The sequence below is a fragment of the Pseudomonas sp. LB-090624 genome, from assembly GCF_003205205.1.
Taxonomy (GTDB): Bacteria; Pseudomonadota; Gammaproteobacteria; order Pseudomonadales; family Pseudomonadaceae; genus Aquipseudomonas.
This window is the reverse complement of the sequence record NZ_QJRL01000004.1, coordinates 114,209-170,228: the sequence shown is the minus strand read 5'-3', so window position 1 is coordinate 170,228 and position 56,020 is coordinate 114,209. Positions and strand designations below refer to the sequence as shown.

Here is a 56,020-nt window from a genome sequence, read left to right as displayed (position 1 = left end):
ACCACCGAAAAGCCCAAGGTGCAGGTCGGTGAGTTTGCCAGCCTCAAGGTCAAGGACATCAACGGTGCCGGCATCTTCCTCGACTGGGGCCTGTCCAAGGACCTGCTGATGCCGTATTCGGAAGAAGCGCGGCCACTGAAGATCGGCGACTATTGTGTGGTGCACGTTTACCTCGACAAGCGCACCCGCCGTATCACCGCCACCTCGCGTCTGGACCGCTACCTCGACGTCGCCCCGGCCGACTACAAGGTGGGCCAGCCGGTCGAGCTGCTGGTGGCAGGCGAAACCCCGATGGGCTTCAAGGCCATCATCAACAACCGCCACTGGGGTCTGATCCACAAGAACGAGGTGTTCAAGTTCCTGCGTTCGGGCATGCACGAGAAAGGCTTCATCAAGGAGCTGCGCCACGACGGCAAGATCGCCCTCAGCCTGCAACCGGTGGGTGCGGCGCTGGCCGACAGCCTGCAAGAGCAGATCATGGCGCGTCTGGAAGCTGAAGGCGGGGTGCTGGGCGTGTGTGACAAGAGCGACCCGGCGTTGATCAGCAAGCTGTTCAACGTCAGCAAGGGCAACTTCAAGAAGGCGATTGGCGGGTTGTTCAAGCAGGGCCTGATCGTCATCCATGACGATCGCATCGAAAAGGCTTGATCAGGCCTGCACGAAGGTGCTGAAGTCCAGCTGCTCACCACCCGGACGGGTGTCGCGCAACAGCGAGTCGCGGTCGGCGCTGAGGGCCAGGCTGATGGTGGAGCGACGCTTGCCGGGCTTGCGCACTTCCATCCGCTCCAGGTGCGCCTTGAGGAAATTGGTAGGCACCTTCAGGTGCTGTAGCTCATCGCTTTCCGGGGTGTGCAGCAGCAGGTTGACCCAGTCAGCCTGGCCCTTGCCCAGCAGCGCCACCGGCACTTCGAACCACCACAGGTGGCGTTTGTGATCGAGGATGGCGAACAAGGTGTTGCTGCTGTTCAGCACCGGGCGGGCCAGTGCTTCGTTGCGCCGGGCGATGGCGGCGGGTTTGTCGAGTTTCATGCAGGTTCCTGCGGGTTGACGCTATGAAGGCCTGCATTGTGAGGGGTGGCGGTTAGTGGGGCAAGGTTTGCCATCTGCTTTACCTGTTCCGGCCTCTTCGCAGGCTTGCCCGCAAAGAGGCCGGTAGCCTTATCGCCGAACCGGCAAGCTCAACTCGGAAGTGGCCCCATCAGCGGTAGTGACAGTCGCAGTGAAGCTGCGCAACCCGTCCACGTTCTCCAGCACCTGGGCAAACCGCGCCAGCCCTTGGTCGTCGCTGTTCACTAGCACCTCCCCAAGGTACTGCTCCGCCTCGGTGCCTTCTGCCTCGGCGTTACCAAAAAACTCCACCCGCAACAGGCTCGACGCCGGCCCTTGCACTTCTCCGCGCAGCACATTGCCCTGAAGTGTCACCAGCCGAGGCGCCTGCTGGTTGTGGTTAGGCAGCGGCAGGCATGGCTTGGGCTCGCCTTGGGCGTCGCAGATGATCGCCTGGTCCTGCTTTGGCAGGTCAGCCCCGACCCCGCGTGAACCCACGTACAACGCATGCGCCTGGGCCGGCACGCCAAACACGATCGCGCCTGTGCGCTGGCCAGGCACGCAAGAACCGCCCGCCTCGCAACGGCGGATGTCCTGGCTGTTGCCCCAGATGCGGTTGCCGCTCAGGCGCGTGGCGGTTACTGCCGGCTCGGGGCGCAGGGCCACGCCAATGCGGTTGCCGTGGATCAGGTTGGCGTCGAGGATATTGCCCTCGCCGGTAACGCTGACGCCGATCGAGTTGCCGCTGAAGGTGTTGGCGGCCAGGTAGTTGCGTTTGCCCCAGTTGATCTGCAGGCCGTCAGAGTAGTTCTCGAAGCGGTTGTGCACCACGCTGTTGTCGTTGCCCAGCAGAATCTCGATGCCTTGGGAGGGCTCGGGGTTGGCGGCAGTAGAGCGGAACAGGTTGTCGGCCACCAGGTTGAATGCCGCGCCACGGGTCAGCTCCAGGCCGTCGCCATTGTCGATCAGCTGGTTGCGCAGCACCTTGTTGTTGTTCGTGGTGGTAGCGGTGGGGTCACCGGCGCCATCGTCACCGGTCAGCATGATGCCAGCGCCGCCTTTATTGGCGACGATGCGGTTGTCTTCGATCACGTTGCCACTGGCGCGGTTGACCAGGATGCCGATGCAGAAGTTGCGTACCTCCAGGCCGCTCAGGTGCACGCCCTGGGTGTCTCGCAGCACCAGCCCGGGGTTGGTGGTGGTGCGCACGTTGGTGCCGAACTGGCCGGGCAGGGCGCCGGGGCAGGTGCGCACGCCCTGGTCCTTGATGTACGCCGAACCGTCGATGGCGATGTATTGGCCGTCGTGGGCCCAGGGCAGGCCGGTGATGCTTACCGGGCCCTTGATTTCCGGCAGCGCGCGGCTGGGGCGGATGACATAGGGCGGCTTGCCGACCGCAGCGATGTCGATGCGGTAGTGGCCGGGGTTCTGGTTGCTGGTTTCGATGGCCCAGCGTAGCGATCCGGGCTGGCCGTCGTCGGCGTAACGCTCGACACGCAGGGTTTCGGGGCTGGCCGGTGCAGCGGCCAGGGCGGGCAGGGGGAGCAGTGGCAGCAATGCCACCAGCGCAGGCATCAAACGCATGGGTGCGGGTATCCGGAAACATTGTTCTTGTGGTGTGCCAGCCTGCTTGGGGCGGACCTTTGCGGGGCATTCTAGGGCAGCTGCGCAGGCTGCGTAGCGCTACCAGGGCGATTTGGTGCGGTATTCGCCCGCAGCTTTACCGCTCGGCTCGTGGCTGGAAAATCCGTTGAAACTCTTGGAGAGGGTGTTGGGTCCACCCTCTGTCGACACGGTTCACGTGTCTCCATTTGCAGGAGTTTTGCCATGAGCGGTACTAAAGACAAAGCGAAAGGTCTGGCCAACGAAGCGATCGGCAACGTGAAACAGGGTGTTGGCAAAGTGACCGACAATGACAAGCTGCGCGCCGAGGGCAAGGCGCAGGAGCTCAAAGGCGAGGCGCAGCAGGTCAAGGGTGACATCAAGGATGCGGTGAAGAAGCCTTGATGTGAGAAGGCCTGTGCCGGCCTTTTCGCGGGTAGACTCGCTTTAACAGGGCCCCCAGCGTGCCTGTGGTTTCACCCGCGAAGAGGCCGGCTTTATCGTCAGTAAATTCTTCAAGCACGGCAGGGAGCAGCACGGCATCGACACGGTCTATTAGACTTGTCTGTTGAATCGATCAAGCGGCGAAAGGAGACGCTATGATTTTTTCCGCCCTGCAGGGCTTGCCCTTGCACCGCGTGCTGGTGCGCACCGTCAAGGAATTCCTCGACGATGAGATGTCCACCTACGCCTCGGCGCTGGCTTACCAGGCGCTGTTTTCGCTGTTCCCGTTCCTGCTGTTCCTGATTGCCCTGATCGGTTTCCTGCACCTCCCCGACTTCTTCTCCTGGTTGCGCCTGCAATCGGAACTGGTGTTGCCGCCGCAAGCGCTCGAGCAGGTGAACCCGGTGATCGACCAATTGCAGCAGTCCAAGGGTGGGTTGTTGTCGGTGGGTATCGTGATTGCGTTGTGGACCGCGTCGGCCGGCGTGCGGCTGATGATGAGCGCCATGAACGCCGCCTACGACGTGCCTGAAGGCCGGCCGGTCTGGAAGCGCATTCCCCTGTCCATTTTCTACACCGTGGGCCTGGCCGGCATGCTGCTGGCGGCTGCTGCGCTGATGGTGCTAGGCCCTCAGGTGATGGAGTGGATCGCGTCGCAGGTGGGCATGCAGGAGTTCATCGTCACCTTGTGGACCATCCTGCGCTGGCCTGTGATCGTCATCCTGTTGATGGTGGCGGTGGCGTTGATCTACTACGTGATGCCTGACGTAAAGCAGAAGTTTCGCTTTATCACCCCGGGCTCGGTGCTGGCGGTGGTGGTATGGATCGTCGCCTCGCTGGGCTTTGCCTACTACGTGAAAACCTTCGCTGACTACAACGCCATGTACGGCAGCATTGGTGCAATCATCGTGCTGTTGCTGTATTTCTATATTTCGGCCGCCGTGCTGCTGCTTGGCGCCGAAATGAACGCGGTGATCGAGCACATGTCGAGCGAGGGCAAGAACCCTGGTGAGAAAGATTTCGAAGGGCACAAGGCCCCGGAAACCATCACCGTGCTGGGTCATGAGCACCCGCAACCGAGCCAGCACCAACCTTCCGAGCCGAACCCCAGATGATCCGTGACATCCTCAAGATGGGCGATGAACGCCTGTTGCGCATCGCTCCACCGGTGCCCGAGCACATGCTCGGCAGTGCCGAACTGCAGCAACTGATCGACGACATGTTCGAAACCATGCGCCATGTCGGCGGCGTGGGCCTGGCTGCGCCGCAGGTCGGCATCGACCTGCAACTGGTGATCTTCGGCTTTGAACGCAGCGAGCGTTACCCGGATGCCGAAGCAGTGCCGCAGACCATCCTGCTGAACCCGGTCATCACGCCGACTTCAAGCGAGATCGAGGACGGCTGGGAAGGCTGCCTGTCGGTGCCCGGCTTGCGTGGCGTGGTCCCGCGCTTCAAGCATATCTGTTACGAAGGTATCGACCCTCAAGGCAACCCGATCAGCCGCTTTGCCGATGGTTTCCATGCGCGGGTGGTGCAGCATGAATGCGACCACCTGATCGGGCGTCTGTACCCGTCGCGTATCCAGGACTTTGCCAAGTTCGGCTACACCGAGGTGCTGTTCCCCGGGCTCGAAGCCAGCGACGACTGACCCCGCTGCAACGCCACCAGCCGTTTGCTGCGCTGGTAGCGTTGCAGGCGGTTAGCCAGGCTGTCTGGCAACTGCTGGGCCAGGTCGAAACCCAGGCGTTGATAGAAGGGCGCCAGGTCCGGGTGGCAGAACAGCCAGGTCGGCCCGTCAGTCTGTGCCAGCGCCGCCTCGACCAGGCGCCCGGCCACACCTTGGCTGCGCCGCTGTGGCGCCACGAACAGCCCGGTCAGCCAGAAACCCTCGCCCACTTTGCTCAGGCTCAGCCCGGCGATGATACCCGGCCCCCTGGTTACCCACAGGTCGGCGTCGCTGGCCGCACGCATGCGTGAGCCGTGCTGGCGGTAAAAATGGTCCAGCAGCCGGCGTTCGGGGTCCGAAAGCTTTGAACACGATAAATTTTCAGAAATGACGCGCCCTACCCTGAAAGCTGGCCAGAGGCTCTGGCCTGAAGATTTGCGGCCACTTTGTCGCAGATTGTTGCAAATCCGGCAAGGGTGAATATCCGAGTTCGGGGTTCAACTATTGTTGGCCGGGAGTAGACTTTTATTCATCCCCCCTGGCAGTACGAAGCGGGATCGGTACTTCGTGCCATCTTCACCGTAGATGGCAACTTCTCCGCGCCGGATACGGCAATAGAAGTCAATCGATCAGCTTGAACGCTCAAAAGGCAAAACCACATGAAACCATTACTGATTCTTGCATTGGTCGGTATGTCCTCGTTCGCCCTCGCCGATGAGGCCCAACCTGTCTCCAGCCAGCCTGTGGCCCAGCAGTACGACTATTCGATGAACCTGGACATCAAGCGGGTGATCAACCTGTCGACCATCCCCAATGTCTGCGAAGTGGTACCTGCGACCATGACCTATGAAGACCACCAGGGCCAGGTGCATACCATCCAGTATCGTGCCATGGGTGAGGGTTGCCAGCAGGGCTGACGGCAGGTCAGGCGATCCAGGTGGTCGCCGCAGCCTCTTCACCGCCTGTGGGATCGAGCACCGCCCGCGCGGCGCTCGATCTCCCAGACGCCCAACCCCTGAGAACATTCACCAGCTAGGCCCTGATGCATGCTCTCAGCATAAAATAATCTCCACCTCTGTCGATTCCACCTTCCTCCATTCGACCATGAGTGAAGGCACGCGCGCAGTGTGCCAAAACACCCTGTCCTGTCGGAGGAACCCCCGATGAGCACCGCAGCCGAAACCGAGATCCGCCAATTGATCGAGCGCTGGATGCAAGCCGTGCGCGATCGCGACATCCCCAACATCACCGCCCCCTACGCTGACGATATCGTCGCCTTCGATGCCATCCAGGCCCTGCAGTTCAAGGGTAAGGCCGCCTACACCGCGCACTGGCAAATGTGCATGGGCATGTGCCCCGGTGCCATGGTCTTCGAACTTGCCGAACTGACCGTGCATGCCTCCGGTGATTTGGCCCTGGCCCACTGGCTTAACCGCTGCGGGCCGGCTGACGACGAGAGCCAGTGCGGCTTCATGCGCGCCACCGTGGGTTATCGTCGCCAGGCGGGTCAATGGCAGGTTGTCCATGAGCATTGGTCAGCCCCCTTCGACATGCAAACGCAAAAAGCCCTGTTCGATCTCAAGCCCTGAGCCGTTATCGCCAAACGCACTTTGCCAATGCCCTGGAGGCGACCATGAAATACCTGTGCCTGGTCTATTGTGACGAGGGGCTGTTGCATAGCCTGCCCGACAGCCCGGAAGACGCCGAGTGCATGGCCTACGCCGAGGCCATTCATGGCTCCGGGCGAATGCTCGCAGCCGAGGCGTTGAAGCCAGTGCAGACAGCCACCACCGTGCGAGTACGCAACGGGCACATGAGTCTGACCGACGGCCCTTTCGCTGAAACCAAAGAGCAGCTGGCCGGTTTTTACCTGGTGGAGGCCCGCGACCTTAATGAAGCGCTGAACATCGCCAAGGGCATCCCCGCCGCCAGAGTGGGCAGTGTCGAAGTGCGACCAGTGCGCGAACTGCAACTTTGACTGCCACGGAGAACTACCAGCATGAGCCTTGCACCCCCTGCGCAAGCGCAACACGAGTTGTCTATCAGCCGCCTGATCGACGCGCCACCGGCCAAGGTGTTCCGCGCCTGGACCGAACCCCGGTGGCTGATGCAGTGGTGGGGGCCGCACGGCATGACCACCCCTGAGTGCGAGATGCAGTTGTGGGCCGGTGGCCTGTTCCGCACTCTGATGCGGGCACCGGATGGCAGTGAGTACCCGAACCAGGGCGTTTTTCTGGAAATTGCCGCGCCGCGCCGTCTGGTATTCACCGATGCCTTCGGCCCTGGCTGGGTCCCCTCGAACAAGGCGTTCATGACTGCCGTGATCAGCTTTGACGAGGAGCTGGACAAAACCCGCTATACCGCCCGCGCCTGGCACTGGAGTGCCGCTGATTGCCGGACCCATGAGGAAATGGGCTTCTACCAGGGCTGGGGAGAAAGCCTGGACCGCCTGGTGGAGGTGGTGACCCAGCGGATGCCCGACTGATGGCGGCACTGGTGCAGGTACGCGCCGAGCTCGAGGCAGTGTACCGGCTGGAGTCGCGGCGCATCCTGGCGACGCTGATCCGCCTGCTGGGGGACTTCGACCTGGCCGAGGAGGCCATGCACGATGCTTTCTTCATCGCTGTCGAGCGCTGGCAACGTGACGGGATCCCTGCCAACCCGCGGGCTTGGCTGGTGTCCACCGGGCGTTTCAAGGCCATCGATGCGCTGCGTCGGCGCGCCCGCTTCGACCGCTCCCAGGCCGACCTGAGCATGCTGCTCGACAGCCAGGCACAGGACCCCAGCGAAGAAGAATTGCTGGCGGATGACCGTTTGCGGCTGATTTTTACCTGTTGCCACCCGGCCCTGTCGGCTGATGCCCAGGTGCCGTTGACCCTGCGCGAAGTCTGCGACCTGACCACCGAGCAGATCGCCCACGCCTTCCTGCAAAGCCCGGCCACCATCGCCCAGCGCATCGTCCGTGCCAAGGCCAAGATCCGCGATGCCGGCATCCCTTACCAGGTGCCGGAGCTGAGCGAACTTCCCGAGCGCCTGGAAAGTGTGTTGCGGGTTATCTACCTGGTGTTCAACGAGGGGTATTCAGCGTCTTCGGGTGAGGCTCTTTTGCAGCAGGACCTGAGCGATGAAGCCATCCGCCTTGCGCGGTTGTTGGTGCAGTTGATGCCTGACCCTGAAGCGGTCGGCTTGCTGGCCCTGATGCTGCTGCACGCCTCCCGGCAGCAGGCACGCACCGATGCCGATGGCAACCTGGTGCTGCTGGAGCAGCAGGACCGGAGTCTGTGGAACCGGGAGCGCATTGCCGAAGGCTGCGAGTTGGTGCGCCAGGCCCTGCAGAGCCGGGCCTTTGGTGCCTACACGGTGCAGGCGGCTATTGCCGCGGTGCATGCTGAAGCGGCCACCGCAGGTGAAACGGACTGGGCGGAAATCGTCGGCCTGTATGACGTGTTGCACCGGCATTGGCCGTCAGCGGTGGTGGAGCTGAACCGGGCGGTGGCACTTGCGAAGCGGGATGGGCCGGAGGTTGGCCTGCGCGAAGTCGAAGGGATTCTGGCGCGCGGTGAACTGCTGGACTATCACCTGGCGCATGCGGCGCGGGCCGAGCTGCATTACCAGCTGGGGCAGGTGGGGGAGGCGCGTGCGGCCTGGCTGCAGGCGCTGGCGCTGACCCGGCAGGCGCCGGAGCGGCGGCATATCGAGCAGCGGCTGAAAGTCATCGAGTGATGTTGGCTGCGCTGGAATCTTCGCGGGTTTACCCGCGAAGAAGCCGGTGCGGTCTACATCAATCTTCAGCTAGCCACGAAATTCGGTGGCGACACCAGCTCGACGGTCTGCTGCTTGCGCGGGGCAAGGATCTCGGCCTCGCCCTGCACCACCAGCTCATCGTTCTGGTTGTACACATTGGTGGCAATACGCACCTTGAACTTGGGCAGCTTCTCGAGAATTTCCAGGCGCACGGTCAAGGTGTCGCCGATTTTAACCGGCTTTTGGAAGCTCATCTGCTGGCCCAGGTAGATGGTGCCAGGGCCGGGCAGGGTGCAGGCCACTGCCGCACTGATCAGCGCGCCGCTGAACATGCCATGGGCAATACGCTCGCGGAACATGCTCTTGGCGGCGAACTCGGCATCCAGATGAACCGGGTTGTGGTCACCGGACATCGCGGCGAACAGCTGGATGTCACGTTCTTCAACGGACTTCTTGTACTCGGCCGTCTGGCCAACTTCGAGGGCTTCGTAAGGCGTGTTGGTGACCTGGGACATCGGTGCTTCCTTAAGCGTTGGGCGAGGGCAGCGATCATTCACTGCGCACGGGGCGGCCAAGGGCCAGCGCCTGTTCAAGCCAGCCGAGAATATCGGCGGTGACCTCGTCACGGTTGGTTTCGTTGAGTACTTCATGCCGCGCTTCAGGGTAGACGCGCAGCTGGACATGTCGATTGCCGGTCGCGCGCAGCGCGTCAGCCAGGTGGGTGAGACGCTTGCCGGCACTGACCGGATCACATTCTCCTCCAATCACCAGCATCGGCAGGTTCGGATCGATTTGCGCGAGGTTACCCGGCTTGCTGATTTGCGCCAAGCCTTGCAGCAGGTCGAGCCAAAGCTGGTTGCTGCAGCGAAAGCCGCACAGCGGGTCGTTGACGTACAGGTCGACCTCGACCGGGTCGCGGCTGAGCCAGTCGAATGCGGTGCGGGTAGGGGTGAAGGGCTTGTTGAACGAACCAAACGACAGCCACTCGATCAGTGCGCTTTTACCCAGCGAACCCTGGCGCCAGGTCTCCAGCCGGGCAATCAGCCGGGCCGCCCGATAAAGCGTTGCCGGCTGGAAGTTGGAGCCGCTGAGAATCGCCCCCTGCAAGCTGGCGCTGTGGTGCAGCAAGTAGGCCTGGGCGATGTAGCTGCCCATGCTGTGGCCGAACAGGAACAGCGGTGTGCACGGGTACTGCTGACCGATGTGCTGGGCCAGCCGGCCGAGGTCGTCGACCACGGCATTCCAGCCATGATGGCGGGCAAACAGGCCGAGGCTGCCCTGCTCGGCCGTGCGCCCGTGGCCACGCTGGTCGGCCGCGAACAGGGCAAAGCCGGCCTCGCTCAACGCGTCGCCCAGCCGCTGGTAGCGCCCGGCATGCTCGGCCATGCCGTGGGCCAGCAACACCACGGCCTTTACCGGCTTGGCCGGCAGCCATTGGTGTACATACAGGCTGCAGTGCTCACTGGCGGGCAGCCAGAAGGCGTCGTGGGGCATGACGGATCCTTGTGCGCAGGGTTACCCGGACAGTGTATGCACAACCGGCCGAATTGCAGGAAGGGCACAAATAAGATTCACAATGTTAATGGCGGCACTTGGCGTGTATGCCATCTCGGGCTTACCTGCTAACGTCGGATCAACGCCTTTTTGCCGGCAGGCGATGAGGTAAAGGACTAAAGGACGCGGTGCAGGTCCAGGCAGAGGAACAATAATAAATGCAAGCCGACTTCTGGAATGACAAGCGCCCTGCGGGCGTGCCATCCACCATCGACATCAATGCCTACACCTCGGTGGTCGAGGTGTTCGAGCGCTCCTGCAAGCGCTTTGCCGACCGCCCGGCCTTCAGCAACCTGGGCGTCACCCTCAGCTACGCGGACCTGGAACGCCATTCGGCAGCCTTCGCCGCGTGGCTGCAGCAGCACACCGATCTCCAGCCGGGTGACCGCATCGCGGTGCAGATGCCCAACGTGTTGCAGTACCCCATTGCCGTGTTCGGTGCCATGCGCGCGGGGCTGATCGTGGTCAACACCAACCCGCTGTATACCGAACGTGAGATGCGCCACCAGTTCAAGGACAGCGGCGCGCGTGCGTTGGTGTACCTGAACATGTTTGGCAAGCGGGTCCAGGAGGTGCTGCCCGACACCGGCATCGAGTACCTGATCGAGGCGAAGATGGGCGACCTGCTGCCCGCCGCCAAGGGCTGGCTGGTCAACACGGTGGTCGACAAGCTGAAGAAGATGGTACCGGCCTACCGGTTGCCCCAGGCCATTGCGTTCAAGCAGGTGCTGCGCCAAGGCCGCGGGCTGTCGCCCAAAGCGGTGCCGCTGAGCCTCGACGATATCGCCGTATTGCAATACACCGGCGGCACCACTGGCCTGGCCAAGGGCGCCATGCTCACCCACGGCAACCTGGTGGCCAACATGCTGCAGGTGCTGGCCTGCTTCTCGCAGCACGGCCCCGACGGGCAGAAGCTGCTCAAGGACGGCCAGGAGGTGATGATCGCGCCGCTGCCGCTGTACCACATCTATGCGTTTACCGCGAACTGCATGTGCATGATGGTCACCGGCAATCACAACGTGCTGATCACCAACCCGCGGGATATCCCCGGTTTCATCAAGGAGCTCGGCAAGTGGCGGTTCTCGGCCTTGCTGGGGTTGAACACGCTGTTCGTCGCCCTGATGGATCACCCTGGGTTCCGCCAGCTGGACTTCTCGGCGCTGAAGGTCACCAACTCCGGCGGCACAGCGCTGGTCAAGGCCACCGCCGAACGCTGGGAGGCCATTACCGGCTGCCGTATCGTCGAAGGTTACGGCCTGACCGAAACCTCGCCGGTGGCCAGCACCAACCCATATGGCCAGTTGGCGCGCCTGGGCACGGTGGGCATCCCGGTTGCCGGCACAGCCTTCAAGGTGATCGACGATGACGGCAACGAACTGCCGCTGGGGGAGCGTGGCGAGCTGTGCATCAAGGGGCCGCAGGTGATGAAGGGCTACTGGCAGCAGCCCGAGGCTACGGCGCAGGCGCTGGATGCAGACGGCTGGTTCAAGACCGGTGATATCGCGGTGATCGACCCGGACGGCTTCACCCGTATCGTCGACCGCAAGAAAGACATGATCATCGTCTCGGGCTTCAACGTGTACCCCAACGAGATCGAGGACGTGGTGATGGGCCACCCCAAGGTTGCCAATTGCGCAGCCATTGGCGTGCCGGACGAGCGTTCCGGTGAGGCAGTGAAACTGTTCGTGGTACCACGTGAGGGGGGGCTGAGCGTGGAAGAGTTGAAGGCCTACTGCAAGGCCAACTTTACTGGCTACAAGGTGCCCAAGCACATCGTGTTGCGCGACTCGCTGCCCATGACGCCGGTGGGCAAGATTCTGCGGCGAGAGCTGCGGGATATCGCGTGATACGTACTCAGCCATTCGCGGGCTTGCCCGCGAATGCTTAAAAACCGCTCTAACAGGCAGAATACAGCCTGATCTGCGACATTTTGGATAATTACTCTAAAAATGACTTGTATTGTTCATTGAGTCATTTTTGTGACCATGGGGCCTATTTTGGCCTCTAGGCGACCCTAGGCAAAGCTGTTACTCTCGGCCCGCTTTCAGATGATCCGGTTTGCAATGAGCCGTCATCTCATATCAATAATAAGCGCATCGACGCGTGAATCGAACTTCGCTGTTGCTGAAGGAGTGGGCTTCCATGATCGAAAATTTTTGGAAGGATAAGTACCCAGCCGGGATTACGGCGGAAATCAATCCTGACGAATTCCCCAACATCCAGGCGGTACTCAAGCAATCCTGCCAACGCTTTGCCGACAAACCGGCCTTTAGCAACCTGGGCAAGACTATCACTTATGGCGAGTTGTATGCGCTGTCGGGGGCATTTGCTGCCTGGCTGCAGCAGCATACCGACCTCAAGCCGGGTGACCGCATTGCCGTGCAGTTGCCCAATGTCCTGCAATACCCGGTCGCGGTGTTCGGTGCCATGCGCGCCGGGCTGATCGTGGTCAACACCAACCCGCTGTACACGGCGCGGGAGATGGAACACCAATTCAACGACTCGGGCGCCAAGGCCCTGGTGTGCCTGGCCAACATGGCCCACCTGGCCGAAAAGGTGGTGCCCAAGACCCAGGTCAAGCACGTTATCGTCACAGAAGTGGCCGACCTGCTCCCACCCCTGAAGCGCCTGTTGATCAACAGCGTGATCAAGTACGTGAAGAAGATGGTGCCGGCCTACCACCTGCCGCAGGCCGTGCGCTTCAATGACGCGCTGGCGCTGGGCAGGGGCCAGCCGGTAATCGAGGCCAACCCGCAGGCCAGCGACGTGGCGGTGCTGCAGTACACCGGCGGCACCACTGGCGTGGCCAAGGGCGCCATGCTGACCCACCGCAACCTGGTGGCCAACATGCTGCAGTGCCGGGCGCTGATGGGCTCGAACCTGCACGAAGGCTGCGAAATCCTTATCACCCCGCTGCCGCTGTACCACATCTACGCGTTTACCTTCCATTGCATGGCCATGATGCTGATCGGCAACCACAACGTGCTGATCAGCAACCCGCGTGACCTGCCGGCGATGGTCAAGGAACTGGGCAAGTGGAAGTTCAGCGGCTTTGTCGGCCTCAACACCTTGTTCGTTGCCCTGTGCAATAACGAAGCGTTTCGCGCCCTGGACTTCTCGGCTCTGAAAATCACCCTGTCGGGCGGCATGGCCTTGCAGCTGAGCGTGGCCGAGCGCTGGAAGGCCGTTACCGGTTGTGCCATCTGCGAAGGCTACGGCATGACCGAAACCAGCCCGGTGGCGGCGGTGAACCCGGCGGAGGCCAACCAGGTCGGCACCATCGGTATTCCGGTGCCATCGACCCTGTGCAAGGTCATCGACGACGCTGGCATCGAGCTCCCGTTGGGCGAAGTGGGTGAACTGTGCGTCAAGGGCCCGCAGGTCATGAAGGGCTACTGGCAGCGCGAAGACGCCACTGCCGAGATTCTCGATAACCAAGGTTGGCTGAAGACCGGCGACATCGCCCTGATCCAGCCTGATGGCTACATGCGAATTGTCGACCGCAAGAAGGACATGATCCTGGTCTCGGGCTTCAACGTGTACCCCAACGAGCTGGAAGACGTGCTGGCAGCCTTGCCGGGCGTATTGCAGTGCGCGGCCATTGGTGTGCCGGACGAGAAGTCGGGTGAGGTGATCAAGGTGTTCATCGTGGTCAAGCCGGGCATGACCGTGACCAAGGAGCAGGTGATGGAGCACATGCGTGCCAACGTGACCGGCTACAAGGTGCCACGCCTGATCGAGTTCCGCGATTCGCTGCCGACCACCAACGTGGGCAAGATCCTGCGCCGCGAACTGCGTGATGAAGAGCTCAAGAAGCAGGGCTTGAAGAAGATCGCCTGATCAGAACGCTGCACGGTCATTGTGGGCGCCTTGTGTCGCGAAAGGGGCGCAAGGCCGCACCACTTCATCGTGCCAGCCTTCAGGTGTGGAGCAAGCCAGTCATTTCCCCAGGTACTCCAGCAGACTCAAGCCTGCGGGGGTACGTGTGGGAGGGGCTTGCTCCGCGAAGCATCCAACACGGTGCATGGCACGGGCCTCGCCCGTGTTCGCGGGACAAGCCCGCTCCCACAGGGATCGCGCTAGACTGCAGAAATTGAGCAAGACAGTTGCTCCTCCACAGTCCGTCAACTCAGCGCAGCTTCTCAAGCATCTGGTAATACCACATCCCCGCCGCCAGCAGCGGGTTCCCCAGCAAGTCCCCCATCGGCACCCGCACATGCTTGCACTGGGCGAAGGTGTCGAACTTTTCCAGAGTGCCGGTCAGCGCTTCGGCCATGATCTCGCCCATGATGTGGCTGGTGGCAATGCCGTGCCCCGAGTAACCCTGGCAATACCAAACGTTATCCGACAGCTTGCCCAGCTGGGGGATGCGGTTGACCACGATGCCCATGGCGCAGCTCCACTGGAATTCGATTGGTACGCCTTTCAAAGCCGGGAACGTGCGTTCGATACAGGGGCGCAGTTCGCCTTCGATATCCCGCGAGTCGCGGCCGGAGTAGTTGGCGCCGCCGCCGAACAGCAGGCGCTTGTCTGCCGTCAGGCGGTAGTAGTCGAGCACGAAGCGGCAGTCGTACACCGCCAGGTCCTGCGGGTTGATCTGCTCGGCCAGTTCACCCAGCGGCGCGGTGGTGACGATGCCACCCATGGCCGGGAAGATCTTGCCCTTGAGCTGGCGCTTTTCCAGCTTGTGGTACACGTCGCCGGCCAGCATCACTTGGCGCGCTTCGACCCGGCCATGGGCGGTGACTACCGCCGGGCGCGGCCCGTGGACGATGTCCAGCACCTCGGAGTTCTCGAAAATCAGTGCGCCCAGGCTGTGTGCGGCGCGGGCTTCGCCGAGGCACAGGTTGAGCGGGTGCAGGTGCAGGTTGCGCAGGTTCTTCAGCGCACCCTGGTACAACGGGCTCTGTAGGTGCTCCGCCACAGCAGCGCGGTCGAGCAGTTGCACCTGCTCGCCCATGCCCCGGCGGTGGGCCTCGGCTTCGAATGCGCGCAACTCGTTCATGTGCGACGGCTTCATCGCTGCATGTAAGTGGCCGCGCTTGAGGTCGCAGTCGATGCCGTAGCGCGCCACGCGTTGCTCGATCACTTGGTGGCCACGCCAGCGCAGGTGCCAGATGAAGTCATCGACTTCGGCGCCCAGATGGTCGCGCATCTGTGTGCGCATGGCCTCGTCGCCTGACAGGCTGCCGGTGACCTGGCCACCATTACGACCGCTGGCCCCCCAGCCGATGCGGTTGGTTTCGACAATGGCGACCTTCAAGCCACGTTCGGCCAGTTCGACTGCCGTGGCCACGCCGGTGAAGCCGCCGCCGATGATCGCCACATCCACCTGTACAGTGCCCTTGAGTTGCGGGTACTCGGTGTGGTCGTTGAGGGTGGCGCTGTAGTAGGACGGCGCACGCTGCGCCGGGCCGTTGTTCAATGCTGCGTTCATGGGTGTTCCTTGTTTTGTAGGGGCTCAGGCCTGGTGCAGGTACCAGCGCCAGTCCTGTTCGCTGACTTCGGCCATGAACTGGCGGTACTCGGCGCGCTTGACCTTCAGGTACACGCCAAGGAAGTCCTCGCCCAATGCCTCGCGGGCCCAGTGCGAATGCTGCAGGGCGTCGAGGGCGGTCAGCCAGTCGGTGGGCAGGTGTTCGGTGGCCTGGGCATAGCCATTGCCTTCGACCGGTGCGCCCGGGTCCAGCTGTTCGCGGATGCCACGGTGGCTGGCGGCAAGGATCGCCGCAGCAGCCAGGTAGGGGTTGGCGTCGGCGCCGCAGATGCGGTGCTCCACATGCCGGCTGTTGGCCGGCCCGCCCGGTACGCGCAGGCTCACGGTGCGGTTATCGACGCCCCAGGTCGGCGCCAGTGGCGCATAACTGTTGGCCTGGAAGCGACGGAACGAGTTGGCGTTGGGGCAGAATAGCAACAGCGACTCGCGCAAGTGCCGCAACATGCCGGCCACCGCCTGGCGTAGCAGGGGCGTGCCGGCCTTGTCGTCGCTGGCGAACAGGTTGTTGCCGGCGTTGTCGGCCAGGCTCAGGTGCATGTGCATGCCGGTGCCGGCCAACTGTGCGAACGGCTTGGCCATGAAGCAGGCCTGCATGCCGTGGGCATGGGCCACGCCTTTGACCAGACGCTTGTAGCGCACCGCCTGGTCCATTGCCTGCAGCGCATCGCCGTGCTCCAGGGTGATTTCCACCTGGCCCGGGGCGTATTCGGAAATCGCCGTGCGTGCCGGGATGCCTTGGGCCTTGCAGGCAGCGTACAGGTCGGCGAGGAACGGCTCGATCTGCTCCAGCTCGCGCAGGCCATAGACCTGGGTGCTGCGTGGGCGGCCGCCATCGTTGTCCAGCGCCGGTTGCGGGCGGCCCTGGGCATCGCGCTGCTGGTCGAGCAGGTAGAACTCCAGCTCGCAGGCCATTACCGGGTAGTAGCCGTCGGCGTTCAGTGCCTCGATGGTGCGCAGCAGCACGTGGCGCGGGTCGGCGATGCTGGCCGGCAGGCCCTCGCTCGGGTGCATGCTTACCTGCACGGCGGCGGTCGGCACCCGGCGCCAGGGCAGGCGTACAAGGCTGCCTTCAAGCGGGTAGGCGCGGCAGTCGATATCGCCCACGTCCCAGACCAGCCCAGAATTTTCCACATCGTCGCCGTTCAGGGTCAGGCCGAGGATGGTGCTGGGCAGCGGTCGGCCGGTCTGGTACACCGCCAGCAGTTCGTCGCGGTGCAGCAGTTTGCCGCGGGGTACGCCATTGGCGTCGAGGATGAACAGCTCGAACAGCTCGATATCTGGGTTGTCGGCCAGGAAACGGCTGGCGTGTTCTACGGGTGCAAAGTGCATGATCGATTCGCTCACGGCTGCGCAGGGCCGCGTAAACAGGCGGCCCAGCTGAGTCAAACGGCCAGACGCTGGCCGGGTTTGTTCACAATGGCGTGAGCGAAGTGTCCGGTGGGCGCGCGTGGCGGCAATGCCACAAGGCCCAGAAGGCGAGGATGATGTGCACCAGCGGATTTTCCCCGGCACGGCTGCGGGCCTTCGGGAGCGAAGGGCGCGACGACGGAGGGGCGATGGGCTGGGTGGGAGTCATGCCTTCGATACTCACATGCGGCGTAAGGTTGATTAAAGCAGTGAATGGCAACCTTCACATCGCACGTGGCTAAACATTTGTGTCACTGCTGCCGGCCTCTTCGCGGGTGAACCCGCCCCCGCAGGATGGCCTCACGGCTGAGCTCTGTGAAGCGCCTGGGCGAGCGGGCTCACCCGCGAAGTGGCCGGTACTGGCAGCAGAGAACCGGCAAATCTGCGACAATCGCGCATCCTTCGAATGCCGATCATGAAAAAGCAGGCTCACCTGCATCACTAAAAAGCCCCATGACTGACCACGCCATCGACAAACTGCTGCAAAACCTCGACCACGCCATGATCGCCGACCGCCATCGCCTGCGTCGGCAACTGCACGAACTGCGCAAACGCCCCGACGAGGCGAAGCTGGCGCAGTGGGTGGAAAGGGTCCAGGCCTCCTGCGCCCAGGTCACCGCACGCCAGCAGAGCGTGCCGACCGTGCGTTACGACGACAACCTGCCGATCGCCGCCAAGCGTGACGAAATCAAGAAGGCCTTGGCCGAGCACCAGGTGCTGGTGATTGCCGGTGAAACCGGCTCGGGCAAGACGACCCAGCTGCCGAAGATCTGCCTGGAGCTGGGCCGTGGCAGCCATGGCCTGATCGCCCACACCCAGCCACGCCGGATCGCCGCACGCAGCGTGGCGGCGCGCGTTGCCGAAGAACTGGGCACGCCGCTGGGTGGGCTGGTCGGCTATCAGGTGCGCTTCGAAGACCAGAGCGATGCCAACACCCTGGTCAAACTGATGACCGACGGCATTCTGCTGGCCGAAACCCAGCATGATCGCTTCCTCGAACGCTACGACACGATCATCGTCGACGAAGCCCACGAACGCAGCCTGAATATCGATTTCCTGCTTGGCTACCTGAAGACGTTGCTGCACCGCCGGCCAGAGCTGAAGCTGATCATCACCTCGGCGACCATCGACCTGGAGCGCTTCTCCCGGCACTTCGATGGCGCACCGATCATCGAGGTGTCCGGCCGTACCTTCCCGGTGGAAACCTGGTACCGCCCGCTGACCAGCGAGCAGGACGAAGAAGGCAACCAGATCGAGGACGATCTCACCGTCGACCAGGCCATCCTCGCTACCCTGGACGAGCTGGCCCAGCACGAGCGCAGCGAGGGCAAGGGCCCGGGTGATGTGCTGATCTTCCTGCCGGGCGAGCGGGAAATCCGTGATGCCGCCGAGATCCTGCGCAAGGCGCAGTTGCGCCATACCGAGATCCTGCCGCTGTATGCGCGTTTGTCGCCAGCCGAGCAGCAGCGCATCTTCCAGTCGCACACCGGGCGCCGGGTGATCCTGGCCACCAACGTCGCGGAAACCTCGCTGACCGTGCCTGGCATCCGCTATGTGATCGACACCGGTACCGCGCGTATCAGCCGCTACAGCTACCGCGCCAAGGTCCAGCGCCTGCCCATCGAGGCAGTGTCGCAGGCCAGTGCCAACCAGCGTAAGGGCCGTTGCGGCCGGGTCGAGCCGGGGATTTGCGTACGCCTGTACAGCGAAGAAGACTTCAACGGCCGGCCAGCGTTTACCGACCCGGAGATCCTGCGCACCAACCTGGCGGCGGTAATCCTGCAGATGCTGCACCTGCGCCTGGGCGCCATTGATGCATTCCCGTTCATCGAGCCGCCAGATGGCAAGGCCATCAGCGACGGCTTCAACCTGTTGCAGGAACTCTCGGCGGTCAACCGCGAGAACCAGTTGACGCCGATCGGCCGCCAGTTGGCGCGCTTGCCGATAGACCCGCGGTTGGGCCGCATGCTGCTGGAAGGCGCACGCCAGGGCAGCCTGCAGGAAGTGCTGATCGTTACCAGTGCGCTGTCGGTGCAAGACCCACGCGAGCGCCCGCCGGAGCGCCAGCAGGCCGCTGATCAGGCGCATGCGCAGTGGAAGGACGCCGATACCGACTTCGCCGCGCTGGTCAATTTGTGGCGGGGTTTCGAAGAGCAACGCCAGGCCCTGACTGCCAGCCCGTTGCGCAACTGGTGCCGCAAGAATTTCCTCAACTACCTGCGCTTGCGCGAGTGGCGCGATGCCCATCGTCAGTTGTCGCTGATCTGTCGCGAGCTGCAGTTGGCAGTCAACAAGGAGCCGTCTGACTATCAGAAGGTGCACAAGGCCGTCCTCAGCGGCCTGCTCAGCCAGATTGGCCAGAAAACCGAAGAGGGCGATTACCAGGGCGCCCGCCAGCGGCGCTTCTGGGTGCATCCGTCTTCCGGTATCGGTCGCAAGCGCCCGCAGTGGGTAATGGCCGCGGAACTGGTCGAAACCACCAAGCTGTATGCGCGTATGGTTGCCAAGATCGAGCCTGACTGGATCGAGCCGCTGGCTTCCCACCTGATCAAGAAGAATCACTTCGAACCGCACTGGGAAAAGAAGCGCGGGCAGGTGGTGGCCTATGAACAGATCACCCTGTATGGCCTGATCCTGGTTGGCCGCCGCCCGGTACACTTCGGCCCGATCGACCCGGTGACCTCGCGTGAATTGTTCATTCGCGAGGGCCTGGTTGGCGGTGAAATCCAGTCGCGGGCCAAGTGCCTGGCGGCGAACAAACGCCTGCTCGAAGAACTCGACGAGCTGGAGGCCAAGGCTCGTCGGCGCGACATTCTCGCCGATGAAGAAACCCTGTACGCCTTCTACGAGGCGCGCTTGCCAGCGGAGATCCACCAGACCGCGACCTTCGATGCCTGGTACCGCATGACCAGCCAGAGGGACCCGAACCTGCTGATCATGCGCGAGGAAGACGTATTGGCCCGCGAGGCCAGCGAAGTCACCGCGGCGCAGTACCCGGACAGCCTGCAAGTTGGGGAGCTGCGCCTGCCGTTGACCTACCACTTCGAGCCAGGCCACCCGCGTGATGGCGTGACCGTGCGGGTGCCGGCGCCGCTACTGCCGAGCCTGCCGGGCGAGCGCCTGGAATGGTTGGTGCCAGGCTTGCTGGAAGCCAAATGCGTGGCGTTGGTGCGCAACCTGCCCAAGGCCCTGCGCAAGAACTTCGTGCCGGTGCCGGACTTCGTCAAGGCTTCGCTGGCGCGGATGGCCTTCGGCCAGGGCGCGCTGCCCCAGGCCCTGGGCCAGGAATTGTTGCGCATGACCGGTGTGCGGGTGTCCGATGAGGCCTGGGCCGAGTCAGTCAACCTGGTCGAGGGCCACCTGCGCATGAATATCGAAGTGGTCGATGGCCAGGGTAAGTTCCTTGGCGAGGGCCGCGACCTGGCCGAACTGACCGCCCGCTTTGCTGCGGCCAGCCAGGCTGCATTGGCCGTACCGCGTACCGAGAAGAGCGAGCAGCCGGTGCAGGCCAAGGCGTTCAGCGAGGTCAAACAGACCGCCCAGCAGAAGATCGCCGGCCTGTCGATGACCGTTTACCCGGCACTGGTGGAAGAAAACGGCAGCGTGCGTGAGGGCCGCTTCTCGACCCAGGCAGAAGCCGAGTTCCAGCACCGCCGCGCCCTGCAGCGCTTGTTGTTGCAGCAGTTGGCGGAGCCTGCCAAGTTCCTGCGCGGCAAGCTGCCTGGCCTGACCGAGCTGGGCCTGCTGTACCGCGAACTGGGCCGTGTCGAGGCGTTGGTCGAGGACATTCTGCTGGCGAGCCTCGACAGCTGCATCCTTGAGGGTGAAGCGACGTTGCCGCGTGACGGTGCAGCGCTGGCCGGGCTGGCCGAGCGCAAGCGCGGCAGTTGGGCCGAGCATGCCGAGCGCCTGGCTCGGCAGACGCTGGAAGTGCTCAAGTTGTGGCACGGCTTGCAAAAGCGCTTCAAGGGCAAGATCGACCTGAGCCAGGCGGTGGCGCTGAACGACATCAAACAGCAACTGGGCAACCTGGTGTACCCGGGCTTTGTGCGTGAGACCCCGGCAGCCTGGTTCAAGGAGCTGCCGCGTTATCTCAAGGCGGTGGAGCTGCGCCTGGAGAAGCTGGGTTCGCAAGTGCAGAAAGACCGGGTGTGGAGCGGCGAGCTGGCCAACCTGTGGGCGCAGTACAAGGCCCGGGTCGACAAGCATGCCCAGGAAGGCAAGCGTGATGAACAGCTGACCTTGTACCGCTGGTGGCTGGAGGAATACCGGGTGTCGCTGTTTGCCCAGCAGTTAGGGACGAAGGTGCCGATTTCCGACAAGAGACTGAGCAAGCAGTGGAGTCAGGTGGAAGGCTAACTTCCTTGATTTGTGGCACACTTCAGTGAGTTTGGGGCCGCTGTGCGGCCCTTCGCGGGGAAGCCCGCTCCACAGGGTTCGGGAGTACGCCCCGAAACTGGCACTAAAGTGCCATTATCCTGTCATATTCCCAGCCAGCGCCCCGTGGCGATGGCCTTTGACCAGAGGAACGACCGTGCATAATGTCGTGATCAGCGGCACCGGCCTGTATACCCCGGCCCAGAGCATTTCCAACGAAGAACTGGTGGCCTCCTTCAATGCCTGGTCCGAGCAATACAACCAGGACAATGCCGCCGCTATCGAGCGTGGTGAAATCGAAGCAGCCCCCGTTTCCGACGCGGCGTTCATCGAAAAGGCCTCGGGCATCAAGAGCCGTTTCGTCATGGACAAGGCCGGCATCCTCGACCCCCAGCGCATGAAGCCGCGCTTGCCTGAGCGCAGCAACGACGAACCGTCAGTGCTCTGCGAAATGGCTGTGGCAGCTGCCCGCCAGGCGCTGGAGCGCGCAGGCCGCAGCGCTGCCGATGTCGACGGGGTGATCGTCGCCTGCTCCAACCTGCAGCGCCCGTACCCCGCGATTGCCATCGAGGTGCAACAGGCGCTGGGTATCCAGGGGTTTGCCTTCGACATGAACGTGGCGTGCTCTTCGGCCACCTTCGGTATTCAGACCGCTGCCAACAGCGTGGCCCTGGGCCAGGCGCGCGCAGTGCTGATGGTCAACCCGGAGGTGTGCACCGGCCACCTGAACTTCCGTGACCGCGACAGCCACTTCATCTTTGGTGATGCTGCCACTGCGGTATTGCTCGAGCGCGCGGACAAGGCCACTTCGGCGCACCAGTTCGACATCGTCAGCAGCAAACTGTGGACCGAGTTCTCCAACAACATCCGCAACAATTTCGGCTTTCTCAACCGTGCGGCGGAAGAGGGCGAAGGGGCAGCAGACAAGCTGTTCATCCAGGAGGGCCGCAAGGTGTTCCGCGAAGTGTGCCCTAAAGTGGCCGAGCTGATCGGCGAGCACCTGCAGGAAAACAACCTGCAGCCGAGCGATGTGAAGCGCTTCTGGCTGCACCAGGCCAACCTCAGCATGAACCACCTGATCGTCAAGAAGCTGCTGGGGCGTGACGTGGCCGAGGAAGACGCACCGGTGATCCTCGACCGTTATGCCAACACCAGTTCGGCCGGCTCGGTGATTGCCTTCCACCTGTATCAGGACGACCTGGCCGAGGGCTCGCTGGGCGTGTTGAGCTCGTTTGGGGCGGGGTATTCGATTGGTAGCGTGATTCTGCGCAAGCGCTGATTGACCAGCAGCCTGTTCCGGCCCCTTCGCGTGTTTAGCCGCGAAGGGGCCGGCGCATTTCACACAGGCAAAAAAAGCGGGAAACGCCGGATGGGGTCGGCATTTCCCGCTTCACCGTGAAGCTGAGGAGGGTGGTGCTTAGAACTTGGCTTCCAGGTCTACCTGCAGGGTGTCTACGTCAGCATTGCTGTTCGGCAGCTGCGACAGGTCGGTCTTGGCCATTAGGTAGGCAGCACCCAGGGAGAAGTTCTTGTCGATCTCGTAACCGACCTTGAACTTGTGACCACGCGAGCCGGTGAAGCCGTTGCCAAAGTCCGAATCGGTGAACAGGCTGACCACCGCATTACGCTGCACATCGCGGTAGTTGTAATCCAGGCTCCAGGCGCCCACTTTGGTTTTCAAGCCGGCCAGCCAGGCCTGATCTTCGCCATCGGTGCTCTCGGTATTCTTTACATACTGACCATACGCCGACAATGGAATGGCAAAGCCGGTGAAGTCGATCTGGCCAAAGCCTTCCACCAGATTGAACTCGTTGGTGGTGTTGCCGAACGACTGCAGGATGGTCGCTTCCTTGTCGTTGTCATAACCATAAATGCTGGCACCCACGGTGAGCTTGAGCACATCAGCCGGGGTGAACTTGGCGCCCAGCTGGCCGTGGTAAACCTGCGCATCGTGCTTGTACTGGACACCATCACCATCGACGTTGTCCTTCAAGGTGTACTGACCGGCGCTGGCAAAGACTTCGGTTCCGCCCAGGTCAGCCTTGTAAGTGGCAGCCACGCCTTCCGGGTTGATGTCACTATCCCAGATGATGTCGCCCATGCTTACCCAAGGCTGTGGCATCTTGCCGCCAATCAGGTGCAGGTTAGGCACTGCAGTAGGGTGCCAGTCGAGGTAGGCCAGGTCGACCCACAGCGACTTCTTGTCGAAGTAGTTGTCGAGGCTCTGGTTGGTCGAGCGGCGGTCGGCACTGCTGCCAGTCGCTATACGAACGCCAGCGTCGACCTGCGGGTTGATCTCGCTGTAGAAGCCGACACGGGCACGCACTCGCTGGCGGTCCTGGTTGCCGCTGCTGCTGTTCGGGTCGTCGACGTTGACGTCTTCGTAGCGCAGGCGCACGTCACCCTTGATCTGGGTCTTGGCGGCCCATGCCACTTTTTGTTCAAAGGAGCTCATACGTTCGGACTGAGCTTTCTGGTCGGCCTTTTCCTTGGTTTCTTTTGCCAGGTCGCCCTGCAGTTCGTTGTACTGCGCCTGGTTGATCGAGCCATTGGCGCGGAGCATTTCGAGCAGCTTGGCGTCGACAGCAGCACTGGCCGGGGCACTCAGAGCCAGCATCATGCCGGTGAGGCTCACTCCGGTAAGTGTAGAAACAAGACGCATAAAGATCTCCCTACTGAAAAAAATGGGGGAGGCTCAAGCGCCTGCCCCTGCGTTGGCATGTCTTCGGAAAGGGCCTGAATAGACAGGTTCTTGGGTTCCGGAAAACAGGCGCAAGTATTGCGGGGGCCAATGACAGATTAATGTCTAATTAGTGGCACTGTTGTTAAGTAATTGAGAATAAAAGGATCAGCCTGGCGTTCGTCATTTGAGTGACGGGCATTACTTGGTGATACTGAAGGCCTTCCGACCGCGAGCCAAAACCGTGACCAGCCTGTACAGCCTTGCCCATTTGCGTGATCTTCCGGCGGCCACCTGGGATGCCCTGGTGCCGGCGGGCCAACCGTTCCTGTGCCATGCCTTCCTCAGCGCGATGGAAGACAGCGGTAGCGTGCAGCGCAACACCGGCTGGGCCGCCGAGCACTTGGTGCTGGAGCGTGACGGGCAGGTACGGGCACTGTTGCCGGCGTACCGCAAGTGGCACTCATATGGCGAATATGTGTTCGATCATGGCTGGGCCGATGCCTGTGAGCGGGCCGGCATCGCCTACTACCCCAAACTGCTTGGCGCTGTACCGTTCAGCCCGGTCAGCGGCCCACGGCTGCTGGCGACCGATCCGGCTGACGGTTTGTTGATGCTGCAGGCTCTGCCGGAGTACCTGGGCAAGGGTGGGCTTTCCGGCGCGCACATCAATTTCACCGACCCGGCGTTGGACGCGCAGTTGGCGGGCCTGCCTGGTTGGATGGAGCGCCTGGGTTGCCAGTTTCACTGGCAAAACCGGGGGTACCGCGATTTCCAGGACTTTCTCGACAGCCTTAGCTCGCGCAAGCGCAAGCAGATGCGCAAGGAGCGCGAGCAGGTGGCGGGGCAGGGTATCGACTTCCGCTGGTACCGCGGTGATGAACTGGACGAGGCACAGTGGGATTTTGTCTTTCTGTGCTATGCCAACACCTATGCGGTGCGCCGTCGGGCCCCCTACCTGACGCGCGAATTTTTCAGCCTGCTGGCCGAGCGCATGCCCCAGGCGGTGCGCGTGGTGATGGCCCGCCAGGGTGGGCGAAATGTGGCCATGGCCTTGAGCCTGGTGGGTGGCGACAGCCTGTTTGGCCGCTACTGGGGTTGCCTGGATGAGTTCGACCGGCTGCATTTCGAGACGTGTTTCTACCAGGGTATGGACTTTGCCATTGCCGAGGGTTACCAGCGTTTCGATGCCGGGGCGCAGGGCGAGCACAAGTTGATCCGCGGGTTCGAGCCGGTGTTGACGCGGTCGTGGCATTACCTGCTGCACCCGGGGTTGCGGCGGGCGGTGGAGGATTTTCTGCTGCAGGAACGGGAAGGGGTCAAGGGGTATGCCGAGGAGGCGCGGGGGATGTTGCCCTACCGCCGGGACTGAGCATTTTGTGTTACCTGCACCGCCCTCTTCGCGGTCTAGCCCGCGAAGAGGGCGGTGCAGGCGTCAGTCGACCCCGACAAAGCCTCCGGTCTGGTGGTGCCACAACCGGGCATACAGCCCTTGCTGCTCCAGCAACTCACTGTGGCTGCCACTCTCGACAATTCGTCCCTTGTCCAGCACCACCAGCCGGTCCATACGGGCAATGGTGGAAAGCCGGTGGGCAATGGCGATGACCGTCTTGCCCTGCATCAGCGTCTCCAGGCTTTCCTGGATCGCCGCTTCCACTTCCGAATCCAGCGCCGAGGTGGCCTCGTCCATGATCAGGATCGGTGCGTTCTTCAGCAGCACCCGGGCAATCGCGATACGCTGACGCTGGCCACCCGACAGCTTGACCCCACGTTCGCCTACATGGGCATCGAAACCGGTGCGGCCCTGGGCATCCGAAAGCTGCGGGATGAACTCGTCAGCCCGTGCGCGGCGCACGGCTTCCTGCAGTTCTGCATCGCTGGCACCGGGGCGGCCGTACAGCAGGTTGTCGCGAATCGAACGGTGCAGCAGCGAGGTATCCTGGGTGATCATGCCGATCTGCGCCCGCAAGCTTGCCTGGCTGACCTCGGCAATGTCCTGGCCGTCGATCAGGATGCGCCCGCCCTGCACGTCGTACAGACGCAGCAGCAGGTTGACCAGGGTCGACTTGCCGGCGCCGGAAGGGCCGATCAAGCCGATTTTCTCGCCAGGGCGGATGTCCAGGTTGAGCCCTTCGATAACATTGGCAGCCTTGCCGTAATGGAAGTCGACATCATCGAAACGCACTGCGCCGCGGCTGACCTTGAGTGCCGGGGCATTGGGCCGGTCGGTGACGGTGACGGGCTGGGCGATGGTCTGCAGGCCGTCCTGGACCATGCCGATGTTCTCGAAAATGCCGTTGACCACCCACATGATCCAGCCTGACATGTTGACGATGCGGATCACCAGGCCAGTGGCCAGGGCGATGGCGCCGACCGTGATCAGCGACTGGCTCCACAGCCACAGCGCCAGGCCCGTGGTGGTGACCACCAGCAGGCCGTTGAGGGTGGTGATGACCACGTCCATGCTGGTGACCACCCGTGAAGCCAGTTGGGTTTTCTCGGTCTGCTCGCGGATGGCTTCGCGGGCGTATTGCTGCTCGTAGTCGGTGTGGGCGAACAGTTTGAGGGTGGCGATGTTGGTGTAGCCATCGACGATTCGCCCCATGAGCTTGGAGCGGGCGTCGGAAGAAATCACCGAGCGCTCCTTCACCCTCGGCACGAAGTAGCAGAGCGCAGCGATGTAGCCAATGATCCACAGCAGCAGCGGCAGCATCAGGCGCCAGTCGGCCTCGGCAAACAGCACCAGCGAGGTGATGGCGTAGATCAGCACATGCCATAGCGCGTCCACGGCCTGCACAGCGGAGTCGCGCAGCGAGTTGCCGGTCTGCATGATGCGCTGGGCAATGCGCCCGGCAAAGTCGCTCTGGAAGAAGTTCAGGCTCTGCTTGAGCACGTAGGTGTGGTTTTGCCAGCGGATCAGGCTGGTCATGCCCGGGTTTATGGTCTGGTGCACCAGCAGGTCATGCAGGCCGAAGAACACTGGCCGCAGCAGCAGGATCACCACCAGCATCCACAGCAGTTCGCCGCTGTGCTGGCTGAAAAAATTGGCGTTGGGCTCCCCCTGTGCAAGGTCGATGATGCGGCTGAGGTAGCTGAACATCGCCACCTCGATCAGCGAGGCGAACAGGCCGACCACCAGCAGCGCAAGAAAACTGGGCCATACCTGGCGCAGGTAGTACAGGTAGAACGGCCATACGGTCGTTGGTGGCGATTCGCTGGGGGCTTCGCGAAAGATGTCGATCAGTTGTTCGAAACGGCGGTACAGCATGGGTGATGACACTCCTGTTCCATCCGGCCCTCAGGCGGTTTCACATCCTTGTGAAAGCCTGCGGTCAGTCGATGCGTTTGGCCGACTTGATGTACACCGGGTCGCTCGGCACATCACGCATGCCTTTCTTGACGGTGGTCGGCGAGTTGACGATCTGGTCGACCACTTCCATGCCCTTGGTCACTTTGCCGAACACGGCATAACCGGCGTCGCGGCCCGGGTTGAGGAAGTCGTTGTCGGCGACGTTGATGAAGAACTGGCTGGTGGCCGAGTTCGGGTTGGACGTGCGTGCCATCGACAGGGTGCCGCGGGTGTTCTGCAGCCCGTTGCTGGCCTCGTTCTTGATCGGGGCCTGGGTATCTTTTTGCACCATCTGGTCAGTGAACCCACCGCCCTGGACCATGAAGCCCGGGATCACTCGGTGGAAAATGGTGTTGTTGTAGAAACCGCTGTCGACGTATTGCAGGAAATTCTTGGTGCTGACAGGCGCCTTCTCGGCGTTGAGTTCGATTTCGACCTGGCCGAAGCTGGTGTCCAACAGAACGTGCGGGGTCTTGTCGGAGGCCATCACGCTGGTGGCGAAGGCGACCGAGCAGGCGGTGAGCAGGAGTTTTTTCAGCATGGGCTCAAAGATCCTTGAGAGGTGGAAGCGGCTGCGAGGAACTGCAGCAGGGTCTGGTTGAAGACCTCGGGTTGATCGAGGGGCGTAGCGTGCCGGGAATCGTCGACGACCACCAGCCTGGCGTTGGGCATCAGGGCGACGTAGCGCTGTTTCAGTTGTATCGGGGTGTAATCGTGGTCGGCCGCGATGACCAGCGTAGGACAGTTGATGCGGCCGATGCGTTCCTGTACGCCCCAGTCGACGATGGCGTCGAAGCTTTTCAGGTAGGCGCGCTTGTCGTTGCGCGCCCAGCGCCGGGCCATCTTCTGGCGCAGGTCTGCTTGCTGTGGTTTGGGGAACAGCCGCTCGGCCAGCCCCTTGCCGACGGTTTCGACACTGAGAATGCGCGCCATGCCCCAGCGCTTGAGCCACCACAGCCAGTCACTGCGGGTGCGACGCTTGACCTCAGGGGCGCTGTTGACGATGCACAGGCTGCGCAACCATTGCGGGTGGTCGACGGCAAACTGGAAGCCGACCATACCGCCCATGGACAGGCCAACGAAGTGCACCGGGCCGGTGTGCAGGTGTTCGAGCAGGGCCAGCAGGTCGGCACTGAAGGTAGCGATCTGGTAGCCGTCACGCGGCTTGTCGGAGCGGCCATGGCCGCGGATGTCCATGAGGATCACCCGGTAGTACTGGCTCAACACGGGTACCTGCAATTCCCAATCCTGGCAACTGGAGCCCAACCCATGCAGCAATACCAGTGGTTCGCCCTGGCCGTATTCCTCGTAATGCAGTGCGCATCCTTCATGTTCGAAACAGGCCATGGGCGCGGTCCTCTCAGGCTTGTGGGGGGGCTGCGAAGGGCACGTCCAGTGGCGCGGTGTCGAAGTTGCGCAGCAGGTCGATGAGAATCTGCGTGGCAGGGCCCAAGGTCTTCTCTTTGCTCGAATAAAGGTAGAACAGTGGGTGGCGGCTGCCACCCTGATCCAGCGGCAAGGGCTTGAGCACGCCTTCGCGCAGTTCGCGCTCGATCATGTGCCGAGGGAGCCAGGCGAAGCCCAGGCCGCTGCTGACGAAGGTAGCGGCAGTGCCCAGGCTGCCGACGGTCCAGCGCTGCTCGGCGCCCAGCCAGCCGACGTCACGGGGCTGGGCGCGGCCCGAGTCGCGGATCACTACCTGCAACTGGCTTTCAAGGTCCTGGAAGGTCAGTTCACGGCCCAGGCGGTGCAGGCTGTGCTCGGGGTGGGCGACGGCGACGAACTCCACGGCGCTCAGTTCGGCGCCCAGGTAGCCGCCGATGCTGTAGCTGCTGATGGCCAGGTCGGCGATGCCTTCGTGCATCACTTCCTCCACGCCAGACAGCACTTCTTCACGCAGGCGTACCCGGCAGCCGCGGCTTTGTGGCATGAACGCAGCCAGCGCGCGTACCAGGCGGGCGCTGGGATAGGCGGCATCGACCACCAGGCGCACTTCGGCTTCCCAACCCTGTTCCATGTGGTGGGCCAGGTCTTCAAGCTGGCTGGCCTGCTTGACCAGGTGGCGCGAGCGGCGCAGCAGCACATTGCCGGCCTCGGTCAGCACCGCCTTGCGGCCATCGATGCGCAACAGCGGGACGCCCAGCTGCTCCTGCATGCGGGCCACGGTGTAGCTGACCGACGACTGCGAGCGGTGCAAGGCCTCGGCGGCCTGGGCAAACCCGCCGTGATCGACCACTGCTTGCAGGGTTCGCCACTGGTCAAGGGTTACGCGCGGCGCTTTCATCTTTCGCTCCTGTTGTCCTAAGCTGCGCTCTTTCAAGGAGAGCGGCCCATGAAGAAATGTTGTGCGGCAATACTGATGTGCCTGCCCCTCGGGGCCATGGCTTATCCCATCGATGTGGAGAAGGAGCTGACCGGGGTCAAGCTCGACTACACCGCCTATGACACGGCCTATGACATTGGCGCCATCACCCTCAACAACTATGGGCAGGTCCCGGCTGCATGCAAGGTGACCTTCCGCAATGGCCCGGAGGCACCGCGGGTACGCCGTGTGAACGTACCGGCGGGTAAAAGCGTCGACGTCACTGCCAAATTCAATCGGCAAATCATCAAACTGCGGATCGCCTTGAACTGCACAGCGGAATAAACTGATTAATCGATAGATTGGACCCACTTTTTACGCTTTTTTATCGATAGGTCAAGCCTTAATCTCACCTCCATCGAATCGCACCCTTTTTTGCCGATGGAGGCACCCCATGTCCCGTGTACTGATCATCGAAAGCAGCGCCCGCCAGCAGGATTCCATTTCCCGTCAGCTGACCAAAGATTTCATCCAGCAATGGCAGGCTGCCCACCCGGCCGATCAGATCACTGTGCGCGACCTGGCAGTAAGCCCGGTACCCCACCTGGACGCGAACCTGCTGGGCGGCTGGATGAAACCCGAAGAACAGCGCAGCGCCGCCGAACTGGAGGCCTTGGCCCGTTCCAACGAACTGACGGATGAGTTGTTGGCTGCCGACGTGCTGGTAATGGCTGCGCCCATGTACAACTTCACCATTCCCAGCACCCTGAAAGCCTGGCTGGACCATGTGCTGCGTGCCGGCATCACGTTCAAGTACACCCCGACCGGCCCGCAGGGCTTGCTGACTGGCAAGCGTGCCATTGTGCTGACTGCCCGTGGCGGCATCCATGCCGGCGCCAGCAGTGACCACCAGGAACCGTATCTGCGCCAGGTAATGGCCTTCATCGGTATTCATGATGTCGATTTCATCCATGCCGAAGGCCTGAACATGAGCGGCGAGTTCCACGAGAAGGGCGTCAACCAGGCCAAGGCCAAGCTGGCGGCGGTAGCCTGAGGCTTCACGAATTCCCAACCCTGACACCTGTTTTTGCTCCTTTGGGTGTACCTGCCCGGCCAATGGCCGGGCTTTTTTTGTGACTGTTCTGAGCCTTGTAGTGCCTGCGAGAACGAGCGCCGCCCGCGCGGCGCATCGCGAGCTGCGCTCGCTCCTACGTTTGTTTCGGGCCAGTATCGCCTGCGCCAGCGCGCGCGACCGCCTTGTTCGTACGACGCGATATCTGGCCATGCGCCCAGGCGTTCGCGTGCAAATCCCCCAGGAATAATTGGCCCGAAACAAACGTAGGAGCGAGCGCAGCTCGCGATGCGCCGCGCGGGCGGCGCTCGATTTATGCCCCAACAAAAAAACCACGACAGGCACCTGAATGGTTGAACTCATTCGCTGCAACCCGCTAAGGTCGCGGCCTTGATCCACGAGAGGCAACCATGGGCTACCTGATAATCGTCGCGCTGATCCAGGCGTTTTCCTTCAGCTTGATCGGCGAGTACCTGGCAGGGCACGTCGACAGCTATTTCGCAGTACTCGCCAGGGTGCTGCTGGCCGGCCTGGTGTTCCTGCCGCTGACCCGCTGGCGCCAGGTCGAGCCACGCTTCATGCGCTCCATGCTGTTGATAGGCGCGCTGCAGTACGGCATCACCTATGTCTGCCTATACCTGAGTTTCCGCGTGCTCACCGTACCGGAGGTGCTGCTGTTCACGATCCTCACGCCGCTACACGTGACCTTGATCGAAGACGCCCTGAACCGGCGCTTCAACGCTTGGGCGCTAGTGGCCGCGCTGGTCGCCGTGGCCGGTGCTGCGGTGATCCGTTTCGACAGCATCAGCGGTGAGTTCTTCATCGGCTTCCTGCTGCTGCAACTGGCCAACTTCACCTACGCCGCCGGCCAGGTGCTGTACCGCCACCTGGTCGCGCGCAACCCCAGCGACTTGCCGCATTACGCCCGCTTCGGTTACTTCTACCTCGGCGCCCTGCTGGTGGTGCTGCCGGCCTTCCTGCTGTTCGGCAATACCCAGCACTTGCCGAGCACTGACGTGCAATGGCTGGTGCTGTTGTTCCTGGGGCTGTGTCCGACGGCGCTGGGGCTGTACTGGTGGAACAAAGGTGCATGCCTGGTTTCTGGCGGTACGCTGGCGGTGATGAACAACCTGCATGTGCCGGTGGGGCTGCTGCTGAACCTGTTGATCTGGAACCAACACGAGCCGCTGGGGCGGCTGTTCATCGGCGGGGGGATCATCCTGGCGTCGGTGTGGCTGAGCCGCCTGGGTGGGCGCACACAGGCGCCGCTGGCCGGCAAGGCCTGACTCGCCCTTTGATCCGGCGTGAAGAAGCCCGAAGTGATAGTTTCGATTACATCGATATGTTCTATAACCCTAAACGTCGACATAGCAATGCTATGCAGCCGTCTCCAGTAGAGTATGAGCAACGCTATTTCCTGAGCTTGGAGAGCGTCTAGGATACCAGGGGCGATTCATAGGAAGTTACCAAACATTCCAGGTGTAGTTGGCACTGAACCGTATGGTGTCGGCGTCTGAACCGAATTTTTGCCGGATCGGAATATAACGAAGTTGCAGTGATAAGTTCCTCAGTGAGCCGGACTGGAAGGCGTAATCAACGATAAAATCTGTTTCTGTTTCCTTATCCCGAGACAAGCCCTCACCCCTCTCAATTTGCGTGCCCTTGGTATAGCGAGTAAAAAATCTACCACCCGGCAACCCAATTCCCGCCATATTGTAGACATGTCGAATTGACCATGAATGTTCATTTGGTCTGGTGAAACCTAATGAAGACCATCCTACAAGGGACGTCACATCTGTGTTGCCGCTAAGCGACGGGTAGCCAGTGGTACCGAGCATTCGCTGATAGGTTGCACCGATCAAGTGGTTACCTCGGGTGAGGCTGAGCCCTGCGCCGTAGTTTCTATTGTCAATCTCACCGCCTAACTGACTACCGTCTGGGTGAAAGTCGTTTAATCTTATGTCAAGTCCGAGAGTCGTAATTTTGCCGACGGGGTGGCGAAACTGTATTCCTATATAGCGTTGTTTATAGATGTCATGGAGTACAGATTGCCAATGGCTGACTCTAAAGTTTTGAGTCACATCATAGTCGATGCCCAGAAAGTCTAGGCCATTCTCACTTGCTTGGTTCTTGCTTTGATTCATCAAGTATAAGTCGGCATGCTCGGATGAATCTCGTGTTACCTGCGACCAGTAGCGCCCACCGGTAAAAGTAAAACCTTCGAGATCCCGACTCTGCACTACAGCTCCTTGAGCAACAGAAGGTAACTGCCGGGACGTCTCGCTTCCCATGATGGGGTAGTTCGGTTGCTGATCACCGATCAAAGCAAGTGTACGATTGAGTCTAAGCTTCAAGGTCGTACCGGCTCTACTATAGTCTGGACTCGTTTTCTTCGAATCACTGCTGAACGGTAATGAGCCGTCATTACCTGATGAATCTATGCGAAGAGCATATTGTGCGTTGAGATCAAACCCGACTGCGATGAGTGTGTCTGTAAATCCTGATGAAAAGTTTCCCAAGACCCCTTGAGACCAGCTGTATTGTCGAGAGATCAAAGCATTTTCGTTCACAAAGTTTCGGTTCATATAGAAGTTGCGAAAATCGATAACCATTTTGCTGTCATCAAGCACGTGAGCTGACGCCAAGGATGCCTGCGATAGAAAAAGCACCACGCCTATAAAAAGTTTTTCAGTACCGATGGTCGAGTGCATGAAAAGATCCTGTTATGCCTTCGCGCTTCAAAAATCCAGACGAGCGGAAGCCGCCGACCTAATGGTCGGCAGGAGTCTGTTTTTGTGGATAAGTGGCGTTGGTTGCTGTTAAGTTACTCGCCACCAAGGCGTGTTATTATGTCGTTCACTGTTTCCAGGAAAGCTGTTTTGTCTACGCCTTGCTCTTCGAGCAAGGCGTTCCAAGTGGCAGTGATTTTAGTGATCGCTGCATTCAGCTGATTTAATCCATCTTCAGTTATGGAAATTGCCGCAAGCCTACGATCTTCAGAATTCTTTGTTTTGCAAACGAAGCCGCGTTCGTCGAGCTTGGTGATCGATCTACTCAATGCAGATTGCGAAATCTTAGTGAATGTCGCAATTCCGTTCACCGTCGAGGGGCCATTCTTCGCTAGGCACAGGAAGATTCTCCAGTGAGAGATGGACATATCAAACTGGGCGAGCTCAGATGCTAGGAGCGATTGTGCAAGCCTCGACAAGACCGCAAGTCTATTCGGTAAGAACTCCTGAAGATTTAAGCTCAGCAAATCATCGAGAGGGTCATGGTTAGCGGTCATTGTCGGTCTCAGCCTGATAAAACCTGTGTTTATAGTACGTCTGAATCAATAACTCAACGTCCCTGTAAACCGACCTTGCGGCGGAATCCACCGTAGTAGTTTGTCCACGCGCGTGGCGGCAGGCTTGCTTCCCAAGCTTCGTAGCGTGCTTTGAGGGCTAAAAATACCTCAGGCTCTTCGGCGGATTTATCGTTTAACTCTTTAGGATCCGCATCCAGGTCAAACAGCATTGCTACGCCTTCATGTGTTTCAAGGTACAGCTTCCATTTACCTACCCTCACAGCCGAGTAGCCATCTAGCTTCCAGAACAGCGCCTCATGAGGAGGGGCAATGATTTCACCTTTGAAATAAGGCAGCAGGTCGACACCATCCAATGGCTGTGACCCCTCAGTCGAGACCCCACACCCCGCCGCAACGGTAGGGAGAATGTCCAGGGTAGACGCGGGCTTGGAAAAAATGAGACCGGGAGGAATTTGACCTGGCCACTGCATGACGTAGGGCATGCGGATGCCACCTTCCCAGGTGGAGAATTTCCCACCGGAGAATGGAGCATTGCTCCCAGGTCGGCTTATTGCCGTCCCGTTGTCACTGACGAAGATTACGATTGTGTCATCTTCAAGGTCATGTTTGCGAAGTGCTGCTAAAATCGAGCCGACAGCGTCGTCTTGCGCCAGAAGCAGGGCGTTGTAGCCGCGCACAGCAATATTTGGGATTTTCTCCTTGAGGGAGTCGAAATAGTGCTTGGGCACTTGGAGTGGCGGTACCGGAGAGTTCATCGCGAAATAAAGGAGGAACGGTTCCTCTTTGTTCTCATTGATGTACTGTTCAGCGCGATCGCGGAAGTAGAATAGTAGGTACTGGTCGACATCAATAACCTCACCATTTTCCCGAATTTGGTTCAGTCCTTCGCGAGTCCAGGCGGTATCGGGGATTTCGTCGTGGAAATCGACCTTGAGACTGAACATGTCAGGATCGTCAGGATTAGTGGATTGTAAGCTTGTGTTGCCGTAGAACAGTACCGAATGGTCGAACCCTCGGTTCTGCGGCAAAAAATCAGTACCGTGCCCTAAATGCCACTTTCCAATCGCCGCAGTTTTGTAGCCTGCAGCCTTGAAGAGTTCGGCAATGTTTTTCTCTGAGGTTGGGATGCCCCGGCGCAAAAACTCTGCCTCTCCCTGTAACTCAGCTAGCGACCCATCAGCATTTCGTACAGGGTGGCGTTCAGGAAACGCGCCAGAGGACACCTGTTGCTCGAATCCAAACCGTTGCTGGTAACGCCCGGTTATCAGACCAGCACGCGATGGGCTGCACAGCGGTGCGGACGCGTAACCAGCAGTGAGTCGGACTCCATTGTGAGCAATGCTGTCAATGTTCTGGGTTTCTACAAGCTTGCTTCCGTAGCAGGAAAGGTCTCCATAGCCCATGTCATCCGCAATGATAATCACCACGTTAGGCCGCTTTGATTTACGGCTACTTTTTGCTTCACTCATGCGCATCTCCGGTTAGGTCTGAAACCTTCGTAGGTGGGGCTGAACCAAGGCTTCACCTAAGGCCGCCGTTCGACTATTGTGGGAATATATGCAGTAGCATATGCATGCGCAAATAACGGTTTGGATTGAGGTTATTCGATATGACGCTAAGCCAAGACAGCTCTACTGGACTGCCCAAAACGAAGGAGATGCGCTTCATTAGGGGAGGAGGGTTTGTGAAGGGTAGTGATCTGTTCTATCCAGAGGAGAGGCCCAGAACAGAGCGCTCTGTGCGAGATTTCTGGATTGATCGCCATCCTGTCACGAACCTGGATTTTCAGACCTTCGTAACCGCAACAGGTTATGTCACCTTTGCGGAAAGGGGCCCTAGAGAGGAGACCACCAAGTGCTTCGGGGCGGGATCTGCTGTATTCACCGAGCTGGCCTCTGACTCAGGGACGTGGTGGGAATATCGATTAGGAGCCTACTGGCGGGCGCCGCTGGGTATTGGTAGCGGAATTGATGACCTACTTGACCATCCGGTTGTTCACATTGCATACGAAGATGCACTTGCCTATGCGACATGGGTTGGAAAGGCACTACCAACAGAAGACCAGTGGGAGTTCGCGGCAAGGGGGGGCTTGGCCGATTCGGAGTACGCATGGGGAGATGAGCTAGCCCCAGGCGGCAAAATGATGGCTAACTTCTGGCAGGGCGCCTTTCCACATGAAAACGACCTGACTGATGGTTGGCTTAGGACGTCACCTGTAGGGGCATTTCCCCCAAACGGATTCGATCTGGTAGACATGATAGGTAACGTGTGGGAGTGGACGTCTGATTGGTGGAATGTAGCTACTAACCACCCAATGAGGTCTTGCTGCTCCACTGATGAAATGCTGAAGCGTCTCAGCCTTGATCCCTTTGATCCGAGTACAGTACCAAGAAAGGTTATCAAGGGGGGGTCACATTTGTGCGCCCCAAACTACTGCCAGAGGTACCGACCTGCTGCTCGACATCCTCAAGCGGTCGACAGTCCTACAAGTCACATCGGCTTTAGATGCGTGCTGCAATCATGAGAAGGGGCCCCAGTGGGGCCCAGCGTTTTACTGAGTGATCGCTTTTACGATGTCGTCACGCGGGAGCACCTTGGTCTCCTGCTGGGTTTTCTGATCTGCCCATTCAACGGCACTAAACGACCTTCTTATCAATCGCATCTCCTTCGCAAGTGAAACCTGCTTGTCGAGGGACTCGATGAATGAGTCATCCAGATCAGGTTTCATGGTTTCCGCGAAACTTACCTGACCCAGCATGCGATCGACTTGGCGCTGAGTGAACCCCGAACGCCGCGCGGCCTCACTTAGATAGATTTGTCGATTGGAATGCTCACTCATCCAGTCATACCCACCTAGGAAAACCCTCAGGAGACGGCGAGTGATTTGTGGGTAGCTATTCACGAAGGCGTCACTACCAACCAGTACGCTCTGAATAGCGCCTACGCCACCCAGATCGCTAGTTGAGAAAGCAACGTGAGCTAGCCCCTTGTCCTCAAGCTCATAGAGATTGCTTGATCCCCAGACTGCATCCACTCGGCCAGTAGAAAGTGCGGCAGTGGAAGCCGCGAGATCCATGTTGACGATCCGGAGATCGCGCTCTGACATCCCGACGGATGCCAGTGCGTTAACCAGTGATAAATGAAAAATTGTGCCACGGAAAACCGCAATCGTCTTACCCTTCAGGTCTTGCAGTGACTTGACTTCGACGCCTGATCGAACGCCGAGGTAGGCAGCGCCCTGGCGCCCCGTGGCCGCAAGCAGTTTGATTTGAAGCCCATTGGCCTGGCCAATGATGGCTGGTAAGTCACCATAAAAGGCGAAATCAATTTGCTTGTTGGCAAATGCCTCGTTGATTGCCGGGCCCGCAGCCTTGAAAAAATGCCACTCTACATTGATCCCATCTCGCTTGAATTCCTCTTCGAGCAGATGCCGCCAAACCAACACATCTGCGACTCCGCCATTGAAGTGTTCCTTCCCACCAAGGCCGTTGTCTGGAGCCGCGAGCCTGATGACAGTTGGCGCTGTATCTGCGGCGTAGACAGGTGCGAACCATGCACTCTGCAGAGCAATTACTGCAGCTGCGACAAAATGCGTTGAGACCCCTAAAAATTTTCTCATTATCCAGTCACTTTGTTCAGAAATCATATGACACGGTCGCACCAACAGTACGAGGGTCACCAATTGTACCTGCGAAAATGTTGCCAGCTCCGGTCGCTACGCTGGTGTAATAAAACTTATCGAACACGTTTCTCACCCACAGAGAAATATCCCACTGAGCATCTCCATCATCGACACGGACGCCTCCCGATAGGTTAGTAAGGCTGTAGGATGGGATGACGCCGTAGTCAGAATCATCAGCGGTTCCGAAGCTTTTGCTTCTGTAAGAATATGATGCATTTACGTACGGTTTGACTCCCGAATCCAGTGCCCATTGGTATCGAGCATTCGCGTTAAAGATTTGACGCGGTGATCCCGAAACGCGCTTTCCTGTTAGATTGCAGAGAGAACCAGGTGTTTCGGGTGGGCATTGTCCATCTTGGTAGTCCATATAGATTGCGTCAATCAATGAGCCGTTGGCGTTGAGCGTCAGTCCTTTGACTGGCGCGATAGTGGTCTCAAATTCGACGCCGCGACTCCTTACACTGCCGACGTTACTGAGGTAGCTAGTGTTCGCTTCGCGATCCCAAGACGTTGCCTGGTAGCCTGAAATCCAAGTCCAGAATAGATTGGCGTTAAATGTTACGCGCTCGTCCCACAGTGTACGCTTGAAGCCTATTTCCGCATCGTTGGCTCGCTCAGGGCCGATCAACAGCGTTGAAGCTCCATTGTTAGGTACGGTGGGGTTGATGCCCCCGGACTTCTCACCGTGTGTTAGGCTTGAATAGATCAGCAGATTTGGGTTCGCCTTGTAGCTGAGTGAGATCAACACCGATGGACTGCTACCGGAAATTTTGAGATTCCCCGAGTCATAAGCACCCAATCTCGCATTTCTGGCTGCCAGCGCAGCGCCCGTTACCGGGCTGCCGTCCGGCGAATAGCGCTTCACGCGACCCGTCTTCTCCTCATAGGTACCGCGAAGCCCAAGTGTTAAATCCCACTGGGGATCCAAATGCCAAGTACCCTGACCAAATAAGGCGTAGCTGTCTGTGGATACTCTAGAAGGCATCCTTGAACTGACGTTGCTCAATGCGCCTGCAGGCAGTCCAAACCAAGCATCAGCTTGAGGGCCGTAGTTGTAGAACAAGTTATTTCCTACGTTGCCTTTGAAGTAATAAGCACCTACAACGTAGTCGAAGGCGTCATCCTTTGGCGATGCGAATCGGATCTCTTGGGAAAACTGCGATGCGTTTGCGGTCGCTCCCATGTTCGACCAAACGGGGGCTGTAGTGAGATCGTCGTTGTAAGGGTCGAACTGCCACTGTCGCCAGGCGCTGATTGAGGTCAGCGAGTAGTCACCGTCCAGCTTCCAATTCGCCTCAGCAGAGAGCGCATTTTGATAGACTTTGCTGCCATTTTTTCCGTCAGTGTTCACTTTCAGTTTTTTGGGGTCGGCAATGGGGTCTGACGCTCCGACGCGTTGGTATCGTGCCTGGGTGCTGGCCAGCGGGCCGTAGCTCAGGAAGGAGCGAGTCAGATTTAGATCTTCGTCGTTGTAATCAGCAATGAGCCGCAAGCTAAAATCTTCATCAGGCTTTACCAGCAGCTGGCCTCGAAGGCCTTGACGGGTTCGGCCCTGATATTCACCGTTGTAGACGTTCTTTATGAACCCGTCAGTTTCGCTGCGGCTGAGTGACAAGCGTCCCGCGATCGTCTCGGTCAGCGGCCCGGAAAAGCTCCCCCGGTACTCCTTCAGCCCATACTGCCCCGTGGACACACTGAGATGGTTCTCTGGATAAAAGGTCGGTGCTTTCGTGCGGATGTTGACTACGCCAGCAGTGCTGTTTTTCCCAAACAATGTGCCCTGAGCACCACGTAATACCTCTACTTGCTCCAAGTCCAAAAGGTCGAATGCTGCCATGCCGGTTCGGCTGAGGTACACGTTGTCAATGTAAACGGCCGCGCTGCCCTCTAGGCCATCGTTCCTAGGGTTGTTGCCGATGCCACGAATTGAGAGGCTGCTTTGCGCTGCATGCCAGAACTGCATGTTCACGCTTGGAGCAAGGGTTTGAATATCCTGAATCGCAGACACTCGATTCTCTTGCAGATGGTCACCAGTCAGGGTGGTGATTGGTGTAGGCACCTCCTGCACGGCTTCATCTCGACGGCGGGCGTTGACAACAACTGTTTGCAAAGTCGAATCATCTTTTGCTTCAGGTCTGACTGTCCCAGGTTGCTCCTCCGCGAGCACGAGAGTCACATGCCATGTGGAAAACAGCGCTACTGACCAGAGCAGATGCCGCTTAAATCGATGCTGCATATGCATATATCCCCAAGGAATAAAAATTGCGCTCGTTGTAATAAAACGTTATTTGAGGTTAAGATCCGCTCGATGCCGGCGCAATTGCGTATGATTTATAGGGGTATGCATACGATGCATTTTGAGTTAAGAAACTTGCGACATTTCGTTGCACTGATGAGTCACCGCAGTTTCGTGCTTGCAGCTCATTCAGTGAACTTATCCCAGCCTGCATTCAGTCGAAGTATTCAGGCATTAGAGCATCAAGTTGGTTGCGAGCTTGTCCAGAGAGAAAAAAAAGGCTTACCCCCTACTCGCCAAGGTCAAGTGCTATTGGATTACGCGAATGAAATTGTCAGCAAGTCCAATGAGCTTGCGTTCAGAATTTCAGCCTTTAATAATAATTCCCAAAGCGTTCTGAGTTTTGGGAGCGGCCCGGTCGCTGCAGCCTCTATAGTGCCGAAAGCTATTGCAAAATTATTAGAGATACATCCGCATGCAAAGACAAAGTTAACGGTGGGTGATTGGAGTGAGCTAAGCTTGCGACTTGGGAGAGGTGAAATTGACTTCTTTATCAGTAATACACTTTATTTTGAAGGTGATAATAACTATCAAATCACCCACCTTGAAGCCAGAAAATGGTGCTTGTACGCCAGTGTTGATCACCCCATTTTCCTGGGTGAATGCATAAAGGAAAACATACTCAAATATCCGGTTGCCTGCACGGTAGGGGTCAAAGAGTTACTGGCAAATTATTTGTCTAAGCCAGACCACATACCAAGCCTCATATGTGAAAACGGCTATTCAGTTATGGATGTCGTGTTGAATTCTAAGGCAATAGGGTGTTCGGCATTGCTTCCGGCAATTGAGGAAGGTATCTGTAGCAATAAACTACTGAAGCTCATCGAGCCAAGCGATTTCCGAAGTCAGCAACAGGACAGAAAGATCTTTAATGGGATAATTTCCTTAAAAGGAACACCAGCACATCCTTTCCGAGAAAGCTTAATTGGTTTTTTGAAAGAATATGACCAGGCGCCGAACTGCGTTCGCTGACTGTGTAATGCGCTGGGTGCATACCTCTATGCATTGAAGGCAATTGATCGGCGTGACGCTGCATATTAAAGTGCCCGACCACCTTCGGCGTTGCTTTTCGAGTCCATCGCCCAGCCAGATAGGCAGCAAAGATGTCCATATCAATTTTTGAGAACTCGTCTATCCGGAGCGGGATCTCAATTTCCAGGTCTAGAGCACGTTGGCTTACGCCGTTGATATTGCCCGTGTGTCTATTAGCCCTTTGGCAAATGGCTTCCGTAAATGACTGGGTGAGTAGCCAGGTGCTTCCTTCACCTGCTGTAGTATGGAACTCCGCCCTGGATCTAACGTCGGAAGATCTGATAACGCATATTCTTATCAGTCTGCGCCGATTGGTGATTGGGTTGTCGTCAGGGCTGCTTGCTGGCGTGGCGTTGGGAACACTTATCGGCCTGAGCCGCCGAGTTGAGCGACTGGTTCTACCAATATTTTCGTCTTTGGCCCAAGTGCCAACACTGGCGTGGGTTCCTCTGTTCATGCTGTGGTTCGGGATCGATGAGTCGCTAAAATTAGTAGTTGTAATCAAGGCAGTTATTGTTCCGATAACATTCCACACAGCTATGGGGGTTAGGGACATTCCTTTCCGCCTGCAAGAGGCATCTAGCGTCTTACGCCTGTCTCCTCTCGCACGAACGAGATACCTGATCATACCCGCCATGGCGCCCTCCGTTATTGCAGGGTGCAGAACAGCACTCGGTACCGCATGGTCGTCGCTTATAGCAGTAGAGCTTTTGGCCTCAAGCGATGGTTTAGGTTACCTGATGGTTTGGGGGCGACAACTGTTCATGCTTGATGTCGTGATGGTATGTATCTGTATTGTCGCCGTAATCGGTATTGCGTTGGACAGGGGGATTAGCTGGGTAGATCAAGCTTACATCCATTGGCCCCAGTCCAGTACCTATGAACTAAAGCGTAGGCCCGTCAAAGGGTTTCAGCATGTCGAGCCTTGGGTGCTGCCAGCACTATTGTTTTTGATTTGGTTTTTAAATGTTCAGCTGGGTACGGTCAATTCAAATATTCTTGTTTCACCGGTTCAGGTTTTAATAAAGCTGTGGCATGGAGTGATCTATGGAGACATGGCGCACGCGCTCTATGAAAGTTTACGATTTACAATGATTGGTCTGCTTGTTGGTGGTGGCCTAGGTATATTTACTGGAGTGGGTTTGGGCCTGAGCAAAACAGTTGAGCGAGCGTGTGGGCCTGTGCTGGCTGTTATTCGGCATGTGGCAATTTTTGCATGGGTACCGCTAATCACTGCTTGGTTGGGGCTGGGGGACGAAGCAAAAGTTGCGTTTATTGCACTTGCTTGTTTTTCACCGCTGCTCGTAGCTACTCAGGCGGGGGTTGCGAATCTGTCTCCTCAGCTTAACGAAGCTGCTAGGGTTATGCGTTTAAGATTTTGGCATAGAATGACTAAACTTATTCTGCCTGGCGTTCTTTCAAGTGTTTTTAGCGGGCTTCGAGTGTCATTGATCTATGCCTGGTTGGCTACGATCGGTGCTGAATATTTCATCACAACCACCTCCGGTATCGGAAGCTATATGATCGCTGCTCAACAGCTATTTCGGATAGATGATGTGATGGCTGCTATGGTTCTGATTGGTATTACAGGAGCCATCATTCACAAACTTGGTTATCAATTTGAAAGGCTGGCCTCGAGCTGGAGATTTAAATGAATTTTTCATCATCGGATAATACAGGTTTTGGCTCTGTCTCTTTTCAACATGTGAGCAAGAATTTCAGAGGCGATCAAGGTGATCTGCAAGTGCTCGAGGACTTCACCTTGGATATCGCTGAGGGCGAGTCGATCGCTCTTTTGGGAGCAAGCGGATGCGGAAAGTCAACGCTGTTGCGAATGCTTGTAGGCTTGGACACTGATTTCGATGGTGAAATTTTTGTAGGCGGTGAGCAAGTCACAGGGACTGGCCAGGAACGGAGTATGGTATTCCAAGAACACCGTTTATTCCCATGGCTAACTGTGGCCGAGAACATTGAACTGGGACTACTCAATGAGACTTTAAGCCATAGCGAAAAACGATCGATGATTGCCAATCATGTGAAGCTCGTGGGGCTTGACGGCTTTGGTGACCGATACCCACACCAACTCTCAGGCGGCATGGCTCAGAGAGTTGCGATTGCGCGCGGCCTTGTTGGAAGTCCACGCATTCTACTGCTGGATGAGCCTTTTGGAGCACTTGACGCTCATACGCGCGCACAGATGCAGCAAGAGCTCCTGCGGATCAGAGCAACGTCTCGTATTACTACGGTCTTGGTGACGCATGATATCGAGGAAGCCATCTTTGTTGCTGACCGAATTATCCTATTAGCTCCTCGACCAGGGAGGATCGCTAAGGTGGTTAAGGTTGAACAGGCGCACCCACGCGATCGCACTTCGTTCGAGTACCAGCAGCTACAGAAGGAGTTGCTTTATACGATGACCGGAGATGAGGCGTACACCGATGTACGGCCTCGTCTGGAAACACTGCCGCTCAGTGCGATTGCCTTGTAAACTATTCCTAAAGGACATCTAGCTGCCGCTGGTACGTGCCGGTAGTGCTCATGTCGGACAGCCTAGTGATCAATCGTCAAGCTTGCTCAGCATGAATAATGTAACGAGTGAAAAACTGATGGGTGTGCAGTATGCGGTAAAGTGCAGCTGGGCAATGGAACTGTGTGGCTGGCCTGCGTGCCGGTTGATCTTACTTGGGGATATGCATCGGGTGATGATTAGCCAGAGTTTTCACTAAATGCGTGGATGACCTTAGGACGTTGTATCGACGATACGGTAGTACCTTGTGAGCTGGGCGAGGGCTTCCGCATTCCCTGGCATTGGTATATAGACAAACGGAGTTCACACCACGCTGTCGGGTGGCATTACTTGCGTCGGCTAGCCAGATCATATTGCTTTCCTTAACGACTTTTATACTGCCAAGCTCCAGCCCACTGAGTCGGCAGCCGCATCAGCACATCCTTGAGATAGGCATATGGATCATGCCCGTTCATGCGCGCTGACTGGATCAAACTCATGATGGCCGCAGCCCGATTACCGCTGCGCAGGGATCCCGCAAACAACCAGTTCGAGCGTCCAAGTGCCCACGGACGTATCTGGTTCTCGACCTGGTTGTTGTCGATGGGCACAGCCCCATCGTCCAGGTAGCGCGTCAGCGCTACCCAGCGTTTCAGGCTGTAGTCGAGGGCTTTAGTTGTGGCTGATCCGTTGGGCACCAGGTCGCGCTGGGCCAACATCCCGTCATATGCAGTGTTTTGCTGATCGTACCGCCATTTCCTGACGTATTCGCCAACGGTCTTCGTTGCTCATGTCCCGAGCCTGGCGTTCAATCTCGTACAAACTACCAATTGAGTGCAGCGCCCGTTCGGCCAGCTGGCTTTTGTTAGCGACATGCAGGTCGAAGAACTTGCGGCGAGCATGAGCCATGCAGCCGATTTCAGTGATGCCTTGTTCAAAACCGGCCTTGTATCCAGCGAAGTCGTCGCAGACCAGCCCAGAAACATCCGTAACTGACTCCAGGACTCGTTCGCTTGGGGAATGCCGATCGGGGAGAGGAAGTGCCTTGGCAGCTCTGCCTCGCCAGAGACGATTTCTCTTGCCTGAATGAAGACCTTGTTCCTTCGTTGGCCACACCTGTTCCCGGATGCGGAAGATCGCCTTCTGAAGTTCAAGCGGACGCTGCGCGACGAGGTCGCGGAGATAGATGCCAATTGCACACTGATGGAGTCCAATGCTTGCTCAGCGGTGGCTCCGATCAGTCCAAACCTCAGCTAATCTGGGCTTCGCACTACCTCTGTGCCTTGGCCAAGGCGCTGATGGATGATGCTGAACTGGGCATGATGAAAACCCCTTGAACACCATCATCCCGCCGCTCCTTTGCGGAGCGGCCTTGGCTCTTAAAGGGCTGCAGGGCAGCCCCGGCAATCTCAAGCCTCGCTCATTTCTTCCAGGCGACGAGGCAATGGCTCTTGGGCTGAGCGCCCGGCCAAACCCACCCGCATGTCATTGCCACTCGGCTGCTGATACAGGCTCAAGCCAAACTCCGGCAACACCGCCAGCAGGTAGTCGAAGATGTCCCCCTGGATGCGCTCGTAATCCGCCCACACCGTGGTCGTGGTGAAGCAGTAAATCTCCAGCGGTACGCCCTCGGCGGTGGTCTGCATTTGCCGCACCATGCAGGTCATGTTCGGGTGCACGTTGGGGTGGTTCTTCAGATAGGCCAGGGCAAACGCGCGGAAGGTGCCGATGTTGGTCAGCTTGCGGCGGTTGGCCGACAGCTCGGCGACAGGCCCCAGGGCGTCGTTCCAGTTTTGCAGTTCCTGGCGCTTGCCGGCCAGGTAGTCGCCCAGCAACTGCACCTGGCTCAGTCGCTGCTCCTCTTCGCGGGTGAGAAAACGCACCCCGGCCGCATCGATGAACAGGCTGCGCTTGATGCGCCGGCCACCGGACTGCTGCATGCCGCGGTAATTGCGGAACGACTCGCTCATCAGGCGCCAGGTGGGGATCGAGACAATGGTCTTGTCGAAGTTCTGTACTTTCACCGTGTGCAGGGTGATGTCCACCACGTCACCATCGGCGCCTACCTGCGGCATCTCGATCCAGTCCCCGACATGCAGCATGTCGTTGCTGGTCAGCTGCACGCTGGCGACGAACGACAGCAGGGTGTCCTTGTACACCAACAGCAGTACCGCCGACATGGCACCCAGGCCGGACAGCAGCAACAGCGGCGAGCGGTCGATCAGGGTGGCGACGATGACGATCGAGGCGAAGATCCACAGCATCATCTTGGCCAACTGCACGTAGCCCTTGATCGAGCGGGTGCGGGCGTGCTCGGTGCGGGCATAGATGTCGAGCAGGGCATCCAGCAGGCATGACAGCGCCATGGTCATGAACAGCAGGGTAAAGGCCAGGGCGACATTGCCGAGGAAGTGCTGGGCGGTGTCGGACAGCTCAGGCACCAGCTTCAGGCCGAACTGCAGCACCAGTGACGGGGTGGTTTGCGCCAGGCGGTGGAAAACCTTGTTGTGGCGCAGGTCGTCCAGCCATTTCAGCGCAGGCTGGCGGGCCAGCAGGCGGGCACCGTGCAGCATCAGGAAGCGTGCCAGCCGCCCCACGATCAGGGAGATCAGCAGGAGCACCGCCAGGCCTATGGCTGCATGGAGCATAGGATGTTGGTCGAGGGTGCCCCACAGGTCGAGGGAGTCACGCCAGATTCGTTGAATATCCATGGGCTTGCGTACAGTCTATTTGCGAAACGAAGCGCCATTAGAGCGCGGATGGCGACAAAGTTGCCAAAAGAAATTCGGCTAAGGCGGCAGAAAACGTTACCCTATGCAACTGAATTTCCCGCACTAGCCTGAGGTTACCTCCGTGTTCTCCCAATTCGCCCTGCATGAACGCCTGCTTAAAGCCGTGGCCGAGCTTAAATTTGTCGAGCCAACCCCGGTGCAGGCAGCGGCCATCCCCTTGGCCCTGCAAGGGCGTGACCTGCGCGTGACCGCGCAGACCGGCAGCGGCAAGACGGCCGCCTTCGTGTTGCCGTTGCTCAACCGTCTGGTCGACCTGCGCGAGCGCCGCGTGGAGATTCGCGCACTGATCCTGCTGCCAACCCGCGAACTGGCCCAGCAGACCCTCAAGCAGGTACAGCTGTTCTCGCAGTTCACCTACATCAAGTCGGGCCTGGTCACTGGCGGTGAAGACTTCAAGGAACAGGCCGCCATGCTGCGCAAGGTGCCCGACGTGCTGATCGGCACCCCGGGTCGTCTGCTCGAGCAGCTCAATGCCGGCAACCTCGACCTGTCCCACGTGCAGGTGCTGATCCTGGACGAAGCCGACCGCATGCTCGACATGGGCTTCGCCGAAGACATGGAGCGCCTGTGCAAAGAGTGCGAGAACCGCGAACAGACCCTGCTGTTCTCCGCCACCACCGGTGGCGCAGCGCTGCGTGACATCATTGGCAAGGTGCTGAAAGACCCAGAGCACCTGATGCTCAACAGTGTCTCGCAGCTGGCTGAAGGCACCCGTCAGCAGATCATCACCGCTGACCACGACCAGCATAAAGAGCAGATCGCGCAGTGGTTGCTGGCCAACGAAACCTTCGACAAGGCGATCATCTTCACCAATACCCGCGCCATGGCCGACCGCATCTACGGTCACCTGGTAGCCAAGGATGTGAAGGCCTTCGTGCTGCACGGCGAGAAAGACCAGAAGGACCGCAAGCTGGCCATCGAGCGCTTCAAGCAGGGCAGCTCCAAGGTGCTGGTGGCGACCGACGTGGCAGCCCGTGGCCTGGATATCGACGGCCTCGACCTGGTCATCAACTTCGACATGCCACGCAGCGGTGACGAGTACGTGCACCGTGTGGGCCGTACCGGCCGTGCGGGTGGCGAAGGCTTGGCGATCTCGCTGATCACCCACAACGACTGGAACCTGATGTCGAGCATCGAGCGCTACCTCAAGCAGCAGTTCGAGCGCCGGGTCATCAAGGAAGTGAAGGGGACTTACAGCGGGCCGAAGAAGGTCAAGGCTTCGGGTAAGGCGGCAGGCGCCAAGAAGAAGAAAGTCGACAAGAAGACTGGCGAGAAGAAAGCTGCTGCCAAGCGCAAGCCTACTGCCAAGCCTAAGGCCAACGCGCCTCTGGCCAGTGCTGACGGCCTGGCGCCGCTGAAGAAGCGCAAGCCTGCTGCTGAATAAAACTCACGCCGGCCCTTTGCAGAAGCGACGCAAGGTCGCATCTGCGAAGGGCCGGCGCAGGCGATGAACGATCACTCCGCCTTTTTCTCTGCCTGCTTCAACTCCTTGATCCGCTGGTCGATCAGCTGACACTTGTCGGGCAAGTCTTTGCTCGCCGTCCCCAGCTCCATTCCCTGAAGCTCGTCATTGATCTCCTTGGCCTTTTGCGGGTTCTGCTCGGTCAACTGAGTAACCAGCCCGGCCAGCTCCTCACGTTTCTGCGTTGCTTCTTCAGGTGTGCAGGCCCAAGCGGGCAGGGCGCAGAGCAGGGCAGTGGCACAGGCTATGGGCAATAGCGGTTTCATCCTTTCAACCTCCGGCGGTGGTGGTGCCCGGTGGAGGGCTGTGGGTGCAGGGAAGTTCAGGGCTTGCGACCGATGGATGATTTCCTTGATGGTCGTAGCCCATTTCTGAAACGCAGCCATATCCCTCCAGAGCCGTTGAGCAGCGCGCTACATCGCTCTAGTCTCAAAGGAAAAGAGAGGGTATTGTATGTACAGCTGTAAATACAGGCCGTCCCATGTTCTTTGAATGGGACGAAGAGAAAAATCAGAGCAATATTCGCAAGCACGGCATCGACTTTGTCGACGTTCCTGACATGTTCAACCATCCCATGCTGATCCGGCGTGATGAGGATGTAGAGTGTGCTGAAGAACGTTGGGTTAGCCTAGGATGGCTAAAGGCGCTGATAGGTGTCGTCGTGTACACGGAGAGGCGGGGTGAGGTGATTCGCATCATTTCTGCAAGAAAAGCCACCAAACGGGAGGCCAGGTACTATGACCAAATCATCGAAAACTGACTGGAGCCGCCTGGCTCGACAGGACGACAAGGATATCGACACATCAGATATCCCTGAACTGGACCACGACTTTTTCCGCCAGGCCGAGCTGCGCGTTCCCGCCAAGCAGACGGTGACCATTCGACTGGACTCAGATGTCCTTGCCTGGTTCAAGGAGCAGGGCAGCGGCTACCAGACCCGGATCAATCAGTTGCTGCGCCAGTACATGCAAGCACAACAACGTCAGCGCTGAACGCTTCTGAACGCTTGGCAACCCTGGCTGGTCCCAACCTGTGTACCCCTTCCGTCCACAGCAGGAGCCCGCAGCCATGAGCATCGTCTACGACTGGGACCTGATCGAACGCTTGCTGCACGAGGTGCAGAACGGCGGCGGTCACAGCTTCACGCCACGCCCCTATGCCGAGCAGCACGCCGCCGCACTGGCCGCCAAGGGTGAGCCGGTGGGTGACGTGGATCATCTGAAAACCCGCGCATGCGAGTATGAAAAGCTGCTATTCGAGCGCGGATTCATTGAATGCCGGCCTGAAGAGGACGGCGGCAATGGCGAAAACTTTGTCCTGACCGAACGCGGCTCGCGCTTGATGAGCCTGATCGACAGCAGCATCCCCGGCTTCGAGCACCCGCGCCAGGTGCTGGACGAGCAGGAAGATGCGCTGGACGAAACGACGTTCGAACAGGTATCTGCGAAGGCACAGATTGCTTGAGGTCGTTTTAAGGCTGGCATGTGCAGCGTTCAAAACCCGATAATCGGTCGCTTCTGAACGCTGCCGAGTCTTGCCCATGCCTACGATTACTCCAGAGGCCCGCCTATGAGCGCGGTCCGCAAGAACCCTGACGCCTTTGCCTTTCAGGTAATGCTGGGCCTTTGTCTGATCTGGGGCTGCCAGCAGGTGCTGATCAAGACCGCCGCCGTCGACATCGCCCCGGTCATGCAGGCGGCACTGCGCAATGGCATTGCCGCTGTGTTGGTAGGCCTGATGCTGTGCTGGCGGGGTGGCTGGGAGCAGGTCGGCAGTACCTGGCGCGCCGGGTTGGTGGCGGGCGGGCTGTTCGGGGTGGAGTTTCTGTTCATTGCCGAGGGGCTGAAACTGACATCGGCGGCACACATGTCAGTGTTTCTCTACACCGCGCCCGTGTTCACCGCCTTGGGGCTGCATTTTCGGTTGGCCAGTGAACGCTTGCGCCTCCTGCAATGGCTGGGGATTCTGCTGGCATTCGGCGGCATTGCCATGGCGTTTGTCGGTGGCATGTCATTCGAGCACATGGACGGTCGTACCTTGCTGGGTGACGCGTTTGGCGTGATCGCCGGGCTCGCCTGGGGCGCAACCACGGTGGTGGTGCGCTGCTCGCGATTGTCGGAGGCGCCGGCGACCTTGACCCTGTTCTATCAGCTGGCGGTCGGTTTTGCTGGGCTGTTGCTGATCGCACTGCTCAGCGGGCAGATCGGCGCGGTGTCGCTGACGCCGCTGGCGATGGGCAGTGTATTGTTCCAGGGGATTGTGGTGTCGTTCGTCAGCTACCTCACCTGGTTCTGGCTGCTGCGCAAGTACCTGGCGTCGAACCTGGCGGTGTTTTCCTTCATTACCCCATTGTTCGGGGTGACCTTTGGTGTCTTGCTGCTGGATGAACCGCTGAGCGCGAATTTTGTGGTGGGGGCGTTGATGGTGTTGCTGGGTGTGGTCCTGGTGAGTGCCGAACCTTGGGTGAAGCAACAGTTGCGACGGCTTGTCGGGTGATGTGTGCCGGCCTCTTCGCGGGTGAGCCCGCGAAGAGGCCGGATCAAACAATCATTATTCAGGGTGTGACCCTGGCCTGGCAGCCACCAGCCTGCCGTGTTCTGCCGGCCATCAGCACCAGCCCGCCAGCCACTCCCAAGCCACCCGCCGCCAGCATCAGCGCCGGTTGCAGCCCGCCGCTGTAGTGGCTGCTGAGCGCCGCCAGTAACGGCCCGCTCAACTGCCCCAGGGCGAAGCACGCGGTCAGCAGCCCGGCATTGCGCTGTGTGGCATGCGGCGCCAGTTCCCGCGAGCGTTGCATCACCAATTGCATGCAGGCCAGGAACGGCCCGCCGCACAGCACCACGCCCAACGCCAACCCGATACCCCCGCCCATCAGGCAAGCCAGCACACCGATCCCCTGCAGCCACAGGGTGGCAGTGAGCCAAGCCGAAGTGTGCCCGCCGCGGCGCAGGCTCACCAGCAGCACCCCCAGCGCAGCCGCCACGCCAAATGCCGGCCAGAACAGGTCGGCCAGCCACTGCCCGCGGAACTGCTGGTTGGCCATCTGCGACAGGAAAGTGGCCGGCAGGATGTAACCGATGCCATACAAGGCATACACCCACCCCAGGCGGCCGATGCCGACACTGCGGGTCGGGCCATGGCGCGCAGGCGTTGGGCTTGGCGCCGCTTGCAGCGCACATGGCAGCCATCGCCGCATGGCCACCAGCATCGCCAGCGCGGCCATGCCGTAGATCAGCCACAGCGCTGCCGAACCCAGTCCCAGCACATGTGCCACCAGGGCCAGCAGGCCGGTGACGGCAATCCCCAGGCCGGGCCCGGCGAATACCAGAGCCCCCAGGCGCTGGCGGTTATGGGCATTGGCCACCTGCTGGCTGAGGCTGGTGATCATCACCAACACCCAGGCGCTGGCCAGGCCAGTGCCAAAACGCAGCAGCAGATGCGGCCAGAAACCGTCGGCGGGCCACGAGGCCAGGGTCAGCACCACGCACAGCCACAGCCCCCCATGCAGGCGCAGGCGCACCTGGCCGGGGGAGCGGGCGAACATGGCGTCTACCGCACCGATGAAGTAACCCAGGTAGTTGGCCGCCGCCACCAGTCCAGCGACCGTCAGGTCGAACTGGCCCTCGGCGATCAGTTGCGGCAGTTGTGGCGTGAGGGCGAAGCGGCCGATACCCATGGCCATCATCAGCGCTACAGCGCTGGCCAGCAATTGAGAGAGTGGCGACATGACGGGTCTCCTGCACGTATGTAAGCGATGGCCGGCAGGTTAGAACGGTTTCTTTTTCAATAAAATTGAATAATGATGATCAAGTTGTTCTGTTTTGGAGAATACCGTGGAGTTCAGCCAGCTGCGTATCTTCCAGGCGGTCGCCGAGGAGGGTTCCATCACCCGTGCCGCCGAGCGCCTGCATCGGGTACCGTCCAACCTGTCGACGCGCCTGCGCCAGCTTGAAGAACAACTGGGCGTCGAGCTGTTCCTGCGTGAGCGCCAGCGTTTGCAATTGTCACCGGCAGGCAAGGTGCTGCTGGACTACGCCAACCGTATGTCAGCGCTGCGCGACGAGGCGTTGGCCGCAGTGCGTGGCGGCCAGCCTGCCGGGGATTTCGTGCTGGGGACCATGTACAGCACGGCCGCCACCCACCTGCCGGCGTTGCTGGCGCGTTACCACCAGGCTTACCCGGCAGTGAACCTGCAGGTGCGCGCCGCGCCCAGCGGTGAATTGCTCGAAGGCCTGCTCAACCACAGCCTGGATGCTGCTCTGGTGGACGGCCCGCTCAACCTGGCCGGTCTTGACGGTGTACCGTTGTGCGATGAACAACTGGTGCTGATCACCAGCCCTGAACACCCGCCAGTGCACGGCGCCAAGGATGTGGCGGGCAAGGCGGTGTTCACCTTCCGCCAAGGCTGTTCGTACCGCATGCGCCTGGAGGCCTGGTATGCCCATGCGCACACGCCCATGGGCCGGGTAATGGAAATCGAGTCGTACCAGAGCATGCTGGCGTGCGTGATCGCTGGCGCGGGGGTGGCTATGATGGCCCGGTCGATGCTCGACAGCCTGCCCGGGCGCGATCGGGTAAGGGTGCATCCATTGCAAGCGCCGTTCGATCAGGCGGTCACTTGGCTGATGTGGCGCCAAGGTATGCGCGGGGCAAACTTGCAGGCCTGGATCGACCTGCAACAAAGCGAAACGATTGACCAGTCGTCGGAATGCGCCGCCACGGCTTGATCCGAGTCAAAATGGCCCATATCTGTAAGAGCAGAGGCATGCGTAATACAGGACATCGGGCTATGATCTGTATGAAACATCGCAGGATTGATTTGCCGTGAGGCTGACCCGTCAAGGGGGCATTTATGAATAAACCACTGTCTAACTGGCTCCACGACCTGGCGGTCGCCTTGGGGCTGATTCCACCACCCTTGCAGCCGGTGCCGATCCCGACTGATGAAGAGCAGCGCAAGCGCCAATCGCGCCGTCGCTGAGAAAGACCAAAGGCCGCTGCACCTGGGTGGGTGCAGCGGCCTTTTTATGTGTGCCCCTACAGGTTGTAGATCAGGCCAGTGTCGCCGCGGCCGCCGGCTTGCGCGACAGCAGGCTCACCACCACAAAGCTCACCAGGCCAATGGCCAGGCTGTAGTAGATCGGCGTATTGGCCTCCAGCCCATCCTTGAACATGAACAGCAGCGCGGTGGCAAAGCCCAGCGACATGCTGGCAATTGCACCGGAAGTGGTTGCACGTTTCCAGAAGATGGCGCCAATCAGCGGGATCAGCATGCCGCCGACCAGCAGGTTGTAGGCCAGGGTCAGGGCGTTGATCACATCATTCACCATCAGCGCGATGCCCAGCACCACCAGGCCGGTGAGCAAGGTGAACAGGCGGCTCATGCCCAGGCTCGACTGCTTGCCGCCTCGCAGCTTGGGCAGCAGGTCTTCGGTCACGGTGGTCGAGGCCGCCAGCAGGCCGGCGCTTGCGGTGGACATCATGGCCGCCAGGGCTGCCGCCATCAGCAAGCCACGAATGCCATCTGGCAGGGTGGTCTTGATCATCTCGGCGAAGGCATTGTTCGGGTTGGCCAGGTCGGGCATCAGCACGTGTGCTGCCATGCCGATCGCCGCACAGGCCAGGCCGTACAGTACGCAGTACACACCGGCAGTAGTACCGGCACGCTGGCAGACCTTTTCATCGCGGGCAGTGAACACCCGCTGCCAGATGTCCTGGCCAATCAGGATGCCGAAGAAGTAGATCAGGAAGTAGGTGATGATGGTGTCCCAGCCAATGGTGGTCAGCTGGAAGCTGGCCGCCGGCAGTTTGGCCACCAGGGTATCCCAGCCACCGGCCTTGTACAGGCACACCGGCAGCAGGATGAACATCAGGCCGACGGTCTTGATCACGAACTGGACGATGTCGGTCAGGGTCAGCGACCACATCCCGCCGATGGTCGAGTACAGCACCACCACGCCGCCACCGAGCATCAGCGACGCCCAGAACGGCAGGTCCAGCAGTACCTGCAATACGGTGGCCATGGCCAGGGTCGAGGTCACACCGATCATCAGCGCGTAGGCCAGCATGATCACGGCGCTGGCCTGGCGGGCGGTAGGGTTATAGCGCTGCTCGAGCACCTGGGTCACGGTGAAGATACGCAGGCGCAGCAAGGGTTTGGCGAGGAACAGGTTGATGGCGATGATGCCCAGGCCCAAGGCTGCGCACAGCCAGAACCCGGAGATGCCGTGGACGTAGCCCAGGCGCACGGTGCCGACGGTGGAAGCGCCACCGAGCACGGTCGTGGCCATGGTACCCATGTACAGCACCGGGCCAAGGTTGCGACCGGCCACCAGGTAGTCTTCATGGGTTTTTGCGCGCCGCATGCCATACCAGCCAAGCCCTAGCATGCCGGCGGTGTAGATCATTACAACAATGATGTCCAAGGCCATTGGGGGTCTCCCGATTATCTTTATTATGGCGAGATCGACCACGCGGGCGTTTGCACGGCGCCCGGCGGTCTTTTCTTGTGTTGGCGGGCCTCAGTGGCCCTCCCTCATGGCTCCTGCCGGGGTAGAGCGGTATTAGCGACGCACCACGCCAGGCAGCACGCAGAGCATTTCGAACAGCAGGTTGGCACCCAGCAGCGAGGTGTTGCCGGTGGTGTCGTAAGGTGGGGAGACCTCGACAAGGTCACAGCCGATCAGGTCCAGGCCGTGGCAGCCGCGAATGATCTCCATTGCCTGGATGGTGGTCAAGCCGCCGATTTCCGGGGTGCCGGTACCCGGTGCCCAGGCCGGGTCGATGCCGTCGATATCGAACGACAGGTAGACCGGCCCGCCACCCACTTTTTCCCGCACTTCGGCCATCAACGGCTCCAGCGACTTGTGCCAGCATTCCTCGGCCTGGACCACGCGGAAGCCCTGGCGGCGGCTCCAGTTGAAATCGTCGGCGGTGTAGCCTTGGGCGCGCAGGCCGATCTGCACCACGCGGTCGCAGTCGAGCAGGCCTTCTTCGACGGCGCGGCGGAAGGTGGTGCCGTGGGCTATCTTCTCGCCGAACATGTGATCGTTGACGTCAGCGTGGGCATCGATATGCACCAGGCCGATCTTGCCGTGCTTCTTGTGCAGCGCACGCAGGATTGGCAGGGTGATGGTGTGGTCGCCGCCCAGGGTCATCGGGATGACGTTGTGCTCGACGATCTGGTCGTACGCCTCTTCGATGATGCGCACGGCGTCCAGCAGGTTGAAGGTGTTGATCGCCACGTCGCCGATGTCGGCCACTGACAGCGAGTCGAACGGCGCAGCCCCGGTAGCCATGTTATACGGACGGATCATCACCGATTCGGCGCGGATCTGCCGTGGGCCGAAGCGGGTGCCGGAGCGCAGGGAGGTGCCGATGTCCAGCGGCACGCCGATAAAGGCGGCATCCAGGCCTTCGGCGCTTTGCAGGTGGGGCAGACGGAGCATGGTGGCGATGCCGCCGAAACGCGGCATTTCGTTGCCGCCCAGTGGTTGGTGGAGAGTCTTGTCCACGGTGGGCCTCATCAGTCGGTCGATTGTTCTGTTTGTTCGAACCTGTGCCGCCGCGCGCCTTTCAACTGTGCTTTTGCCGGCGGGCAGGGACATTTCGGCCAAGTCTGCGCAAGGTAGTGCCGGGGAAGAATCGCTACCGACAAATACTTAGTTCAGGAATTTCTGAACTAAAGCCCGGCAGAGCGGTTAGACTGCGCGGCAATACCCTTGTGGAAACGTTGCACCATGGCCTCGACCTTGCCCGACCTGAAACTGCTGCGCATCTTCATCAGCGTTGTGCGCCACCAGGGCTTCGCCAACGCCCAGCGCGAGCTGAACCTGTCGACGTCGGCCATCAGTACCTACATGAGCCAGCTGGAAGGCGCGCTGGGTATCGTGCTGTGCCACCGCGGCCGGGGTGGTTTCAGCCTGACCAGCAAGGGCGAGCTGTTCCACCAGGAAACTCTGCGCCTGCTAGCCGAACTGGATGGTTTCGAGCAATACGCGGCCGCACTCAAGGGCGAGTTGCGCGGCACCCTCAACCTGGGTGTGATCGACTCCACGGTCGGTGATCGAGCCTTGCCGCTGGCCGAGGCCATCGGTGCCTACAGTCAGGAGCACCCGGCGGTGCACTTGCACTTGTCGGTGTCCAGCCCGTACGAATTGCAATTGGGCGTGCAGGACAATCGCCTGGACCTGGCGATCGGCG

General features: G+C 59.8%; 51 protein-coding genes and 3 pseudogenes (2 of these 54 cut by a window edge). 31 read left to right on the top strand and 23 right to left on the bottom strand.

Annotated features, from left to right (window positions below):
* On the top strand, window positions 1-648 hold the 3' portion of the coding sequence (locus DMX11_RS06450; RefSeq protein WP_110743732.1) for a S1 RNA-binding domain-containing protein. It extends 189 nt beyond the left edge of the window; only the last 648 of its 837 coding nucleotides appear in the window; its start codon lies beyond the left edge, outside the window; the stop codon is at window positions 646-648.
* Here the strand turns inward: DMX11_RS06450 and DMX11_RS06445 are convergent, their stop codons facing one another.
* On the bottom strand, window positions 649-1,029 hold the full coding sequence (locus tag DMX11_RS06445; RefSeq protein ID WP_110743731.1) for a hypothetical protein: 381 nt from the start codon (window positions 1,027-1,029) through the stop codon (window positions 649-651).
* 129 nt (window positions 1,030-1,158) lie between these two features.
* Complete coding sequence (locus DMX11_RS06440) at window positions 1,159-2,631, bottom strand: nitrous oxide reductase family maturation protein NosD (RefSeq protein WP_110743730.1); 1,473 nt, start codon at window positions 2,629-2,631, stop codon at window positions 1,159-1,161.
* 243 nt (window positions 2,632-2,874) lie between these two features.
* On the opposite strand from DMX11_RS06440, the gene DMX11_RS06435 reads away from it, so the two are divergent.
* The 3 genes from DMX11_RS06435 to def all read left to right on the top strand — a co-directional run bounded on the left by DMX11_RS06435 (window position 2,875) and on the right by def (window position 4,741).
* Window positions 2,875-3,054 carry a CsbD family protein gene (locus DMX11_RS06435; RefSeq protein WP_110743729.1) on the top strand — a complete coding sequence of 60 codons (180 nt, stop codon included), beginning with the start codon at window positions 2,875-2,877 and terminating at the stop codon, window positions 3,052-3,054.
* 194 nt (window positions 3,055-3,248) lie between these two features.
* Window positions 3,249-4,208 carry a YihY/virulence factor BrkB family protein gene (locus tag DMX11_RS06430; RefSeq protein ID WP_110743728.1) on the top strand — a complete coding sequence of 320 codons (960 nt, stop codon included), beginning with the start codon at window positions 3,249-3,251 and terminating at the stop codon, window positions 4,206-4,208.
* Window positions 4,205-4,741 carry a peptide deformylase gene (def, locus tag DMX11_RS06425; protein WP_110743727.1) on the top strand — a complete coding sequence of 179 codons (537 nt, stop codon included), beginning with the start codon at window positions 4,205-4,207 and terminating at the stop codon, window positions 4,739-4,741. Before DMX11_RS06430 ends, def begins: the two co-directional genes overlap by 4 nt.
* On the opposite strand, the gene DMX11_RS06420 is transcribed toward def, so the two are convergent.
* The gene (locus DMX11_RS06420; protein ID WP_110743726.1) at window positions 4,696-5,064 is read right to left on the bottom strand and encodes a GNAT family N-acetyltransferase; all 369 of its coding nucleotides are present in this window, start codon (window positions 5,062-5,064) and stop codon (window positions 4,696-4,698) included. The genes def and DMX11_RS06420 overlap by 46 nt on opposite strands.
* 354 nt (window positions 5,065-5,418) lie before the next feature.
* Here DMX11_RS06420 and DMX11_RS06415 point away from each other — a divergent pair, with 354 nt between their 5' ends.
* From DMX11_RS06415 to DMX11_RS06395, 5 genes are all read left to right on the top strand, one after another.
* The gene (locus DMX11_RS06415; RefSeq protein ID WP_110743725.1) at window positions 5,419-5,676 is read left to right on the top strand and encodes a DUF2790 domain-containing protein; all 258 of its coding nucleotides are present in this window, start codon (window positions 5,419-5,421) and stop codon (window positions 5,674-5,676) included.
* A gap of 246 nt (window positions 5,677-5,922) precedes the next feature.
* Window positions 5,923-6,348, top strand: coding sequence for a nuclear transport factor 2 family protein (locus tag DMX11_RS06410; protein WP_110743724.1), 426 nt, complete (start codon window positions 5,923-5,925; stop codon window positions 6,346-6,348).
* Window positions 6,349-6,392: 44 nt separating this feature from the next.
* Window positions 6,393-6,737: a YciI family protein gene (locus DMX11_RS06405; protein ID WP_110743723.1), complete on the top strand. Its 345-nt coding sequence runs from the start codon at window positions 6,393-6,395 to the stop codon at window positions 6,735-6,737.
* A 21-nt stretch (window positions 6,738-6,758) separates the two neighbouring features.
* Window positions 6,759-7,244 carry an SRPBCC family protein gene (locus tag DMX11_RS06400; RefSeq protein WP_110743722.1) on the top strand — a complete coding sequence of 162 codons (486 nt, stop codon included), beginning with the start codon at window positions 6,759-6,761 and terminating at the stop codon, window positions 7,242-7,244.
* The gene (locus tag DMX11_RS06395; protein WP_110743721.1) at window positions 7,244-8,482 is read left to right on the top strand and encodes an RNA polymerase sigma factor; all 1,239 of its coding nucleotides are present in this window, start codon (window positions 7,244-7,246) and stop codon (window positions 8,480-8,482) included. The genes DMX11_RS06400 and DMX11_RS06395 overlap by 1 nt, the downstream gene beginning before the upstream one ends.
* A 65-nt stretch (window positions 8,483-8,547) precedes the next feature.
* Here the strand turns inward: DMX11_RS06395 and DMX11_RS06390 are convergent, their stop codons facing one another.
* Entirely contained in the window at window positions 8,548-9,018 is a 471-nt protein-coding gene (locus DMX11_RS06390; protein ID WP_016488563.1) for a MaoC family dehydratase, read from the bottom strand.
* A 34-nt stretch (window positions 9,019-9,052) separates the two neighbouring features.
* Window positions 9,053-9,997, bottom strand: a complete 945-nt coding sequence (locus tag DMX11_RS06385; RefSeq protein ID WP_110743720.1) for an alpha/beta hydrolase — start codon at window positions 9,995-9,997, stop codon at window positions 9,053-9,055.
* Window positions 9,998-10,215: 218 nt separating this feature from the next.
* On the opposite strand from DMX11_RS06385, the gene fadD2 reads away from it, so the two are divergent.
* On the top strand, window positions 10,216-11,904 hold the full coding sequence (gene fadD2 / locus DMX11_RS06380) for a long-chain-fatty-acid--CoA ligase FadD2 (protein ID WP_110743719.1): 1,689 nt from the start codon (window positions 10,216-10,218) through the stop codon (window positions 11,902-11,904).
* A gap of 295 nt (window positions 11,905-12,199) precedes the next feature.
* Complete coding sequence (gene fadD1 / locus DMX11_RS06375) at window positions 12,200-13,897, top strand: long-chain-fatty-acid--CoA ligase FadD1 (RefSeq protein WP_110743718.1); 1,698 nt, start codon at window positions 12,200-12,202, stop codon at window positions 13,895-13,897.
* A 289-nt stretch (window positions 13,898-14,186) separates the two neighbouring features.
* On the opposite strand, the gene DMX11_RS06370 is transcribed toward fadD1, so the two are convergent.
* Together DMX11_RS06370 and DMX11_RS06365 are read right to left on the bottom strand one after the other, a co-directional pair.
* A complete protein-coding gene (locus DMX11_RS06370; RefSeq protein ID WP_110743717.1) occupies window positions 14,187-15,494 on the bottom strand; it encodes an FAD-binding oxidoreductase in 1,308 nt (435 codons plus the stop codon).
* Window positions 15,495-15,518: 24 nt separating this feature from the next.
* Window positions 15,519-16,883, bottom strand: coding sequence for a glutamine synthetase family protein (locus tag DMX11_RS06365; RefSeq protein ID WP_110743716.1), 1,365 nt, complete (start codon window positions 16,881-16,883; stop codon window positions 15,519-15,521).
* A 531-nt stretch (window positions 16,884-17,414) separates the two neighbouring features.
* Between DMX11_RS06365 and hrpA the strand changes: the two genes are divergently transcribed.
* Together hrpA and DMX11_RS06355 are read left to right on the top strand one after the other, a co-directional pair.
* Window positions 17,415-21,320, top strand: a complete 3,906-nt coding sequence (hrpA, locus tag DMX11_RS06360; RefSeq protein ID WP_110743715.1) for an ATP-dependent RNA helicase HrpA — start codon at window positions 17,415-17,417, stop codon at window positions 21,318-21,320.
* Between the two features lie 175 nt (window positions 21,321-21,495).
* Window positions 21,496-22,617 (top strand): beta-ketoacyl-ACP synthase III, encoded by a 1,122-nt coding sequence (locus tag DMX11_RS06355; protein ID WP_110743714.1) that lies wholly within the window; start codon window positions 21,496-21,498, stop codon window positions 22,615-22,617.
* Window positions 22,618-22,755: 138 nt separating this feature from the next.
* Here DMX11_RS06355 and DMX11_RS06350 read toward each other — a convergent pair whose 3' ends face one another.
* Window positions 22,756-24,000, bottom strand: a complete 1,245-nt coding sequence (locus DMX11_RS06350) for a putative porin (RefSeq protein ID WP_110743713.1) — start codon at window positions 23,998-24,000, stop codon at window positions 22,756-22,758.
* A gap of 262 nt (window positions 24,001-24,262) precedes the next feature.
* On the opposite strand from DMX11_RS06350, the gene DMX11_RS06345 reads away from it, so the two are divergent.
* Window positions 24,263-25,390, top strand: a complete 1,128-nt coding sequence (locus tag DMX11_RS06345; RefSeq protein ID WP_110743838.1) for a GNAT family N-acetyltransferase — start codon at window positions 24,263-24,265, stop codon at window positions 25,388-25,390.
* A gap of 63 nt (window positions 25,391-25,453) precedes the next feature.
* Here the strand turns inward: DMX11_RS06345 and DMX11_RS06340 are convergent, their stop codons facing one another.
* The 4 genes from DMX11_RS06340 to DMX11_RS06325 form a co-directional block, all read right to left on the bottom strand.
* On the bottom strand, window positions 25,454-27,286 hold the full coding sequence (locus DMX11_RS06340) for an ABC transporter ATP-binding protein (RefSeq protein ID WP_110743712.1): 1,833 nt from the start codon (window positions 27,284-27,286) through the stop codon (window positions 25,454-25,456).
* 64 nt (window positions 27,287-27,350) lie between these two features.
* Window positions 27,351-27,908, bottom strand: a complete 558-nt coding sequence (locus DMX11_RS06335; RefSeq protein WP_110743711.1) for a peptidylprolyl isomerase — start codon at window positions 27,906-27,908, stop codon at window positions 27,351-27,353.
* The gene (locus DMX11_RS06330; RefSeq protein ID WP_110743710.1) at window positions 27,902-28,714 is read right to left on the bottom strand and encodes an alpha/beta fold hydrolase; all 813 of its coding nucleotides are present in this window, start codon (window positions 28,712-28,714) and stop codon (window positions 27,902-27,904) included. Before DMX11_RS06330 ends, DMX11_RS06335 begins: the two co-directional genes overlap by 7 nt.
* Before the next feature lie 13 nt (window positions 28,715-28,727).
* On the bottom strand, window positions 28,728-29,651 hold the full coding sequence (locus DMX11_RS06325; RefSeq protein WP_012273620.1) for a LysR family transcriptional regulator: 924 nt from the start codon (window positions 29,649-29,651) through the stop codon (window positions 28,728-28,730).
* 48 nt (window positions 29,652-29,699) lie between these two features.
* Here DMX11_RS06325 and DMX11_RS06320 point away from each other — a divergent pair, with 48 nt between their 5' ends.
* The 4 genes and pseudogenes from DMX11_RS06320 to DMX11_RS06305 all read left to right on the top strand — a co-directional run.
* Window positions 29,700-30,014, top strand: a complete 315-nt coding sequence (locus DMX11_RS06320; protein WP_003254609.1) for a hypothetical protein — start codon at window positions 29,700-29,702, stop codon at window positions 30,012-30,014.
* Between the two features lie 109 nt (window positions 30,015-30,123).
* A complete protein-coding gene (locus DMX11_RS06315) occupies window positions 30,124-30,723 on the top strand; it encodes an FMN-dependent NADH-azoreductase (protein ID WP_110743709.1) in 600 nt (199 codons plus the stop codon).
* 428 nt (window positions 30,724-31,151) lie between these two features.
* On the top strand, window positions 31,152-32,027 hold the full coding sequence (locus DMX11_RS06310) for a carboxylate/amino acid/amine transporter (protein WP_110743708.1): 876 nt from the start codon (window positions 31,152-31,154) through the stop codon (window positions 32,025-32,027).
* A 17-nt stretch (window positions 32,028-32,044) separates the two neighbouring features.
* A pseudogene (locus tag DMX11_RS06305) lies at window positions 32,045-32,179 on the top strand (IS3 family transposase); the annotation flags it as partial.
* Window positions 32,180-32,204: 25 nt separating this feature from the next.
* Here the strand turns inward: DMX11_RS06305 and DMX11_RS06300 are convergent.
* From DMX11_RS06300 to DMX11_RS06290, 3 genes are all read right to left on the bottom strand, one after another.
* On the bottom strand, window positions 32,205-33,452 hold the full coding sequence (locus DMX11_RS06300; RefSeq protein WP_110743707.1) for an OprD family outer membrane porin: 1,248 nt from the start codon (window positions 33,450-33,452) through the stop codon (window positions 32,205-32,207).
* Between the two features lie 113 nt (window positions 33,453-33,565).
* Complete coding sequence (locus DMX11_RS06295; RefSeq protein ID WP_110743706.1) at window positions 33,566-34,027, bottom strand: MarR family winged helix-turn-helix transcriptional regulator; 462 nt, start codon at window positions 34,025-34,027, stop codon at window positions 33,566-33,568.
* 53 nt (window positions 34,028-34,080) lie between these two features.
* Entirely contained in the window at window positions 34,081-35,517 is a 1,437-nt protein-coding gene (locus DMX11_RS06290; protein ID WP_158286155.1) for a sulfatase-like hydrolase/transferase, read from the bottom strand.
* 140 nt (window positions 35,518-35,657) lie between these two features.
* Here DMX11_RS06290 and DMX11_RS06285 point away from each other — a divergent pair, with 140 nt between their 5' ends.
* Window positions 35,658-36,572: a formylglycine-generating enzyme family protein gene (locus DMX11_RS06285; protein ID WP_218278944.1), complete on the top strand. Its 915-nt coding sequence runs from the start codon at window positions 35,658-35,660 to the stop codon at window positions 36,570-36,572.
* 27 nt (window positions 36,573-36,599) lie between these two features.
* Here DMX11_RS06285 and DMX11_RS06280 read toward each other — a convergent pair whose 3' ends face one another.
* Together DMX11_RS06280 and DMX11_RS06275 are read right to left on the bottom strand one after the other, a co-directional pair.
* Window positions 36,600-37,727, bottom strand: a complete 1,128-nt coding sequence (locus tag DMX11_RS06280; RefSeq protein WP_146230341.1) for an ABC transporter substrate-binding protein — start codon at window positions 37,725-37,727, stop codon at window positions 36,600-36,602.
* Window positions 37,684-39,966 carry a TonB-dependent receptor gene (locus tag DMX11_RS06275; RefSeq protein WP_256590514.1) on the bottom strand — a complete coding sequence of 761 codons (2,283 nt, stop codon included), beginning with the start codon at window positions 39,964-39,966 and terminating at the stop codon, window positions 37,684-37,686. Before DMX11_RS06275 ends, DMX11_RS06280 begins: the two co-directional genes overlap by 44 nt.
* A gap of 72 nt (window positions 39,967-40,038) precedes the next feature.
* Here DMX11_RS06275 and DMX11_RS06270 point away from each other — a divergent pair, with 72 nt between their 5' ends.
* The 3 genes from DMX11_RS06270 to DMX11_RS06260 all read left to right on the top strand — a co-directional run bounded on the left by DMX11_RS06270 (window position 40,039) and on the right by DMX11_RS06260 (window position 43,546).
* A complete protein-coding gene (locus DMX11_RS06270) occupies window positions 40,039-40,998 on the top strand; it encodes a LysR family transcriptional regulator (protein ID WP_158286154.1) in 960 nt (319 codons plus the stop codon).
* A 248-nt stretch (window positions 40,999-41,246) separates the two neighbouring features.
* Complete coding sequence (locus tag DMX11_RS06265) at window positions 41,247-42,713, top strand: ABC transporter permease (RefSeq protein WP_256590513.1); 1,467 nt, start codon at window positions 41,247-41,249, stop codon at window positions 42,711-42,713.
* Window positions 42,710-43,546 (top strand): ABC transporter ATP-binding protein, encoded by an 837-nt coding sequence (locus tag DMX11_RS06260; RefSeq protein WP_110743700.1) that lies wholly within the window; start codon window positions 42,710-42,712, stop codon window positions 43,544-43,546. The genes DMX11_RS06265 and DMX11_RS06260 overlap by 4 nt, the downstream gene beginning before the upstream one ends.
* Window positions 43,547-43,947: 401 nt before the next feature.
* Here the strand turns inward: DMX11_RS06260 and DMX11_RS06255 are convergent.
* Window positions 43,948-44,539, bottom strand: a pseudogene (locus tag DMX11_RS06255) (IS66 family transposase); the annotation flags it as partial.
* A gap of 254 nt (window positions 44,540-44,793) precedes the next feature.
* Here DMX11_RS06255 and DMX11_RS25850 point away from each other — a divergent pair.
* Window positions 44,794-44,901, top strand: a pseudogene (locus DMX11_RS25850) (DUF3077 domain-containing protein); the annotation flags it as partial.
* Between the two features lie 72 nt (window positions 44,902-44,973).
* Here DMX11_RS25850 and DMX11_RS06245 read toward each other — a convergent pair.
* Window positions 44,974-46,275 carry a mechanosensitive ion channel family protein gene (locus tag DMX11_RS06245; protein ID WP_110743699.1) on the bottom strand — a complete coding sequence of 434 codons (1,302 nt, stop codon included), beginning with the start codon at window positions 46,273-46,275 and terminating at the stop codon, window positions 44,974-44,976.
* Window positions 46,276-46,417: 142 nt separating this feature from the next.
* Between DMX11_RS06245 and DMX11_RS06240 the strand changes: the two genes are divergently transcribed.
* Window positions 46,418-47,740, top strand: a complete 1,323-nt coding sequence (locus tag DMX11_RS06240) for a DEAD/DEAH box helicase (protein WP_110743698.1) — start codon at window positions 46,418-46,420, stop codon at window positions 47,738-47,740.
* A 71-nt stretch (window positions 47,741-47,811) separates the two neighbouring features.
* Here the strand turns inward: DMX11_RS06240 and DMX11_RS06235 are convergent, their stop codons facing one another.
* On the bottom strand, window positions 47,812-48,084 hold the full coding sequence (locus tag DMX11_RS06235) for a hypothetical protein (RefSeq protein ID WP_110743836.1): 273 nt from the start codon (window positions 48,082-48,084) through the stop codon (window positions 47,812-47,814).
* Window positions 48,085-48,299: 215 nt separating this feature from the next.
* On the opposite strand from DMX11_RS06235, the gene DMX11_RS06230 reads away from it, so the two are divergent.
* The 4 genes from DMX11_RS06230 (at window position 48,300) to DMX11_RS06215 (ending at window position 50,314) form a co-directional block, all read left to right on the top strand.
* Window positions 48,300-48,578, top strand: a complete 279-nt coding sequence (locus DMX11_RS06230) for a BrnT family toxin (protein ID WP_110743697.1) — start codon at window positions 48,300-48,302, stop codon at window positions 48,576-48,578.
* The gene (locus DMX11_RS06225; protein ID WP_110743696.1) at window positions 48,556-48,810 is read left to right on the top strand and encodes a BrnA antitoxin family protein; all 255 of its coding nucleotides are present in this window, start codon (window positions 48,556-48,558) and stop codon (window positions 48,808-48,810) included. Before DMX11_RS06230 ends, DMX11_RS06225 begins: the two co-directional genes overlap by 23 nt.
* 76 nt (window positions 48,811-48,886) lie before the next feature.
* Window positions 48,887-49,282: a transcriptional regulator gene (locus tag DMX11_RS06220; RefSeq protein WP_110743695.1), complete on the top strand. Its 396-nt coding sequence runs from the start codon at window positions 48,887-48,889 to the stop codon at window positions 49,280-49,282.
* Window positions 49,283-49,387: 105 nt separating this feature from the next.
* Window positions 49,388-50,314, top strand: a complete 927-nt coding sequence (locus tag DMX11_RS06215) for a DMT family transporter (RefSeq protein WP_110743694.1) — start codon at window positions 49,388-49,390, stop codon at window positions 50,312-50,314.
* 58 nt (window positions 50,315-50,372) lie between these two features.
* Here the strand turns inward: DMX11_RS06215 and DMX11_RS06210 are convergent, their stop codons facing one another.
* Complete coding sequence (locus DMX11_RS06210) at window positions 50,373-51,545, bottom strand: MFS transporter (RefSeq protein ID WP_110743693.1); 1,173 nt, start codon at window positions 51,543-51,545, stop codon at window positions 50,373-50,375.
* A gap of 106 nt (window positions 51,546-51,651) precedes the next feature.
* Between DMX11_RS06210 and DMX11_RS06205 the strand changes: the two genes are divergently transcribed.
* A complete protein-coding gene (locus DMX11_RS06205) occupies window positions 51,652-52,545 on the top strand; it encodes a LysR family transcriptional regulator (protein WP_110743692.1) in 894 nt (297 codons plus the stop codon).
* 125 nt (window positions 52,546-52,670) lie between these two features.
* On the top strand, window positions 52,671-52,799 hold the full coding sequence (locus tag DMX11_RS26170; protein ID WP_256122388.1) for a PA1414 family protein: 129 nt from the start codon (window positions 52,671-52,673) through the stop codon (window positions 52,797-52,799).
* A gap of 70 nt (window positions 52,800-52,869) precedes the next feature.
* Here DMX11_RS26170 and DMX11_RS06200 read toward each other — a convergent pair whose 3' ends face one another.
* Together DMX11_RS06200 and speB are read right to left on the bottom strand one after the other, a co-directional pair.
* Entirely contained in the window at window positions 52,870-54,249 is a 1,380-nt protein-coding gene (locus tag DMX11_RS06200) for a sodium:solute symporter (protein WP_110743691.1), read from the bottom strand.
* Between the two features lie 132 nt (window positions 54,250-54,381).
* A complete protein-coding gene (speB, locus tag DMX11_RS06195; RefSeq protein ID WP_110743690.1) occupies window positions 54,382-55,332 on the bottom strand; it encodes an agmatinase in 951 nt (316 codons plus the stop codon).
* Window positions 55,333-55,557: 225 nt separating this feature from the next.
* On the opposite strand from speB, the gene DMX11_RS06190 reads away from it, so the two are divergent.
* Window positions 55,558-56,020: the 5' portion of a LysR family transcriptional regulator gene (locus tag DMX11_RS06190; RefSeq protein ID WP_012273604.1), read on the top strand. Its footprint extends 431 nt past the window's final position; 463 of the gene's 894 nt are visible here — the first part of the coding sequence; it begins with the start codon at window positions 55,558-55,560; its stop codon lies beyond the right edge, outside the window.

Coding starts and splice junctions, on each gene's coding strand:
- DMX11_RS06445 (WP_110743731.1), bottom strand. CDS start 1,029: ATGAAACTCGACAAACCCGCCGCCATCGCCCGGCGCAACGAAGCACTG.
- DMX11_RS06440 (WP_110743730.1), bottom strand. CDS start 2,631: ATGCGTTTGATGCCTGCGCTGGTGGCATTGCTGCCACTGCTCCCCCTG.
- DMX11_RS06435 (WP_110743729.1), top strand. CDS start 2,875: ATGAGCGGTACTAAAGACAAAGCGAAAGGTCTGGCCAACGAAGCGATC.
- DMX11_RS06430 (WP_110743728.1), top strand. CDS start 3,249: ATGATTTTTTCCGCCCTGCAGGGCTTGCCCTTGCACCGCGTGCTGGTG.
- def (WP_110743727.1), top strand. CDS start 4,205: ATGATCCGTGACATCCTCAAGATGGGCGATGAACGCCTGTTGCGCATC.
- DMX11_RS06420 (WP_110743726.1), bottom strand. CDS start 5,064: ATGCGTGCGGCCAGCGACGCCGACCTGTGGGTAACCAGGGGGCCGGGT.
- DMX11_RS06415 (WP_110743725.1), top strand. CDS start 5,419: ATGAAACCATTACTGATTCTTGCATTGGTCGGTATGTCCTCGTTCGCC.
- DMX11_RS06410 (WP_110743724.1), top strand. CDS start 5,923: ATGAGCACCGCAGCCGAAACCGAGATCCGCCAATTGATCGAGCGCTGG.
- DMX11_RS06405 (WP_110743723.1), top strand. CDS start 6,393: ATGAAATACCTGTGCCTGGTCTATTGTGACGAGGGGCTGTTGCATAGC.
- DMX11_RS06400 (WP_110743722.1), top strand. CDS start 6,759: ATGAGCCTTGCACCCCCTGCGCAAGCGCAACACGAGTTGTCTATCAGC.
- DMX11_RS06395 (WP_110743721.1), top strand. CDS start 7,244: ATGGCGGCACTGGTGCAGGTACGCGCCGAGCTCGAGGCAGTGTACCGG.
- DMX11_RS06390 (WP_016488563.1), bottom strand. CDS start 9,018: ATGTCCCAGGTCACCAACACGCCTTACGAAGCCCTCGAAGTTGGCCAG.
- DMX11_RS06385 (WP_110743720.1), bottom strand. CDS start 9,997: ATGCCCCACGACGCCTTCTGGCTGCCCGCCAGTGAGCACTGCAGCCTG.
- fadD2 (WP_110743719.1), top strand. CDS start 10,216: ATGCAAGCCGACTTCTGGAATGACAAGCGCCCTGCGGGCGTGCCATCC.
- fadD1 (WP_110743718.1), top strand. CDS start 12,200: ATGATCGAAAATTTTTGGAAGGATAAGTACCCAGCCGGGATTACGGCG.
- DMX11_RS06370 (WP_110743717.1), bottom strand. CDS start 15,494: ATGAACGCAGCATTGAACAACGGCCCGGCGCAGCGTGCGCCGTCCTAC.
- DMX11_RS06365 (WP_110743716.1), bottom strand. CDS start 16,883: ATGCACTTTGCACCCGTAGAACACGCCAGCCGTTTCCTGGCCGACAAC.
- hrpA (WP_110743715.1), top strand. CDS start 17,415: ATGACTGACCACGCCATCGACAAACTGCTGCAAAACCTCGACCACGCC.
- DMX11_RS06350 (WP_110743713.1), bottom strand. CDS start 24,000: ATGCGTCTTGTTTCTACACTTACCGGAGTGAGCCTCACCGGCATGATG.
- DMX11_RS06340 (WP_110743712.1), bottom strand. CDS start 27,286: ATGCTGTACCGCCGTTTCGAACAACTGATCGACATCTTTCGCGAAGCC.
- DMX11_RS06335 (WP_110743711.1), bottom strand. CDS start 27,908: ATGCTGAAAAAACTCCTGCTCACCGCCTGCTCGGTCGCCTTCGCCACC.
- DMX11_RS06330 (WP_110743710.1), bottom strand. CDS start 28,714: ATGGCCTGTTTCGAACATGAAGGATGCGCACTGCATTACGAGGAATAC.
- DMX11_RS06325 (WP_012273620.1), bottom strand. CDS start 29,651: ATGAAAGCGCCGCGCGTAACCCTTGACCAGTGGCGAACCCTGCAAGCA.
- DMX11_RS06320 (WP_003254609.1), top strand. CDS start 29,700: ATGAAGAAATGTTGTGCGGCAATACTGATGTGCCTGCCCCTCGGGGCC.
- DMX11_RS06315 (WP_110743709.1), top strand. CDS start 30,124: ATGTCCCGTGTACTGATCATCGAAAGCAGCGCCCGCCAGCAGGATTCC.
- DMX11_RS06310 (WP_110743708.1), top strand. CDS start 31,152: ATGGGCTACCTGATAATCGTCGCGCTGATCCAGGCGTTTTCCTTCAGC.
- DMX11_RS06300 (WP_110743707.1), bottom strand. CDS start 33,452: ATGCACTCGACCATCGGTACTGAAAAACTTTTTATAGGCGTGGTGCTT.
- DMX11_RS06295 (WP_110743706.1), bottom strand. CDS start 34,027: ATGACCGCTAACCATGACCCTCTCGATGATTTGCTGAGCTTAAATCTT.
- DMX11_RS06290 (WP_158286155.1), bottom strand. CDS start 35,517: ATGAGTGAAGCAAAAAGTAGCCGTAAATCAAAGCGGCCTAACGTGGTG.
- DMX11_RS06285 (WP_218278944.1), top strand. CDS start 35,658: ATGACGCTAAGCCAAGACAGCTCTACTGGACTGCCCAAAACGAAGGAG.
- DMX11_RS06275 (WP_256590514.1), bottom strand. CDS start 39,966: ATGCAGCATCGATTTAAGCGGCATCTGCTCTGGTCAGTAGCGCTGTTT.
- DMX11_RS06270 (WP_158286154.1), top strand. CDS start 40,039: ATGCCGGCGCAATTGCGTATGATTTATAGGGGTATGCATACGATGCAT.
- DMX11_RS06265 (WP_256590513.1), top strand. CDS start 41,247: ATGGCTTCCGTAAATGACTGGGTGAGTAGCCAGGTGCTTCCTTCACCT.
- DMX11_RS06260 (WP_110743700.1), top strand. CDS start 42,710: ATGAATTTTTCATCATCGGATAATACAGGTTTTGGCTCTGTCTCTTTT.
- DMX11_RS06245 (WP_110743699.1), bottom strand. CDS start 46,275: ATGGATATTCAACGAATCTGGCGTGACTCCCTCGACCTGTGGGGCACC.
- DMX11_RS06235 (WP_110743836.1), bottom strand. CDS start 48,084: ATGAAACCGCTATTGCCCATAGCCTGTGCCACTGCCCTGCTCTGCGCC.
- DMX11_RS06230 (WP_110743697.1), top strand. CDS start 48,300: ATGTTCTTTGAATGGGACGAAGAGAAAAATCAGAGCAATATTCGCAAG.
- DMX11_RS06225 (WP_110743696.1), top strand. CDS start 48,556: ATGACCAAATCATCGAAAACTGACTGGAGCCGCCTGGCTCGACAGGAC.
- DMX11_RS06220 (WP_110743695.1), top strand. CDS start 48,887: ATGAGCATCGTCTACGACTGGGACCTGATCGAACGCTTGCTGCACGAG.
- DMX11_RS06215 (WP_110743694.1), top strand. CDS start 49,388: ATGAGCGCGGTCCGCAAGAACCCTGACGCCTTTGCCTTTCAGGTAATG.
- DMX11_RS06210 (WP_110743693.1), bottom strand. CDS start 51,545: ATGTCGCCACTCTCTCAATTGCTGGCCAGCGCTGTAGCGCTGATGATG.
- DMX11_RS26170 (WP_256122388.1), top strand. CDS start 52,671: ATGAATAAACCACTGTCTAACTGGCTCCACGACCTGGCGGTCGCCTTG.
- DMX11_RS06200 (WP_110743691.1), bottom strand. CDS start 54,249: ATGGCCTTGGACATCATTGTTGTAATGATCTACACCGCCGGCATGCTA.